The organism is Microbacterium sp. NPDC008134 (genome assembly GCF_042957055.1).
GTDB lineage: Bacteria > Actinomycetota > Actinomycetes > Actinomycetales > Microbacteriaceae > Microbacterium.
Window position 1 is genome coordinate 1,642,315 of the sequence record NZ_JBIBHO010000001.1, and the last position, 54,717, is coordinate 1,697,031.

The window sequence follows — 54,717 nt, forward strand, 5'->3', positions numbered from 1 at the left end:
GCACCGGCGAGCATTCGCTGAGCCCGTAGCCCTCGACGAGGAAACCGTGCGTCGCCGCTTCGAAGGGAACGACGAGTTCGTGCGGCAGCGCCATGGCCCCGGAGATCGCGACCTCGATGCCGTCGAGCGAGACGCCCTTCTGGTTCGCGGCCGCGAGCAGGCGATCGGCGATCGGCGGCACGAGCGGCAGGAACGTGGCCGGATGCTTCTTCATCGCGTCGAGCACGAGATCGGGGTCGAACTTGGGGAAGAGCACGAGGCGGGCCCCCATCGACATCGCGAACGTGAGGCACAGCGTGAGGCCGTAGGCATGGAACATCGGGAGGACGGCGTATACGACGCAGCCCTTGCCGCGCTGGATCGACGGCACCCATGCCTTCGCCTGGGCGGCGTTTGCCAGGAGGTTCCGATGGGTGAGCGACGCGCCCTTGGGTGTGCCGGTCGTGCCCGAGGTGTACTGGATGATGGCGAGGTCGTCCGTCGACGGGCGCGGGTGCGACGCCGGGATCGGGGCGTGCACGAGCAGCGACTCCCAGGTCACGGTGCCTCGCACGCGGGTGGTGAGGGCCGCGCGGGATTCGCGAGCCTTCGCGACGGGCAGACGGAGCGCCACGCGGGTCAGGAACGGCATGGCGGTCGTCACATCGACCGAGACGAGCGTCGACACCGCGAGGTCTGCCGGGAACTCCTGAACGGTCGACACGACCTTGTTCCAGATGATCGCATGCTTCGCCCCGTGGTCCTCGAACTGCTTGCGCAGCTCGCGCGGTGTGTAGAGCGGGTTGTGCTCGACGACCACGGCGCCGAGGCGCAGCACGGCGTAGAACGCGACGATGTGCTGCGGGCAGTTCGGCAGCACGATCGCCACGGGGTCACCGGCCCGCACACCGAGGTCGCGGAGTCCGCCGGCGACGCGGTCGATCGCGTCCTGCAACTCGGCGTAGGTGGTCTCGCGGCCGAAGAACTGCAGCGCCGGTGCGTCGGGGTAGTCGCGCACCGATTCGGCGACGATGTCGATCAGGGATCCCGTCACGGGGGCGAGGTCTTCCGGGACGCCGTCTGCGTAGCTGGCGACCCACGGGCGAGGAGGCAGGAACGTACTCACGCGCCCCAGCATAGGCGGAGGGATCGAACGCGCGTGGGCGGCTGTGGAGGAAGGCGCTGACTAGACTTGGAGGCGTGTCTGAAATCACCCCTGAACTCGTGCGCCATCTCGGTGTGCTCGCACGCATCCAGCTGAACGACGACGAGGTGTCGCGGCTCACGGGCCAGCTCGACGCGATCGTCGACAACATCGCGAAGGTCTCGGAGGTCGCGACGGCCGATGTCGTCGCGACGAGCCATCCGATTCCGCTGAGCAACGTCTTCCGTCCCGATGTCGTCGGGCAGACGTTGACGCACGAGCAGGTGCTGCAGAACGCCCCGGATGCCGCGGACGGCCGTTTCCGCGTCACCGCGATCCTGGGAGAAGAGCAGTGAGCGACATCATCCGCCTGGACGCGTCCGACCTCGCGGCGAAGCTCGCCGCAGGAGAGGTGTCGAGCGTCGAAGCCACGCAGGCCCACCTCGACCGCATCGCGGCCGTCGACGGCGATGTCCATGCGTTCCTCCACGTGAACGCCGGGGCGCTCGACGCAGCAGCAGCGATCGATGCGCGCCGTGCCGCGGGCGAGGACCTGGGGCCGCTCGCGGGAGTGCCGCTGGCGATCAAGGACGTGCTGGTCACCACCGACCAGCCCACGACCAGCGGCTCGCGGATCCTCGAGGGGTACCGTTCGCCGTACGACGCGACGGTCGTCGCCCGGTCGCGTGCGGCGGGTCTGGTGCCGCTCGGCAAGACCAACATGGACGAGTTCGCGATGGGCTCGTCGACCGAGCACTCGGCATACGGTTCCACGCGCAACCCGTGGGATCTCGAGCGCATCCCCGGCGGATCCGGCGGCGGCTCGGCCGCGGCCGTCGCCGCCTTCGAGGCCCCGGTCGCTCTCGGCTCCGACACCGGCGGATCGATCCGCCAGCCCGCCCACGTGACGGGAACCGTCGGCGTGAAGCCGACCTACGGCGGCGTCAGCCGATACGGCGCGATCGCCCTGGCGTCCAGCCTCGACCAGGTCGGCCCCGTGTCGCGCACCGTGCTCGACTCCGGGCTTCTGCACGACGTCATCGCCGGTCACGACCCGAAGGACTCGACGTCCCTGGCGGACGCATGGCCGTCGTTCGCCGAGGCCGCCCGCGAGGGTGCGCGCGGCGACGTGCTCAAGGGTCTCAAGGTCGGCGTGATCCGCGAGCTTCCCGACAGCGGTTTCCAGCCCGGCGTCGCGGCGTCCTTCCGCGCCTCGCTCGCGCTCATGGAGGCCCAGGGAGCCGAGATCGTCGAGATCGGTGCCCCTCACTTCGAGTACGGAGTCGCGGCGTACTACCTGATCCTTCCTGCGGAGGCGTCCAGCAACCTCGCGAAGTTCGACTCCGTGCGCTTCGGTCTGCGGGTCACGCCCGACGGGAACCCGACGGTCGAGGACGTCATGTCCGCGACGCGCGACGCCGGTTTCGGCGACGAGGTCAAGCGCCGCATCATCCTCGGCACCTATGCGCTGTCGGCGGGTTACTACGACGCGTACTACGGCAGCGCGCAGAAGGTGCGCACGCTCATCCAGCAGGACTTCGCGGCGGCCTTTTCGGAGGTCGACGTGATCGCGACGCCGTCGGCGCCCACCACCGCGTTCAAGCTCGGCGAGAAGATCGACGACCCGCTGCAGATGTACCTGAACGACTTCACGACGATCCCGGCGAACCTCGCGGGCGTGCCGGGGATCTCGATTCCGAGCGGCCTGTCCGACGACGACGGTCTTCCCGTCGGCATCCAGTTCATCGCTCCGGCGCGTGAGGACGCTCGTCTCTATCGGGTGGGCGCCGCGCTCGAGACGCTCCTCGTCGATTCGTGGGGAGCCCCGCTGCTCTCCCGCGCACCCCAGCTCGCAGGAGGGAACCGCTGATGGCCGCTGCCAAGCTCATGGACTTCGACAAGGCTCTGGAACTCTTCGAGCCCGTGCTCGGGTTCGAGGTCCACGTCGAGCTCAACACGAACACGAAGATGTTCTCGGACGCGCCGAACCCGGCGAACGAGGCGTACCACGCCGCCGAGCCGAACACCCTCATCGCGCCGGTCGACCTCGGTCTCCCCGGTTCGCTTCCGGTCGTGAACGAGACGGCTATCCGCTCGTCGATCAGCCTCGGACTCGCGCTCGGTTGCTCGATCGCCGAGTCGAGCCGTTTCGCCCGCAAGAACTACTTCTACCCGGACCTCGGCAAGAACTACCAGATCTCGCAGTACGACGAGCCGATCGCCTACGAGGGATCGGTCGAGGTCGAACTGGAGGACGGCACGCTCATCACCATCCCGATCGAACGCGCGCACATGGAGGAGGACGCCGGCAAGCTGACCCACATGGGAGGCGCGACCGGTCGCATCCAGGGCGCGGAGTACTCGCTCGTCGACTACAACCGAGCGGGTGTGCCTCTGGTCGAGATCGTGACCAAGGTGATCATGGGCACGGAGCACCGTGCACCGGAGGTGGCGAAGGCATACGTGGCAGCGATCCGCGACATCGTGCGCGGTCTGGGCATCTCGGAGGCCCGCCTCGAGCGCGGCAACCTGCGCTGCGACGCGAACGTGTCGCTGCGCCGCCGCGGTGAGGAGAAGCTCGGAACCCGCACCGAGACGAAGAACGTCAACTCGATGCGCTCCGTCGAGCGCGCGGTTCGGTACGAGATCCAGCGCCAGGCGCAGATCCTCGCCGACGGCGGCTCGATCACGCAGGAGACGCGTCACTGGCACGAGGACACCGGCACGACGTCGCCGGGTCGTCCGAAGTCGGATGCCGACGACTACCGCTACTTCCCGGAGCCGGACCTCCTTCCGGTCGAGCCGGCGGCCGAGCTGATCGAGGAGCTCCGGGCGGCATTGCCCGAGCAGCCGGTCGCACGCCGCCGTCGCCTCATGACCGAGTGGGGCTTCACCGATCTCGAGTTCCAGGACGTGCGCAACGGCGGCATCCTCGACGAGGTCGAGGCGACGATCGCCGCCGGAGCCGCGCCCGCGGCCGCCCGTAAATGGTGGACCGGCGAGATCGCCCGTCTCGCCAATGCGCAGGAGAAGGAAGCCGCTGCACTGGTCAGCCCGCAGAACGTCGCGGCTCTCCAGAAGCTGGTCGATGCGGGAACGCTCACCGACAAGCTCGCCCGTCAGGTGCTCGAAGGCGTCATCGCCGGCGAGGGAACGCCGCAGGAGGTCGTCGATGCCCGCGGACTCGCGGTCGTGTCGGACGACGGCGCGCTGATCGCGGCGATCGACGACGCGTTCGCCGCGCAGCCGGACGTCCTCGCGAAGATCAAGGACGGCAAGGTGCAGGCCGCCGGCGCCGTGATCGGCGCGGTCATGAAGGCCATGAAGGGCCAGGCGGACGCCGCGCGCGTGCGCGAGCTGATCCTCGAGCGCGCCGCGCAGTAGAACCTCGTTCTCCCTCGGGCCGGTGTCGGTGGTCCGAGGGAGAATGTTCACATGGGGCACGGAGACGGCAGAGGGCGCATGGTGTCGCCGGCGGGAGCCGACGACACCGGAACGCGCATTCTGCATGTCGACATGGACGCGTTCTACGCGGCGGTGGAGATTCTCGACGACCCGAGCCTTCGCGGACTCCCGATCATCATCGGAGCCCCCGACGGTCGTTCGGTGGTCTCCAGCGCGTCGTACGAGGCCCGTCGGTACGGCGTGCGCTCGGCGATGCCGGTGTCGCAGGCGATCAGGCTGTGCCCGTCGGCGCGGATCGTGATGCCGCACTTCCGCCGGTACCAAGAGGTGTCGCGGCAGGTCATGGCGATCTTCGAGTCGTTCACGCCTCTGGTCGAACCGCTGTCCGTCGACGAGGCCTTCCTCGACGTGCAGGGTGTGCGGCGCCTGTGGGGCAGCCCGGGAGAGATCGCTCGACTCGTGCGCGAGCGCGTGGCGGACGAGGTCGGCATCACGTGCAGCGTCGGCGTCGCCGCGACGAAGCACGTCGCGAAGATGGCGTCGACCATCGCGAAGCCCGACGGGATGCTGGTCGTCCCCGCCGCGCGTACGCTCGAGTTCCTCTCACCGAGACCCGTCCGCGCCATGTGGGGCGTCGGACCGAAGGCGGCGGAAGCGCTCGAGGCGCGCGGCATCCGCACGATCGGAGACATCCGGGAATCCTCTCCCGAGATGCTCGACCGCGCCGTCGGCTCGGCGTTGAGCGCGCGTCTCGCGCAGCTCGCGCGGGGAGAGGATGCCCGAGCCGTCGACACCGAACGCGTGGAGAAGAGCATCGGGCACGAGGAGACGTTCGAGCACGACATCCTCGACCGTCCGTTCCTGCGTGCGGAACTGCTGCGGCTCGCCGACCGGGTCGCCGCCCGCCTCCGCCGCGCGCAGTGGGAGGCGGCCACGGTTTCGATCAAGATCCGCTTCGATGACTTCCGCACGGTGAACCGTTCTCAGACGCTTCCCGAGCCCACCGCGGTCGGGCAGCGCATCGGCGAGGCTGCGCAGGTCCTGTTCGAGCAGATCGACCGTCGAGATCCGGTTCGACTCGTCGGAGTGCGGGCCGAGAAGCTCCAGCCGGCGGGCGGCGGCGCGATGGGACTCTGGGACGACGACGAGGACTGGCGGCGCGTCGAAGGAGCGGTCGACGATGCCGTTGCGCGGTTCGGGAACGCGACCATCACCCGCGCGCGCCACATCGGGCGCGGCGAGGGGCGAGGCGCTGCCCAGCACCCACGGGCTCACGGCGTGGATTGACGCTCCACGACCCGGCGCTGTCGACTAGCGTGGTCACATGCCGAACATTGCACTGGAACTCGGAAAGCAGGCCGCGTCCTTCGGGGTCAAGAGCGCATACGGAGAGCCGCAGGACGTCGACGGCGTCAGCATCACTCCGGTCGCCTTCACCTACTCGGGCTTCGGCGGCGGGAGTGGCGATGGCGCGGAAGGCGGTGGCGGCGGGGGAGTCTCCGTTCCGGTCGGCGTCTACGTGCGTCGTGAAGAGGGGCTCCGGTTCGAGCCGAACATCGTGACCCTGCTGGTCGTGGCGGTGCCGTTCGTCTGGGTCGCCGGGCGAGCCCTGTCGCGCATCATCCGTGCACTCAAGAAGTGACGATCCCGTCGCTGCGGCACTCGCTCGCGCGGCGGATCTGATCCGCGACGATGTCCGCGCGCTGGCCGCGTCGAACCCGGTCGTCCTCATCGACGGCTGCAGCGGGGCGGGGAAATCCTCCCTGGCGGCCCGCGTCGCGAGGCACTGGCCGCTCGCCGGTCGCGTGCAGGTCATCGCCCTCGATTCGCTCTACCCCGGGTGGGACGGCCTCGATGGGGGCGTGGAGCGAGCGTTGGACGGCGTGCTCCGTCCGCACGGTCGCGGAAAGCACGGCGCGTGGCGGCGCTGGGACTGGGGAGACGGTACCGAAGCGGAGACGCACGCTGTCGACCCCGCTCTCGGTGTGGTCATCGAGGGGAGCGGCCTGCTGACCCCCGCCACGGCGGCGCTCGGCGATGTGCGCGTGTGGCTCGAGGCCCCGGAGCCTGTGCGTAAGAACCGGGCGCTGACGCGCGATGGAGAGACCTATCGTCCGCATTGGGAGCGCTGGGCGGCGCAGGAGCGCCGGCACATCGCTCGGGACGACCCGCGCTCATTGGCGACTCGGATCGTCGATATCCCGTGAGCCGGGGAGCGGGTCAGGCGTCCAGTTCCGCATCGATGAGGAGCTCGAGGCGGTACCCGATCCAGTCGTAGATCCCGAACCGCGGATCCTCCGGGTCGTGGTCGTCGTCCTCGAGGATCCCGAGGCGGGTGGCGAGGACCAGTCGGACGGCGTTCAAGGTCCGCAACCACGCGTCGACCTCGCTGCGCGGGATCTTGAGGGTGTGCGCGTGGAGCGCGTCATCGTCGGTCATCGTTGCGCGGAAGGCGTCGAACGACGCGAGCGCGCGGCGCACCGTATCGGCATCGGCGAGGCGGCGGTCGAGGAGGTCGTCCCGCATGGCCGCGACGAACTCCTGCGATGCCTGTTCATCATCGGGGTACGGATTCGGCGCGAGACGTTCGAGCGCCGCATCGTCGTCGGCCCTCGACGAGAGCAGGGTGCTGAATTCGTCGATCACCTCTCCCAGCCGCACGCCCTCGAGCGTGACGAGGGTGATCTCGACGGACTCGGCGGTCATTGCGGAGCCCGCCGCACAGTCGCCCAGAGCCCGAACTCGTGCATCGCCTGTGCGTGGACCTCCATGGTCTCCCGCGGTCCGCTGGCGACGATCGCGTGCCCGTCGTGGTGCACGGCGAGCATCAGGGAGGTCGCGTGATCGACCGAGTAGCCGAAGTACGTCCGGAACACCCGAACGACGTAGCTCATGAGATTCACCGGGTCGTTCCACACGACGACCTGCCAGGGTTCGAGCGGCGCGGCACGGAGGTCGATGTCCTCTGCGATGTCCGGGGTCGCGGTCGGCGTGCTCATGCCCACCCCAGTTCGTGGAGCCGGTCGTCATCGAGCCCGTAGAAGTGGGCGATCTCGTGCACGAGTGTGGTGTGGATCTCGTCGCGGAGCTCGCCCTCGTCGTCGCACACGGCGAGGTGAGGTTCGCGATAGACGACGATCCGATCGGGCAGTTCGCCCATTCCGTACTGGGTGCGTTCGGTGAGGGCCAGACCGTCGTACAGGCCGAGGAGGTCGAGACTGCCGTCCTCCGGGCGATCCTCGACGACGAAGACGACGTTGTCGAGTCCGTCGACCATGTCATCGGGCAGCAGATCGAGCTCGTCGACGACGAGGGTTTCGAAGGTCGCGGCATCCATTTCCATCGTCCACAGCCTAGGGGCCGCGCAAGATCAGTGCAGGAAGACGAGGAGTCCGGCGACCGCGATGAAGAGGATGCCGAAGACGGAGTTGAGGGCGCGCTGGCCCTTCGCGGTGCGTGTGAAGCGTCGGAACGGGCGCGCGGCTGCGGCGAAGAACCCCCACATCACGAGGACGTCGACGACGATGACGGTGGCCAGGAGGATCAGGTACTGCGGTAACGGGGGTTCGTCGAGGCGGATGAACTGCGGGATGAAGGCGAGGAAGAAGACGATCGCCTTGGGGTTGAGCAGGTTGACCCAGAACCCGCGACGGATCATGGACCAGTGGCCCTCGCGTACGTCGACGAGCTCGAGGCTGTCGTCGACCGCGGGAGCCTGGGGCTTCGCCAGAATGAGCCGCAGGCCGAGGTACACGAGGTAGGCGGCACCCGCATATCGGATGCCGTTGAACAGGATCTCGGATCGGGAGACGAGAAGCCCCACACCGGCGGCGACGATCACGACGTGGACGACGAGCGCGAGCTGCTGCCCGATGATTCCCCAGATCGATCGCCGCCACCCCTGGGAGAGGGCATTCGACATCGTGTTGATGGCGCCGGCGCCCGGCGTGAAGCTGATCACCACGGATGCCGTCAGAAGCGAGAACCAGACCGCAAGTGACACCTCGTCAGTCTAGGGCGCGACGCGGGGAGTGAAACGGCAAAGCGAAAGGCCCGAGTCCGGGGACTCGGGCCTTTCGTGTGGGGTGAGTAACGGGACTCGAACCCGCGACATCCGGCACCACAAGCCAGCGCTCTACCAGCTGAGCTATACCCACCATGTGCCTGCCGAAGCAGGCAACCAGACGAGTCTATTACATGTTTGGGGTGAACTCTGACACGGTGCGCTGGGCGATGGTCTTCGCGTCGTCGCTGGAGGGTCCGGGCTCGTCGACGAACACCGCTTCCCGGTAGTAGCGGAGCTCACGGATGGACTCGAGGATGTCGGCGAGCGCGCGGTGGCCGCCGTCCTTCGTCGGGGCCTGGAAGAACACCCGCGGGTACCACCTCCGGGAGAGTTCCTTGATGCTGGAAACGTCGACGTTGCGGTAGTGCAGCCACTGATCGATCTGCGGCATGTACTTCGCGAGGAACATGCGGTCGGTGCCGATCGTGTTCCCGGCGAGGGGAGCCTTGCGCTCGACCGGCACGAAGCGGCGGATGTACGCGAGAGTCTGCGCTTCGGCCTCTTCGAGCGTCACACCGAGGGGGATCTCTTCGATCAGGCCCGACTTCTCGTGCATCTTCGTGACGAAGTCGTTCATGTTCTCGAGCGAGGCCTGGCTCGGGCGAATCACGATCTGGAACCCCGGATCGACGGGTTGGAGCTCGAAATCCGTGATCACGACCGCGATCTCGACGAGTTCGTCGATCGAGAGATCGAGTCCCGTCATCTCACAGTCGATCCATACGAGACGATCGTTCTCCGACGCAGATACCATGTCGTCATCCTATCGACGGCTCCGACATCGGGGCTCGGGCACGGTACGGTAGTGCTATTCGCCTCCGTAGCTCAGCGGAAGAGCAGCGGCCTTCTAATCCGCCGGTCGCAGGTTCGAATCCTGCCGGGGGCACGACTGCGTCATCGATTCGCTCCTGGCGATGGCGTCATGAGTATCGCAACGCCGAGATCGCGTCGTCGACCCGCCAGAACTCTCCGACTAGGCGGAAGACCCCGGACTCGAGGTGCAGACGTTCGGCGCGATAGCGCAGACCGAGCGGGTCGGTGGCGACGCGGAGATGGCCGAGGACTCGACCGGAACCGTTGTCTTGCACGCGCCACAACTGATCGGCGGCGCGAATCAGGTGTTCGCGCGTCGAGGCGATGCGGGGCGTGATCCACGGCTGTGCCGTGGCGGGGGCGATCAGTGTGTCGTTCATGAGTTCTCCTTCCGCTTCGAACATATGACCGACCACCGACATTCGGATCGGCGTTGGCGACGGACTCTTCCTGCACGCTGACCGGGGATTCCCGTCTGTCCACGATCGCTGTGATCGTCCCCTCTCCGCGTCCTCCGCGTGGCGCAGTCTGGAGCGCGTCGGGCGAAAGGCTCGGATAACGATGAGGCAGTGAAGGAGAACGAGATGTCGGACACGGTGACGATCATCGGCAAGGTGGCGACCGACCCCAATCGAGCGCAGACCGGGGGAGGGGTGGCGGTGACGAACTTCCGCCTCGCGAGTACCCATCGTCGCTTCGATCAATCGACGCAGGCGTGGGTGGACGCGGGCACCAATTGGTACTCCGTAGCGGCCTATCGGCAACTCGGCGAGCACGCCAAGGCGTCGCTGCGCTCCGGCGACAGCGTGATCGTCACCGGTCGCCTGCGCATCCGCACCTGGGAGAGCAACGGGAAGAACGGCACGAGTGTCGACATCGATGCGGATGCGATCGGGCACGATCTTCGATGGGGCACGTCGGCGTATCTGCGCGCGAGCCGCGCGTCAGCGGCCGGCGACGCGCCGGTTGCGCGAAGCGGTGCGGATGCCGACGCCTCCCGTGGGGAAGGCGCCTCCCATGGTGAAGATGAGGACGAGCCCCTGGCTCTCGACACGTCGTGGGCCGTGGTCGATGATGACGAACTCGAGGACGAGAAGGCGGCCGTGCTCTCGTGAGAGACGCAGGACCGAGACAGAGGCCGTGTCGCGTGACGGGGGTCGTCGTCGGCGCCCCGTAGACTCGGGGCGTGCTTCGACGATCGGTTATCCCCGTCACGCGCGCGGTCGTCGGTGCATCCGCCGTCGCCGCCGCTCTCGTGCTCGCCGGCTGCGTCGGCGATCCAGAGCCGTCGCCCACCTCCGGCTCGCCTTCGCCGACCGTGACGGACGCACCGGCCGAAGTTGTCTTCCTGCCGGATGGTTCCGCGGACGACAACCTGCCGATCTTCGCGCAGACCGCCAAGGGCGTATGGGAGTCGGAGCAGCGCGGCGAGGGCCGCGCGTACGTCGATGCCCTGGTCGCCGTCGGGTTCGACAAAGCGGCGATGCAGGTCACGAACGATCAGTCGACGGTGGGGAACGCGGCCGAGAGCCTGATGTTCTCGGTCCGCTGGGGCGACAGCGAATGCCTCATCGGACAGGTGGGGCCGTCGACCGGCCAGCTAGTGACCCAGGTGATGCCGCAACTCGCCGAGGGGCGATGCCTCATCGGCGCCACGCGCGCGATCGACTGGTGACCCGCACTCCAGCCGGTAGGCTGGAGTGTCGATCAGACGCCGACAGAAGGAGCGATTTCCGGTGGCAGAGTACATCTACTCGATGGTCCGTGCGCGCAAGGCGGTGGGCGAGAAGCTCATCCTCGATGACGTCACGATGGCCTTCCTTCCCGGAGCGAAGATCGGCATGGTCGGCCCGAACGGTGCCGGTAAGTCGACGATCCTCAAGATCATGGCCGGTCTCGACACGCCGTCGAACGGCGAGGCGAAGCTGTCTCCGGGGTTCAGCGTCGGCATTCTCATGCAGGAGCCGGAGCTCGACGAGTCGAAGACCGTGATCGAGAACATCCAGGACGGCATCGCGATCAAGGCGAAGCTCGACCGCTTCAACGAGATCTCCGCGCTGATGGCCGACCCCGACGCCGACTTCGACGCGCTTCTGGCCGAGATGGGAACGCTGCAGGAGGAGATCGACGCGGCCGACGGCTGGGATCTCGACTCGCAGCTCGAGCAGGCGATGGACGCGCTCCGCACGCCGCCCGCCGACGCGGCGATCGCTCCTCTCTCGGGCGGTGAGAAGCGCCGTGTGGCACTCGCCAAGCTACTGCTGCAGAAGCCCGACCTTCTGCTGCTCGACGAGCCCACCAACCACCTCGACGCCGAGAGCGTCCTGTGGCTAGAGCAGCACCTCCAGGCCTACAAGGGTGCGGTGATCGCGATCACCCACGACCGCTACTTCCTGGACCACGTCGCCGAGTGGATTGCCGAGGTCGACCGCGGCCGCCTGATCGGCTACGAGGGCAACTACTCGACGTACCTCGAGAAGAAGGGCGAGCGACTCGAGATCCAGGGCAAGAAGGACGCGAAGCTCGCCAAGCGCCTCAAAGAGGAACTCGAGTGGGTCCGCTCCAGCGCGAAGGGGCGTCAGACGAAGTCGAAGGCCCGCCTCGCCCGCTACGAGGAGATGGCAGCCGAGGCCGAGCGCACCCGGAAGTTGGACTTCGAAGAGATCCAGATCCCCGCGGGTCCGCGTCTCGGAAGCATCGTCATCGACGCGAAGAACCTCCAGAAGGGGTTCGACGGACGCTCCCTCATCGACGGTCTCAGCTTCAGCCTCCCGCCGAACGGAATCGTCGGTGTGATCGGACCGAACGGTGTCGGAAAGACCACGCTTTTCAAGACCATCGTGGGGCTGGAGCCGCTCGACGGCGGCAGCCTGAAGATCGGTGAGACGGTCAAGATCAGCTACGTCGACCAGTCCCGCGCGAGCATCGACCCCGACAAGACGCTGTGGGAGGTCGTCTCCGACGGCCTCGACTTCATCACCGTTGGCAAGACGGAGATCCCGTCGCGCGCCTACGTGTCGAAGTTCGGATTCAAGGGGCCCGACCAGCAGAAGAAGGCCGGTGTGCTCTCCGGTGGTGAGCGCAACCGCCTGAACCTCGCCCTCACCCTCAAGGAGGGCGGAAACCTCCTCCTCCTCGACGAGCCCACGAACGACCTCGACGTCGAGACCCTGAGCTCGCTCGAGAATGCCCTGCTCGAGTTCCCCGGTTGCGCCGTGGTCATCACGCACGACCGGTGGTTCCTCGACCGCATCGCCACGCACATCCTGGCCTACGAGGGAACCGACGAGAAGCCCGACCAGTGGTACTGGTTCGAGGGCAACTTCGAGGCGTACGAGGAGAACAAGATCGAGCGCCTCGGGCCGGACGCGGCGAAGCCGCACCGCTCGACGCACCGCAAGCTCACGCGCGACTGAGTGCCGATGTCCGAATCGAGCACCGCGGCAGGACCGCGTCTGCATATCCCCATCCACTTGCGCTGGGGCGACCTGGACGCGTTCAACCACGTCAACAACACCTCCATGCTCAAGCTCCTCGAAGAGGCGCGTGTGCGGGCGTTCTGGCGTGCGGGACCGGGGGAGGAGGCTCCCTCGACCGCCGTGCTCGATTCGGGGATCGACGAGGGGGTGCTCACCCTCATCGCGCGTCAGGAGATCGAGTACCTCGCGCCCGTGCCGTACCAGCGCCGGCCGCTCGAGGTGCAGATGTGGTTCGGCAAGCTCGGCGGATCGAGCGTCGAGGTCTGCTACGAGGTCCACAACGACCCCGCCTCCGAACCCCGGGTCATCTACGCCCGCTCGACCGCGATCATCGTGCTGGTCGACGCCCGGACCGGGCGACCGACCCGCCTCACCGGCGAGATGCGCGAGGCGTGGGAGCCGTACATCGGCGAGTCGATCCAGTACGCCCACCGCTGAGCGGATCGCCGGCCCGCCCCTCGATCAGGCGCTCGGCCGCTGGACCCGCGATCAGGCGCTCTCCGGCACACGGATCATGATCTCCTGCGCGACGCTGGCGATCAGTGCGCCCTCGCGGGTGTAGATGCGTCCCGTCGCCAATCCACGGCCGCCACGAGCGTTCGGAGACTCCTGCACGTAGAGCAACCACTCGTCCACGCGCGCGGGCCGGTGCCACCACATCGCATGGTCGAGACTCGCCACCTTCAATCCGGGCAGTGCCCAGAAGACACCGTGCGCGCGCAGGATCGACTCCTGGATCGTCATGTCGCTGAGATACGCCAGTGCCGCCCGGTGCAGACGCGGATCGTCGGGCAGTGGAGCGCGCATGCGCATCCATACGGCCTGCCGGGGGACCCGTTCACCATCGCCGGGCAGGTAGAGCGGGCGCCCGACATGGCGGATGTCGGCTGCGCGATCGGTCAGCATCCTCATCGCCCCGCCGGGAAGGCCGTCGAGGGTGTCCTCGTCAGGCTGGAGCGTCTCGGGGTCGGGAACCCCTTCCGGGAGCGGCTCGGCGTGCTCGACGCCGGGGTCTTCGTCCTGGAAGGACGCGATCATCGAGAAGATCGGCACGCCGTTCTGATAGGCCTGCGACCGGCGGGTCGAGAAGGATCGGCCGTCGTGGATGCGATCGACCGCGATCGTGATGCCCTGCGCCGAGTCGCCCGGGCGCAGGAAGTATCCGTGCATCGAGTGCACCGGTCGGTCCTCGGGCAGCGTGCGCTCGGCGGCGATGAGGCTCTGCGCGAGCACCTGGCCGCCGTAGATCCGTCCGGTCGGCATCGGGTGCGATGCACCCGTGAAGATGTCCTCGGTGGTGCGCGCCTGCGTCGAATCGAGATCGAGCACATCGAGCAGTTGCTCGACGGTGCGGACTGCGTGGCTCTCGGCGCTCATGTCTCCCTCTCCGCGGCCGGACCACCGCTCGGTTGATAGTTTAGAACCCGTGCCTCACGACCTCCTCCTCGCCGATCGCGAGACCGCGAAAGACGTCCTCACCTTCCTCGGACGGGCGGTACGGATCACCGACGAAGGTGTGCGTCTGCAGGCGGCGAACGGGGTTCTCGCCCTCACGACCGCGGCGCTGGCACCCCAGGGGCTGTTCGATCAGACCCCCACGGTGCTCGCGATGCGGATCGTCCACGCCGATCCGGAGTTGCAGTGCGACATCGTGGTTGACCGGCTGACGGCGGGCGATGACGATGCGCGGCTCGCCCTCCCGGACACGGGACTCTCACCGGCATGGGCGGGCGTCGCCCCGCCCCGCAGCGGGTGGGAGAAGATCGCCGCCCTTCCGGCATCCGCCATCGCGAACCGCGCCCAGTGGGGGATCTCCGCCGTCGCGCGTGGCGCGACCCCGGGGTCCGGTGAGGAGGCCGTCCGCGCGCTGCGCGCCGCCATCTGGGGCGAACCGGACGAGGAACTCGCGGGACTGCCCCGCGGTGTCGCCTTCGCCGCGGATGCGCTCGGGTTCATATCCGGCGAGGAACAGGTTCCGGTCACGCGTTCAGGACGGTGGTCGCGCCTCGCATTCCGCCGCGGGCATGTGCTCGCCCGCGGTCCCGTCGCGAGCGGCCTCACGGCTGTTCGCGGCACGGGCGTCCTCGGTTCCCACTGACGATCAGAAGCCGCTCCGGCTCAACGCGCGGCGGCGCGTCCAGCCTGTCGACCTGAGAACAGGCATCCGCCCAGGAACGTCCCCTCGAGCGCGCGGTAGCCGTGTACGCCGCCGCCGCCGAAACCGCTCGCCTCGCCGGCGGCGAAGAGGCCGGGAACGGGCGAGCCGTCGCTGTCGAGCGCACGCCCGTCGAGGTCCGTCTGGATACCGCCGAGCGACTTGCGGGTGAGCACGTGGAGCTTCACCGCGACCATCGGGCCGGCGGAGGGATCCTGCAGCCGATGCGGTGACGCCGTGCGGATGAGCTTGTCGCCGCGGTAGCTGCGCATCGAACGGAGCATGCCGATCTGCGCATCCTTCGTGAAGTCGTTCTCGATCTCGCGGTCGCGCGCCTGCACCTCGCGCCTCACGTTGTCGATGTCGAGAAGTTCGCCGCCCGGGTGCGCCCGCATCTGTTCGAGCAGGGCCTCGAGATCGTTCTCGACGATGAAGTCGGCTCCCTCGTCGAGGAAGGATTGGACGGGACCCGTCGGTCCTTTGGCGAGTCGCGACTTCAGCAGCAGCCCGACGTCCTTGCCGGTGAGATCCGGATTCTGCTCGCTCCCGGAGAGAGCGAACTCTTTCTCGATGATCTGGCGGGAGGTGACGAACCACGAATGATCGTGCCCCGTCGTACGCAGGTGCGCGAGCGTACCGAGCGTGTCGAACCCCGGGTACAGCGGCACGGGCAGCCGTGATCCGGTCGCATCGAGCCAGAGCGACGACGGTCCGGGAAGGATTCGGATGCCGTGCATCGGCCACACCGGAGCCCAGTTCGTGATGCCCTCGACGTAGTGCCACATCCGGTCGCCGTTGATCAACCGCGCACCGGCCCCGGCGGACACGGCCTGCATCGAGCCGTCGACGTAGGCCGGCACGCCGGTGAGCATGTGCGTCGGCGGAGTGCCGAGCCGCTCGGGCCAGGCCGCACGCACCAGGTCGTGATTGCCGCCGATCCCGCCCGAGGCGACGATCGTCGAACCGGCCGTGATCTCGAAGTCGCCCACCACTTCGCGCGATGACGCGACGCCGCGTTCCTCACCGGTCGCGGCGAAGACATCGCCACGTGCACCGGCGACCGCTCCCTCGGTCGTGAGGAGGGCCGTGACGCGATGACGGGGCAGGACGGTGAGCCGTCCCTCGCGCTCGCCCTGTTCGACGCGTGCGGCGAACGGTGCGACCACACCCGGTCCGGTGCCCCAGGTGATGTGGAACCGCGGGACGGAGTTCCCCGGGCCGATCGCCCCGTACCCTCCGCGCTCTGCCCACCCCACGACGGGGAAGAATCCGACCCTGCGTTCGCGCAGCCAGGCCCGCTTCTCGCCGGCGGCGAACTGCAGATACGCCTCCGCCCATCGACGTGGCCACTCGTCCTCCGGACGATCGAAACCGGCGGAACCGAACCAGTCCTGCGTCGCGAGCTCGAGGGAGTCACGGATGCCGAGGCGTCGCTGCTCCGGCGAGTCGATGAAGAACAGCCCGCCGAACGACCACCACGCCTGTCCACCGAGGTTCGTGCGCGGCTCCTGATCGATGAGCACGACGCGGCGACCCGCGTCGAGTGCTTCCGCAGCCGCGACGAGTCCCGCCAACCCCCATCCGATCACCAGGACATCCGTGGACAGGGGCGGTTTCGTCATGGTGTCTCCGTTGAATCCTGACGTGAGCGGGTCTCGAGCGTGGGGCGGCCGTCTGCGCCGGTGCCGATTCCCGACGGCTCGAATGTGTTCACCATGGCATACGCGGCGCGTTCGAGGTAGTCCCACAGCGTGGATTCGTGCAGAGGCGACAACTCGGCCTCGTCGACGGCGGTGCGCATGCAGCGGAGCCAACGATCACGGGCATCCGGGTCGACGTGGAACGGCATGTGGCGCATGCGCAACCGCGGGTGCCCGCGGGTCTCACCGTAGGTGGTGGGGCCGCCCCAGTACTGCTCGAGGAACAGCAGCAGGCGTTCCTCGGCCGGGCCGAGGTCCTCTTCGGGGTACATCGGCTTCAGCACCGGATCGATCGCGACCTCGCGGTAGAAGACCGAGACGATCTTCGCGAACGTCTCGCGGCCACCGACCTCGTCGTAGAACGTCACTTCTCGGTGCTCCCGTCGCCGGTCGTGGGCTTCTTGCGTCGCCAGATCCCCCGGTCCGGGACCACGGGGACCCCGGTCACGGCGTTCGGGCGGGTCTTGGGGGGATTCGCGCCACGGACGCGGCGTGCGCCATCGAGTCCGGTGGGGACCACGGCCTGCATCCGGGGGATCGTGATCTCCTTCTCGGCCAGCGCCGAGCGGAGACGCTTGCGCAGTTCCTGCGCCACATCGTCCTTCGCGTTCGCGCGGGCCTTGATCACGATGCGGACGACGAGGGCATCGCCCTCGATCGACTCCAAGCCCCAGAGCTCTGGCTTCTCGACGATCCGGGTGCGCCACTTCGGGTCCTTCGCGAGGGCGAGGGCCGTGTCGAGCATCGTCTGCTCGACGACGTCGAGATCGGAGTCGACGGGAACGCCGATGTCGATGATCGCCCGCGCCCAGCCCTGCGACATGTTGCCGATGCGCAGGACCTCGCCGTTGCGCACGTACCAAAGCGTGCCGTTGACGTCGCGCACCTGGGTGATGCGAACGCTCACGTACTCGACCACGCCGGTGGCGAGGCCGAGGTCGACGACGTCGCCGATGCCGATCTGGTCCTCGGCGACGAGGAAGATGCCGTTCAGCACGTCCTTCACGATGTTCTGGGCGCCGAAACCGAGGCCGGCGCCGACTGCGGCGGTGAGCAGCGTCAGGGAGCCGAGCAGACTGTTGTCGATCGCGTTGACGATCAGGACGAGCGCGATGATCACCAGCATCACGTTGACGATGTTCTGGAGGATCGATCCCAGGGTGCGCGTGCGCTGCACGAGTCGCATGTCGGCGAGCGGCGAACGCTCCAGCGCCTGTGTGTCGTCGACCGACGCCTTGTTCTTCGCACTGTCGACGATGCGGTGCACGACGCGCCGGATCACCAGCCGCAGCACGAGCGCGATGAGCACGCAGCTGACGATGATGATCGCGACGGCGAGGGCCTTGAGACCGACGGTGCCGAGAACGCTCATGACGTCCTGCCAGATGGCCGGGACGTCGGTCGGCTCGACGGGATCGGTGTTCTCGGACGGAATGATCATCGCCACCGATTCTAGCGAGCGGGGTTCTGTGCGGCCTGGGTACGCGAAGGGGCCGTGGTCGACGTCCTCCGACGCGCCCCGACCCCTAGGTGCGGGTGATCAGTCGTCGCTGTCGCGGGACTGCGCGGTGAGTGCGCGCTCGACGTCGGCGAGGTTCTCGAGCACGAGACGGCGCAGCGCCGGCGCGGCATCCTGGTGCTCGGACAGCCATGCGCGGGTCGCGTCGCGGAGCGCGACGTCTGCCAGCGCCGTCGGGAACAGCCCCGTGATGAGGTACTGCGCGATCTGGTAGGTGCGCGACTCCCAGACGGGGAGGAGCATCTCGAAGTACGGAGCGACGAACTCGCGGAGCGACTCGGCGCCGGCGGGGTGCACGAAACCGAGTGCCGCCGACCGGACGATCGTGTTGGGGGCATCGTCACGCTCGATCAGAGACGCCCAGGCCGCCTTCTTCGACGCCAGGTCCGGGAGCGCCGCGCGGGCCTGTGCCGCGAACTCGCCGCCCTTGGACGTGTTGTCCGCGGTGAGGGCCGCATCGATCGTCGCCGCATCCGTCGCGCCGATCGTCGCGAGACCCACCAGGAGCTGCCAGTTCAGGTCGGCGTCGATCTCGAGACCGGGGAGCGTCTCCTCGCCCGAACGCAGACGCCCGACGATTCCGGCGTGCTCCGGCGTCACGAGAGACGTGGCGAAGGCGGTGACGAACTGCAGCTGACTGTCGCTGCCGGACTCGGCCGACTCCGCGAGCGCCCACAGGCCGTCCGCGACCTTGAGACGCGCCGCGGCGCGCTCCGCGGGAGCGACGTAGAGATTCGCCGCGGTGCGCAGCTGCGCGAGCGTCGTGCGCACCGTCGTGGACTCGCTCTCGCGGCCGATGTTGCCGAGCACGAGATCGATGTAGTCGGATGCCGCGCTCTCGGCGTCGCGTGTCTGATCCCACGCCGCGCCCCAGACGAGCGAGCGTGCGAGCGGGTCGTGGATGTCGGCGAGATGCGCGATCGCCGTCGCGAGCGAACGCTCGTCGAGGCGGATCTTCGCGTAGGCGAGGTCGTTGTCGTTGAGCAGTACGAGGTCGGGCTGAGCGATGCCCTGCAGCTCGGGGACCTCGGTGCGGTCTCCGTCGACGTCGACCTCGACGTAGTGCGTGCGGGTCAGCGCGCCGTCGGCGAGGGTGTAGAAACCGATGCCGAGGCGGTGCGGGCGGATCGTCGGGTAGTCCGCGGGAGCGGTCTGCGTCACGGCGAAGCGCGAGATCGTGCCGTTGCCGTCCTCGGTGATCACCGGCTCGAGGGTGTTGACCCCGGCGGTCTCGAGCCACTTCTTCGACCAGGTGCTCAGGTCGCGGCCGCTGGTCGCCTCGAGCTCGACGAGCAGATCGCCCAGCTCGGTGTTGCCGAAGGAGTGCTTCTGGAAGTACTGCGACACGCCGGCGAAGAACTCCTCGATCCCCACCCACGCGGCGAGCTGCTTGAGGACGGATCCGCCCTTGGCGTAGGTGATGCCGTCGAAGTTGACCTGCACATCTTCGAGATCGTTGATCTCGGCGACGATGGGGTGCGTCGAAGGGAGCTGGTCCTGGCGGTAGGCCCAGGTCTTCTCCATCGCGTTGAAGGTGGTCCAGGCCTCGGTCCACTCGGTGGCCTCGGCTGTGGCGATGGTGGACGCCCACTCGGCGAACGACTCGTTCAACCAGAGGTCGTTCCACCACTTCATCGTGACCAGGTCGCCGAACCACATGTGCGCGAGCTCGTGCAGGATCGTGACGACGCGACGCTCCTTCACAGCATCCGTCACCTTGCTGCGGAAGACGTAGGTCTCGGTGAAGGTCACGGCGCCGGCGTTCTCCATGGCCCCGGCGTTGAACTCGGGGACGAAGAGCTGGTCGTACTTGGCGAACGGGTAGGGAACACCGAACTTGGACTCGTAGTAGGCGAAGCCCTCCCGGGTCTTGTCGAAGATGTAGTCGGCGTCGAGGTGCTGCCACAGGCTCTTACGACCGTAGACACCGAGCGGGATGACGCGTCCCGACGCGCTCGTGAGCTCGGAGAAGGTCGACTCGTACGGGCCGGCGATCAGCGCCGTGATGTACGAGGAGATGCGCGGGGTCGGCTCGAAGCCCCAGGTCGCGGTGACATGGTCGTCGTGCACGATGGGCTCGGGCGTGGGGGAGTTCGAGATCACCTTCCACGCGGCGGGCGCCGTGATCGTGAACTGGAAGGTCGCCTTGAGGTCGGGCTGCTCGAAGACCGCGAAGACACGGCGCGAGTCGGGCACCTCGAACTGCGAGTAGAGGTAGACCTCGCCGTCGACGGGGTCGACGAAGCGGTGCAGGCCCTCGCCCGTGTTCGTGTAGAGGCAGTCGGCGTCGACGACCAGCACGTTCTCGGCCTGCAGGCCCGTGAGGGTGATGCGCGAGTCCGCGAATACCTCGTTCGGGTCGAGCTGCTCGCCGTTGAGCGAGATCTCGCGCACGTCGCGGGCGATCAGGTCGATGAAGGTGAAGCTGTCGGGCGCCGCCGTGAAGCGGACGACGCTACGGGAACCGAAGATCTCGGCGCCCTTCGTCAGGTCCAGTGCGATGTCGTACGACTCGGTGCCGATGACGTCGCGACGCTCCTGCGCTTCGATACGGGTGAGGTTCTCTCCAGGCACAGCTTTACTCCCAGGGGTGAGGGGTCGTCGCCGGGGAATGGCGCAGTTGGCGCCGACGGCAACCATGACAGACTACGCCAGCGCGCGACCCCCGCCACTCCGTCGAGGTGAAAGGATGGGAGGGTGAGTGCGATCGAACCCGTAGTCGTCCCCTTCGCTTCTGCTGCCGCGGCGGGAGGTGCAGCCATCGTCACGACCCCCGTCGCGTACGACGGCATCCTCCTCGCCGGCTTCGGAGGACCGGAGGGGCAGGAAGACGTGATCCCGTTCCTGCGCAACGTGACGCGCGGCCGCGGAATCCCCGACGAGCGTCTCGAAGAGGTCGCGCATCACTATCGGCATTTCGGTGGCGTGAGCCCGATCAACGGCCAGAACCGCGCGCTGAAGGCGGCGCTCGAGGCCGAGCTGGCCGCACGCGGCGTCGACCTCCCCGTCTACTGGGGCAACCGCAACTGGACACCGTATCTCGCAGACGCCGTGACGGCGGCGTCAGACAACGGCCATTCGACGTTGCTCGCCTTCGCGACGAGCGCCTACAGCTCGTTCTCGAGCTGCCGGCAGTACCGCGAGGACTTCGCGGGTGTTCTGCAGGAGACCGGCCTCGGCGACACCGTCACGATCGACAAGATCCGTCCGTTCTACGACCACCCCGGATTCGTCGACGCCTTCGAGACCGGTGTGCGGGAGGCGATCGAAGGCTTCCTCGCCGACGGGATCGCGGCATCCGACATCCAGATCCTGTTCTCGACGCACAGCATCCCCACCGAGGACGCGCTGCGCTCCGGCGCGCGCGACATCGACTGGGGAGAGGGCGGTGCGTACGCGGCGCAGCACGAGGCCGTCGCCGCCTGGGTGATGGATCGTGTGCTGAAGACGCTCCCGTCCGGTGCGGGCGTGTCGTGGGAGCTGGTCTACCAGTCGCGCTCGGGTCCCCCCTCGCAGCCGTGGCTCGACCCAGACGTGTGCGACGTCATCGCCGAGCTGCCGGAACGCGGACGCCGCGCCGTCGCCGTCGTGCCGCTGGGCTTCATGAGCGACCACATGGAGGTGCTCTGGGATCTCGACACCGAGGCGAAGGAAGCGGCCGAGGAAGCGGGGCTCGCGTTCACCCGGACTCCCACCCCGGGCGTGTCGCCGACGTTCGTCGCCGGGATCGTCGACCTGATCCAGGAGCGCCTCGAGGGGCGCCCGCGGAGCGAACGCAAGCACCTCACGGATCTTCCGGGCGGGTTCGACGTCTGCCGACCCGGATGCTGCGAGAACGTGCGCGCCGGGTTCAAGCCGGCCGCCGCCGGCATCGCGCCGTAGCCCGACGCGTGTCGGTGGCGTCAATAGAATGAAGGCCATGCGCATCCACATCGCCACCGATCACGCCGGTCTCGAGTTCTCCACCCAGTTGCAGGAGTACCTGCGTGCAGCCGGTCACGATGTCACCGATCACGGGCCGATCACCTACGACGCGCTCGACGACTACCCGGCCTTCTGCATCCGCGCGGCCCAGGCCGTCGTCGCCGACCAGGCCGCGGGAATCGAGGCAGCCGGAATCGTCTTCGGCGGGTCGGGCAACGGCGAGCAGATCGCCGCGAACAAAGTGCAGGGCATTCGGGCCGCGCTCGTCTGGAACCTGTCCACGGCCGAACTCGCCCGCCAGCACAACGACGCGAACGTGATCTCGATCGGTGCGCGTCAGCACACCTACGACGAAGTCACCTCGTTCATCGATCTCTTCCTGGCCACGCCGTTCTCGGAGGAGGAACGGCACGTGCGCCGGATCGGACAGATCGCCGACTTCGAGCGCGACGGCTCGCTGCTCCCGGACCCGCGGGCCTGAGATGCCCGAGGGCCACTCCGTCCACCGGATCGCGCGACAGTTCGACCGCAACTTCATCGGCAAACAACTCCTCGCCTCCAGCCCACAGGGCCGGTTCGCCGAGGGAGCTGCGGTCCTCGACGGTCGATCCGCCGTGAGCGTTCAGGCCGTCGGCAAGCAGATGTTCCTCGAGACCGAGGGAGACGTGTGGTTGCGGGTGCACCTCGGTCTCTACGGCGCGTGGGACTTCGCCGGTGAGATCCTCGTCGACCCGACGATCGCCTCTGCGAACGGCCGCATGGGGCAGACCAACCAGCGCGGCACGATCGTCGACGAGGAGATCCTCGACGATGCGGGCGAGAACTCTCTCGCATCGATCGGCGCCCCGCGGCGCACCCGCGTGCACGTGCGCATGTCGGAGCAGACCAAAGGACTCGCCGATGAGGGGGCGGAATGGCCGCCGCCCGTGGTCGGACAGGTGCGCCTGCGGCTGATGACCGATATCACCGCCGCCGACCTCCGCGGCCCCACGGCCTGCGTCCTGCAGACGCCCGACGAGATGCTCGCGACCATCGCGAAACTCGGACCGGACCCCCTCGTCGGCGACCCGGTCGAGAACGAGGAGCGCTTCGTGCGCGCGGTGCGCAAGAAGCAGACGGTGATCGCGCTTCTGCTGATGGATCAGTCGGTCGTGAGCGGGATCGGCAACGTCTACCGCGCCGAGATGCTCTACCGTCAGCGGCTCAATCCGCACACTCCGGGGCGCGATGTGCCCGAAGACGTGGTGCGTGCCCTCTGGCACGACTGGGTGCGGCTGCTGGCGATCGGCGTCGAGACCGGTCAGATGATGACGATGGACGACCTGTCGCCCGAGCGATACCGCGCCGCCATGGCGAGTCGCGACGATCGGCACTGGGTCTACCACCGCGCGGGCCTCCCGTGCCGGGTGTGCGGTACCGAGATCGCCCTCGAGGAGATCGGCGCGCGCAAGCTGTACTGGTGCCCGCGCTGCCAGGCGTGAGCCAGCGCGAGCGACGCGCGTTCTAGGCTGGGAGGATGCGTCAGAACCCCAGTTTCGCCCTCGCCGATCAGGCCGAGATCCGTCGCGTGATCGCGGCGAATCCGTGGGCGACGATCACGAGTGACTCCCCGGAGGGGCTCGTCGCCTCGCACTACGCCGTGCTGCTCGACGATGCGCGTGAGGATCTCACGATCGTCGGTCACGTCGGTCGGCCCGACGACCTCATCCACGGGCTGGGGGAACGCGAGATCCTTGTCGCGTTCCAGGGGCCGCACGGGTACATCTCGCCCGGGTGGTACGGCGATGTCGCGGCGGTGCCCACCTGGAACTACACGGTGGTGCACCTCGCCGGGATCCCCGAGATTCTGAGCCCGGAGGAGAACCTCGCAGTTCTGGACCGCCTCGTCGATCACTTCGAAGGGCAGCTGCCGGATCCGCGGCGGATGTGGGAGCGCCCCAACGATGCGCCGTTCATCGAGCGTCTCGCCGCCGGCACCGTCGGATTCCGGCTCACTCCGACGCGCGTGGTCGCGAAGCGCAAGCTCAGCCAGAACAAGCCGGTCGAGACGATCGAACAGGTGATCCGCGAGTTGAACGGCGACGGCCCCTTCGCGCAGCCGGCCCTCGCGGCGGAGATGCGACGCGCGCAGGACGCACGAAAGGGGCCAAAGCTGTGAGCGGCACCGAAGACGAAGTGGGGATGGTCCGCAGCGTCCGCATCGCCGGACCCGGGCGCGAGTACCTGATCGACGAGGAGCCGGTCGACATCGTGCTCAGCGGCGGGCGGATCGCCGATATCGCGCCGACCGGGGCGCTGCGTCCGCAGGGTCGGGTCATCGACGCCGATGGTGCGTGGGCCGTGCCGGGGCTGTGGGACAACCATGTGCACACGGTGCAGTGGGCATTGGCGGCCGAGCGCGCGTCACTGGACGATACGCGCTCGGCATCGGAGGCGGCTCTGCGCATGGGGACGGTCGAGCCGCTGTCGGACGGACGGCGCATCGGCACGGGGTACCGGGACGCGCTGTGGGATGACCGACCGGCGCTCGCGTTGCTGGATGCAGCGACCGGTGATGTGCCGACGTACCTGATCAACGCCGATGTGCACAGCGTGTGGCTCAACTCCGCGGCACTACGGCGTGAGGGATTCTCGACCACCGACGGTGTGCTGCGTGAGGAGGGTGCGTTCGAGATCTCGCGTCGCCTGAACGCCGTCGACCCCGACCATGCCGACCGTGCGGTGCGGGCGGCGGGGGAGCGGGCCGCCACGCGCGGGGTCACCGGCATCGTCGACTTCGACATGGCCTGGAATGCGGATGCCTGGCCGCGTCGCGTCGCCGCCGGCTTCGCCGCTCAGCGTGTCGAGTTCGCTGTGTACCCGTTCGACCTGGCCCGAGCGATGAAGGAAGGGCAGCGCACGGGGGAGCTTCTCGATGAGGCCGATCTTCCTCGTGCGGGCCGCGGACTCGTGCGCGTCGGACCGCTGAAGATCATCAGCGACGGCTCGCTGGGAACGCGGACGGCGGCGTGCACGCACGCCTACCCGGGGGATCCCTACAACTTCGGCGTGATGACGGTGCCCCGGGAAGAGCTGATCGACCTGCTCACGACGGCGACGGGGGCAGGGCTCGCCGTCGCTGTGCACGCGATCGGAGACCGCGCGGCCTCGACGGCTCTGGATGCCTTCGCGATGACGGGCGCGGTCGGGTCGATCGAGCACGCCCAACTCGTGCGGCACGCCGATCTCGCGCGTTTCGCGCGTCTCGGTGTCACCGCGAGTGTGCAGCCGCAGCACGCGGTCGACGACCGCGATCTCGCCGATCGGCTCTGGGAGACGCAGGACTCGCTCGGATACCCGCTCGCCTCGCTGTTCGCCACAGGGGCGGAGGTGCGCTTCGGCTCGGATGCTCCGGTCGCCCCGCTCGATCCCTGGCAGGCGATGGCCGCGGCCGTGACGCGCACCGCCGACGATCGCGCGGCCTGGCACGCCGAGGAAGCGGTGACGTTCGATCAGGCGCTGCAGGCGAGCGTGCGCTCGGCGACCGTGCCCGGTGCCGTTGCGGATCTGGTGCTCTGCGCGGCCGATCCACGTCGGGCGGGCGTGGGCCTGCGTGAGATGCCCGTCGTCGCGACGCTCCTCGCCGGTCGTGTGACGCACCGCGCCTGAGCATGACGAAGGGCCCCGGGAAGCATCCCGGGGCCCTTCGGTCGTTCGTGGTCGCGCAGACTACGCGGCGATGTGCGACACGAGGAACCAGCGGTCCTTCTCGAGGCCGCGCATGATCTCGATCGCGACGTCCTGGCTCGTGAGGTCGACCTCGTCGAGACCGTCGATCGCGGCCTTGGTGTCGACGAGGATCGCGTCGATGTCGGCGATCACGGCGCGGACGAGCTCGTCCGACTGCGTGAACCCGGCAGGGACGCCGGTCTCTCCGGCCTTCGCGGCGACCGCGCTCACACGGGCGTCGATCGGGAGGCCGAGAGCGACGATGCGCTCTGCGGCGGTGTCGGCGAAGTCACCGGCGTGGGCGACGATCGTGTCGAGGAGTTCGTGGACGCCGACGAAGTTGGCGCCGCGGACGTGCCAGTGCGCCTGCTTGCCGTTGATCGTGAGTGCCTGCAGGCCCAGGACGACGGGCGAGAGGAACTGTGCGGCGGCAGCAGCCACGGTGGGGTCGCTGGCGGTGGTGGAAACGGTCTGTACCTTGCTCATTGTGTGCTCCTCCGAGGTGCCTTTTTCGTACCTGATGAAGACAACGCTACTCAGCCTGGAACATTCCGCAAGCAAGCTGAGGCTCCGCTAACCGCCCCGGATTTCCGCGGAATCACGCGGAAGTGAGGGTAGTCTCGCCTCATGAGCATCGCATCCGGAGCATCCGTTCTCGCCCTTCCGGGCCGGGAGCCGTCGATCGACCCCACAGCGTTCGTCGCCGAGGGTGCCCGCATCGTCGGTGACGTCACTCTCGAGGCCTCGGCGAGTGTCTGGTACAACGCCGTGCTCCGTGCCGATTCGGCCCCGATCGTGGTCGGGGAGGGGAGCAACGTGCAGGACAACGTCTCGGTCCACGTGGACGCCGGGCATCCGGTGACCATCGGGCGCCGGGTGTCGATCGGGCACAACGCCGTCGTGCACGGATGCTCGATCGGCGACGGCTCGCTGATCGGGATGGGGGCCGTCGTCCTCAGCGGAGCGGTCATCGGGAGCGGATGCCTGGTCGCGGGCGGCGCCGTCGTACTGGGAGGAACCGAGGTGCCGGACGGGTCACTCGTCGCCGGTGTTCCGGCGAAGGTTCGCCGCGCATTGAGCGACGACGAGCGTGCAGGGCTGCTCGCGAACGCCGACATCTATCTCGCCCATCAGCAGGTCCACGCAGGCGCCACGAAGGCGTGAGTCCCGGGCACCGCTAGGCTGGGTGCACACGGGGCGGTGGCCAAGCTGGTCAAGGCAGCGGGCTCATAACCCGACGATCGTGGGTTCAAGTCCCACCCGCCCTACCGTGCCGTGACAGTGGATTAGGCTTGCCTTAGTAAAGATGAGAATCACGGCTTCCGAGAACAGCAGAACACCGGGCGAATCCTTCGCCGCTCCGCAGAGGGGCGCGCACGACAGCGACCCGGTGATCGGCGTCGGCACCGCGTCCGGGAAAGCGATCCTCTTCGGGGAGCACGCCGTCGTCTACGGGCATCCGGCGATCGCCCTCCCGCTACGCGATCTTCGAGTCAGGGCCGAGGCGGAGCCCCTGCCGGAGCGTCGACTCCTGCACAGCGCGCTCTACACCGGCTCGATCGATCGGATTCCCGACCGGCTGGCCTCCACCGCTCGTGCGGTCGAAGCGACGATGAACGCGGTCGGAGCCGACGGGTCCGGGGTGAGGGTGCGCGTCGAGAGCGACCTGCCCGCGGAACGCGGCGTCGGGTCGAGCGCCGCGGTGTCAGCGGCGATCGTCCAGGCCGTCGCCGCGGCTTTCGGTCGCGAGCTCGATCCGGCCGAGCGCCATCATCTGATCCAGATCGCCGAACGCGCCGCGCACACGTCACCCAGTGGGCTCGACGCGCGCACGGTCGTCGCGGATCGACCCGTGTGGTTCCAGGACGGCAGCGCGCACGACCTCGATGTCGCAGGGCCGCTCTCGTTCGTGATCGCCGACTCCGGCGTGCGGGGGCGCACGCGCGAGGCCGTGGCCGCTGTCCGCTCGTTGCGCGACTCGGATCCGGTCGCCGTGGAGAGAAGACTCGATCGATTGGGAGCTCTTTCCCGGGAGGGGCGAGCCGCATTGTCGTCCACGACTCCCGAATCGATCGGAGACGGCATGGACGAGGCGCATGCGCTGCTCGGTGAGCTGGGGGTCGGGGACCGGTCGCTCGACGGGCTCGCCCATGCCGCTCGTGCGCACGGTGCGCTCGGCGCCAAGCTCACCGGAGGCGGGCGGGGAGGATGCGTGCTCGTGCTCGCCCGTGATCCCGACCATGCGGAGGAGCTCGCACGCGAGCTTCGCGGCCGAGGAGCCGCCGCCACCTGGACCACAGAACTGAGAGGTACGCGATGACCGCCGTCACGGCCCGCGCCCACCCGAACATCGCCCTCGTCAAGTACTGGGGCAAGGCGGACACCGCGCTCAACCTGCCTGCCACGGGCAGCCTGTCGATGACGCTGGACGTGTTCCCGACCACGACGACAGTGACTCTCGCGCCGGATGCCGAACAGGATGCGGTCGTGCTCAACGGGACGGCTCGTGAGGGGGTGGTCCGCGATCGCGTGGTCCGCTTCCTCGACATCGTGCGCGAGATGGCCGGGTCGCGGACCGCGGCCGTCGTCGACACGGTGAACACGGTTCCGTCTGCCGCCGGGCTCGCCTCGTCCGCATCGGGTTTCGCCGCTCTCGCCGCCGCAGCCTCGCGCGCGTACGGCCTCGAGCTCGACCGCCGCGCGCTCAGCCGCCTCGCCCGCCGCGGGTCGGGTTCGGCAGCGCGTTCGGTGATCTCCGGGTTCGCGGTCTGGTACGCGGGGAACGACGAGGAGTCCTTCGCCGAGCCGCTCGACGCGCCCGATCTCGCGATGGTCATCGCGATCGTGAACGCCGAGGAGAAGGCCGTCTCCAGCCGCGACGCCATGAAGCGGACGGCGCTGACCTCGCCGTTCTACCCCGCGTGGGTCACCTCGACGGCGGAGACGCTGACGGCGGCGGTGCAGGCGAGCGGTGACGGCGACGTCGAGCGCCTCGGGCGGATCACCGAGACGAATGCCCTCCGCATGCACGCCGTCATCCAGGCGTGCGATCCGCCGGTGCGGTACCTGTCGCCGGTGAGCGTCGCCCTCTTCGACCTCGCGGAGTCGCTCCGTGCCGAGGGTCTCCCGGTCTACGCCACCGCCGACGCGGGACCCAACGTCGTCTTCCTGTGCCGTCCGGAGGACGCGGATGCCGTGGCCGCCGCCGCCGGCGCGCTCGCGGACACCGTGATCGCTCGCCCGGGGCCCGGCGTGAAGGTGCTCGCATGAGCGCCGGCATCACGGTCCGCGCGCCCGGAAAACTGTTCATCGCGGGGGAGTACGCGGTCGTCTCGCCGGGGGAGCCATCCGTTCTCGTCGCCGTCGACCGCTACGTGAGCGTTTCAGTGTCGGAGAGCATCGGCGCCGGCAGCATCCACTCTCCCGAGTACGGACGCTCGCCGCTGCTCTGGACCCGCAGCGCGGACGGTCTGCGCATCGACCCCGAACACCACCCCTACGACTACGTGCTGGCGGCCATCACCGTCGTCGAGCGGCTCCGGGCCGACCTGCGCATCGCCCCGCGGTTCTTCGATCTGCGGATCGAGAGCGGTCTCGACGACGTGAGCGGACGGAAGTTCGGTCTGGGGTCGTCGGCTGCGGTCACGGTGGCGACCGTCCGTGCACTCGACGAGTTCTACGGGCTCGGTCTCGATCGCCTCGCCGCTTTCAAGCTGTCGATGCTCGCGACCATCCGGGTCAATCCCAGCGCCTCGGGAGGCGACCTCGCGGCGAGTGCGTTCGGCGGGTGGATCGGCTACCGCGCCCCCGATCGCGTGGCTCTCGGAGAGCGGTCCGAGAGCGGGCCCATCGCACCGCTGCTCGCAGATGAGGAGCTCTGGACGGGACTGCAGATCGTGCGCCTCCATCCGCCGGAGCAGCTGCGGTTCGTCGTGGGGTGGACCGGTGAGCCGGCCTCGACCGCGCGGCTGGTCGACGAGCTCGGACGACGCACGGTCGAGGGAGTGGTCGACCACTCCGCCTTCCTGCTCGACTCGCGCGCATGTGTGTCCGCCCTCTGGGAGTCCCTGTCGCACGGAGACGATGCGGCGACGCTCGACGCGATCCGCGAGGCGCGACGACTGCTGCAGCGGCTGGGGACCCAGGCCGGGCTGCCGATCGAAACGGCCCAGCTCGCGGTGCTGTGCGACATCGCCGAGGCCGCGGGAGCGGCCGCGAAGCCCTCGGGAGCGGGTGGCGGCGACTGCGGGATCGTGCTCGCCCCCGCGCACACCGACCTCTCCGACATCTTCCGCGAGTGGGAGCATCACGACGTGCGGCACCTGACGATCGGCGTGCACCCGCCCGAGGGTGTGCTCGATGTCCTCTGAGCGCAAGGACGACCACGTGCGGCTCGCCGCCGCTCAGCAGGAGGGGCCGCGCATCGGCTCGAACGGATTCGACGACGTCGCATTCGTGCATCACGCCCTCGCAGGGATCGACGCCGAGCGGGTGGACATCGCGGGTGATCTGCTGGGCGCTCGGTGGGGCGTACCGCTCTACGTGAACGCGATGACGGGCGGGAGCGCGAGTACCGGGCGCATCAACCGCGACCTCGCGATCGCCGCGCGGGAGGCCGGGGTGCCGCTGGCTTCCGGGTCGATGAGCGTCGCGCTCGAGCATCCCGATCTCGCGTCCACGTTCCGTGTGCTCCGGCAGGAGCATCCCGCCGGCTTCCTGTTCGCCAACCTGGGCGTCGAGCGCACCCCGGACGACGCCCGTCGCGCGGTCGATCTGATCGAGGCGAACGCATTGCAGGTGCACGTGAACAGCGTGCAGGAGACCGTGATGCCCGAGGGGCGCCGCGCGTTCTCGTCGTGGCAGCACTCGCTCGAGTCCCTGGTGACGGCGGTCGACGTGCCGGTCGTCGTGAAGGAGGTCGGATTCGGGCTGAGCTCGCGGACTCTCGCCTTCCTCGCCGACCTCGGCGTCGCGGCCGCGGACGTGTCGGGGCGGGGCGGAACCGACTTCGTCCGTGTCGAGAACGCCCGGCGCGGGGGTGAGGGCTACTCCTACCTGGCCGGATGGGGCCAGTCGGCCGTCGAATGCCTGATCGACGCACCGGCATCCGCCCCGACGCTCCTCGCTTCCGGTGGCGTACGCACTCCGCTCGACGCCGTGCGAGCCCTGGCGCTCGGGGCGCGGGCGGTGGGTGTCTCCGGACCGTTCCTGAAGACGGTGCTCGACGGTGGACCGGAGGCGCTAGCCTCGCGTCTCGAGGAGTGGACCACGCACCTCACTGCGCTGTCCGCGCTCCTCGGCGCCGCCACCCCGCCGGATCTGGTGCGCACCGACCTCGTCGTCACCGGCGAGACCGCAGACTTCTGCCGCGCGCGGGGTATCGACCTCGCTGCCCTCTCGCGGCGCTCCGACGCCCGATGACTGAAAGGCTCCCCATGTCCGACGCCCTGTTCACCCTCATCCCCACGCGCTGGGTCGGTCCGCTGCTGCTCAGCGGCGAGGTCGAGGGCGAGCAGTCCGTTCCGCTCGCGACGTACGAGTCGCCGCTGTGGCCGTCCGTGGGGCGGGGTGCCCGGGTGTCCCGACTCGTCGAGGGTGGCATCCGCACCACGGTGGTGGACGAGCGGATGACGCGATCCTCGCTGTTCGTCGCCCCGTCCGCCGCCGAGGCGGTCGCCGCGGCTCGGAGCATCGAGGCACGCCGCGACGAACTCGGAGAGGTGGTCTCGGAACGCAGCCGCCACGCACGCCTGATCGATCTCGACACCGAGATCGTCGGACACCTCCTCTTCGTGCGTTTCGCGCTGACGACCGGCGACGCCTCCGGTCACAACATGGTGACCCTGGCCGCCGAAGGACTCATGGAGCGGGTGCTCGCCTGGCACCCCGAGTTGGAGTACGGCTCGATCTCGGGCAACTACTGCTCCGACAAGAAGGCCACCGCGGTCAACGGGATCCTCGGTCGGGGGCGCAGCGTGATCGCCGAGATCCTCATCCCCGCCGACATCGTCGAGCAGCAGTTGCGGTCGACTGCTCGACGCATCGTCGAACTCAACGTGCGCAAGAACCTCGTGGGTTCGACGATCGCGGGGGCGCTGCGCTCCGCGAACGCTCACTACGCGAACATGCTGCTGGCGTTCTACCTCGCGACGGGGCAGGACGCGGCGAACATCGTCGAGGGCTCGCAGGGCATCACATACGCAGAGGAGCGCGGAGACGGCGACCTGCTCTTCTCGTGCACGCTGCCGAATCTCATCGTCGGCACCGTCGGGAACGGCAAGGACCTCCCGGCCGTCGAGGATGCGCTCACCCGTCTCGGCTGCCGTGAGGAGCGTGCGCCCGGCGGCAATGCCCGCCGTCTCGCCTCGCTCATCGCGGCCACCGTGCTCTGCGGCGAACTGTCTTTGCTCGCGGCGCAGACCAACCAGGGAGAACTCATGGCCTCGCATCTGTTGCTGGAGCGCCGTCAGGGAGGTGCGAAGTGACCGTCGTCGGCATCCACGACCTGTCCATCGCGACCGCGAGCCGCGTGCTCGATCTCGCCCTCCTCGCGGAGCGGGCCGGGATCGATCCCGACAAGTACCGCATCGGCCTCGGTCAGGAGCGGATGAGTGTCCCCGCCCCCGATGAGGACATCGTCACGATGGCGGCCGCGGCCGCGCTGCCCATCGTCGAGCGGCACGGTGCCACCGGCATCCGTACCGTGCTCTTCGCGACCGAGTCGGGAGTCGACCAGTCGAAGTCGGCAGCGGTGTTCGTGCACGAGCTGCTCGGGCTGGATCCGGCGACGCGCGTCGTCGAGCTCAAGCAGGCCTGCTACTCCGCCACGGCCGCGCTACAGTTCGCGCTGGGGATCGTGGCGCGTCAACCCGAGGAAGCGGTGCTCGTGATCGCCTCGGACGTCGCGCGGTACGCCGTCGACACCGCCGCCGAGCCCACGCAGGGTGCCGGTGCCGTCGCGATGCTGGTCACGCAGGACCCCGCGATCGCCGAGGTCGAACCGGCGACGGGCATCCACACGGCCGATGTCGACGACTTCTGGCGTCCCAACGACAGCGACACGGCCGTCGTGAACGGCAAGCTGTCCATCGACGCCTATCTCGACGCCTTCGTCGGCGCCTGGGACGACTACCGGGCGCGCGGGGGCGCGGACATCGAGTCGATCGACTACTTCTGTCACCACCAGCCGTTCACTCGCATGGCGGTCAAGGCTCATCAGCGTCTCGCCGTGCACACCGGTGCCTCGCTGACGCCGGCGCAGATGGAGCCGACCACCCGATACAACCGGCTGCTGGGCAATTCGTACACCGCCTCGCTCTACTTCGGACTCGCTGCGTTGCTCGACGCGGAGGACGACCTGACGGATCGTCGGGTGGGCATGTACAGTTACGGCTCGGGCAGTATCGGCGAGTTCTTCTCCCTGCGGGTTCGGCCCGGGTATCGTGACGCGCTCCGCACCGAGGCGACGAAGCGCGTCCTCGATTCGCGCGCACCACTCGACGTCGACGCGTACCGTGCGCTGCACGCCGCGCACTCGGCGTCGAGCGAGGTCGACCGGACGATCGAGGCGATCTCGCCGGTGCCGTTCCACTTCGCCGGTGTTCAGGGCCGAGCGCGCCGGTACGTCCGGGACGACGCATGAGGTAGCGTTCGGAGGATGGCCGCCGACACCGACCTCGTGAGGATCGCGACCGCGCTCTACGCGGCGCCGCTCGGCGAGTTCGTGAGCGCCCGCGCATCGCACGTGAAGAGTGTCTCCGACCGCGGTCTGGCCGCCGAGATCTCCGGGCTGCGCAAACCGTCGATCGCGGCCTGGGTCGTGAACGTCTTCGCGCAGGAGCGGTCCGAAGAACTGGGCGAGGCGCTTCGGCTGGCACGGGAGCTGCGAGAGGCCCAGGACGATCTTGATGCGCCGGCGCTCGCGCGTCTGGGACGTGAGCGCCGTGCGTTGACCCGTCGACTGTCGGAGCAGGCGCGCGACCTGGTGATTGCCCGCGGTGAGAAGGTCACCTCGGGCACCCTCGATGCCGTCCACCGGACCATCAGCGCCGCGTTCTTCGACGAGACCGCCTCGGTCGCGGTGGCATCTGGGCGACTCATCCATGAACTCGAGGCGTCCGAGGACGTGGTGCTCGATGAGGTCGTCGCCGGTGGTGCGGTGAGATCGGCGGCTTCCGACCCGCAGCAGGGCGTCGATGAGCTCGCCCAGCGGCGTCGGAAGCGTGAGGCCGAGCGTGCCGTGCGCGATGCGGAGAATGCCGTCGCGTCCGCCGAGCGGGAGAGGGCAGCGGGCGAGAGCGCGCAACGAGATGCCGACCGTCGTGTCGACTCCGCCGTCGCCCGAGTCGCTGAGCTCGAGCGCGAGTTGGCGCGCACTCGAGTGGAGGTCGACGATGCTCGACGGGATGCCGCCGAGGCGCGCGCGCGGATGGTCCGGGCATCGGTCGCCGTCCAGATCGCATCCGATGCCCTCGGGCGGGCCCGCGAAGACCTCGACTCGCTGTGAACGGATGACTGTATGCGAAGGAATTGAGTCCGATATCAGTATTCCGGTGGCGCTGAACCGTTCCATTCCCCTAGATCGAGGTCGCTGCCTCTCGGCAGACGCCGCCCGAACGGCTCCACCCAACGAAGGAATCCTCTGTGACTCGCTCGCGCCTCGCCGTGGCTTCGCTCAGCGCCGCCGCGCTCGGCCTCGCCGCCGTCCTCGTTCCCACCGTCTCCATCGCGGAGCCCATCACCGAAACCCCTGCGGCATCCGCAGAGGTCATCTGGGCAGACTCTGCGGATGAGTTCGCGTCGTTCGCGCCGATCACCGAACCCGGCGAGTTCGCTCTTCCAAATGAGTGGCAGTGGACCACGCTCGGCGGCGGTGAAGGTACCTCTCTCTCTCTCTCTGATTTCGGCACCTTCGGAGTGAACGGCTTCACCTCCAACGCTTCGGCCCCCCTCGGGCTCGTGCACGGCGTTCCTTCGCCGGTGACGGGTGAGGATTTCGCCTCGTTCATGGCGGACTCCTCCACCAACGTCGGCGGCGAGGTGCTTACGGGCGTGTTCATCTCGAGCACCGACAGCGACTTCCCGCTCGTGACGACGGTCCCCACGCTCACGGGCTTCCACGGCGACGCCACGTTCTGGGATGTGGACGGCTTCTCGAACGAGGAGTTCGCAGCGGAACTCTCCGCGGGCGAGTTCGCCGTGATCGGCTACTTCGTGATCTTCCCGGGCGATGCCCCGGTCGTGACCTCCCCGCCGGCTGAGCCGCAGCCCGAGCTTCTTCGCCGGTCGTCGCCCCTCGCTGACGCCCCCACGTTCGACGAGCTTCTCGCCGCTCAGGGCGCAGGCGTCGCACTGCGCGCCGCGGCCGTTCCAGACGAGGCAGGCATTGCGAGCTTCCGCGTCGGCGGCCTCACCACGTACTTCACCCCGCAGCCGGTCGCGGCTCTGGCACTGAGCAGCACCTCGGTCACAGTCACGCAGGCCACCACGACGGGCTTCACCGTGACCGGTAGCGGCTTCGCGCCGGGTGAGACGGTCTCCTCGGGAATCTCGTCCGGCCAGACGGGGGATAGCCTCCCGAACACGTTCGTCGCCGACGCCGATGGAAACGTCAGCGGAACGATCGTCCTCACCGCGGCGCAGGGTGCCGCTGGCGACTACTCGATCCTCCTGTTCGGGGAGTCCTCCGGCCAGGTGGCGTCGAGCGCTCTCGCGATCACCGGTGCGGCTCCGGTCGCCGTCCCGGTGCCGGGCGAGGCCACGTACACCGGCTGACACTCGGTGCCCGACAGCATCAACGTCCCGCGGCGGCGCACGATTCTCATCGTGGCCGCCGCGGTCGTCGTGTGCGCCGCGATCGTCGTCACCTGCGTGGTGATCTTCGGTCGTGGACCGGCGGTCGCCGAGCCCGCGCCGACCAGTTCCTCGACTCCGGTCGTCACGCCCGAGCCCACGCCGACGGCGACGCCGACCGAGGAGCCCGTCGCCGACGTCCACGCGCCGGCGGAGTCGACGGTCGCCGCCGTGATCGGCAGCGAGGTCGCGGTGAGCGCCGAACTGGGCGGTGCCGCGACGCAATCGTTGCCGAATCCGCAGTTGTCCGGAGCACCTCTCGTCCTCCTGGTCACCGCGCAGGACGGAGAGTGGTTGCAGGTGCAACTCGCCCAGCGCCCCAACGGGAGCCTGGGATGGGTGCGAGCGGATGCCGTCCAGCTCTCGACGACCTCGTACGCGCTGGTCGTGACCACCTCAACGAACACTCTCGACCTCTACGAGGGAGGGGAGCTGCGGCAGAGCTATCCGGCCGCGACCGGAACGGGTGGGACACCGACCCCGAAAGGGCAGTTCGCGATCACCGAGCTGCTCGCGCCGACGAACAGCGGCTACGGTCCGTACGCGTACGGCACGACGGCCTTCTCCGACGTGCTGAACTCGTACGGTGGTGGTCCCGGTCAGATCGGCCTCCACGGCACCGACGACGAGGGCAGTATCGGCTCCGACGCGTCGCACGGTTGCGTGCGCATGGCGAATGCCGACATCACGGCGCTCGCGCAGCTCCTGCCCCTCGGCACGCCGCTGCAGGTGCGCTGAACGCGAGTTCGCCGTGGCAGCGCCCGTGGGCGGGGCGCTTCGACAAGCTCAGCGACCCAGCGTCTCGGGCGCACGCACGCTTGGGTCGCTGAGCCCGTCGAAGGGGCCCCGCACCGGTGCTACGAGATCGCGACCTGCTCTTCGACGAGGGAGATGCCTCCGCTCGAACTCGCGGAATGCGCGAGCGCCTCGATCCACTCCCGGCTCAGCTCCGGAGCCTCGGGCGCGTCGAACACGAATCGCAGGGGGATGGACGGATGCAGCCAGATCGTCGATCTCCCCGACGGGTCGGGATCCGCGTGCTTCCACGAGAGCGTGAAGCTCTCGTTTCGGCGGAGCTTGGTCGAGATGACCACTTTCAGGTGCGCGAGGGCACGGTCTTCGACATGGATCGGATCGGTGCTTTCGCCGTAGTAGAGGCTGCCCACACTCGGACTCTACGGGCGCTCTGATCGCTCACGCCTCCGCTCGGAAGGACGCGCCGCGCAAGCGAACGAAACCTGCGTGAGACGTCATCTCCGGCGCTCAGCCGCGGTCGCGGAGGGCGCTTGGCCGAACTCGCGACGATAGGAGGCGGCGAACCGTGACGGATGGCTGAAGCCCCACCGTCGTGCGACGACGGCGATCGAATCTGTGGTCCCATCCACCAGTTCTCGATGAGCACCGGCGAGTCGTGCGCGGCGAAGGTACTCCGCAGGAGTCGCATCCAGCGCGCGGCGGAAGGCGTACTGCAGTCCGCGCGTCGAGATGAAGGCGGCGACGGCGACGTCGTCGATCGTGATCGCGCGATGCGCGTTCTCGTCGATGAAAGCGAGAGCGCGGCGTACGGCCGCGGGTGCGGCCCCGCGCTGGGCGGTGCGGGACATCGACTCGTGGACCGTCGTCGGAAAGGACGAGAGCGTGACGGCGAGAGCGTGGCGTTCGAGTTCGGCGCGCAGGATGCCGTCCGGGGGAAGATCCGCTACAGCGTCCTCGAGGTACTCCACGGTGCGCTCCCAGTGGCGCCCGGATGCTGCGTCGCGGGGCATGAGCCCGGTGGAACGCAGGACGAGGCTGTCATCGCCCGTGATCTGACGCACGCGGGCCTGTGCGGCCCCCCGGTCGATGACGAGAGCACGGACGCGGGCCGTCTGGAGCCAGCGGGCCTCCACGCGCGCGCCATCCGTCAACCACGGCTGTGACGCGTCCATCGCCTCGCGGCCCGAGCCGACCTCCGCCGACGACGCATCGACGCGGCAGACGAGCAACTCATGCTCCGGCTCGGCCAGGGAATGCACTTCGGCGGCGAGGTCGTAACGCACGAGCGTGAGGCTTCCGAGCCCGGTCGATGACCAATCGAAGTGGAAACGCTGCGGATCCACTCGTTGCAAGGATGCAGACGGCACATACTGCCGCCAGGTCTCCTCCACTCGTTCGATCTCGTTCGATCTGAACCGCACTGCGTTCCCCCTATCGCGCAGAGGAGCGCCCGCGTCGACTGCCTCGGGTCGGCGTCGAACGGTGATTCCCCCGGTTCTTCCAGAAATAGCGGCTGGCCGCGCGCAGCGTCAACCCCCTTGTCCGTTCTGACAGGCCATGACAGGTTCGCCGCTGACGTGAGTGAGGGTGATGACGAACAGACGATCCGGCTTACCGGGGCCGCAGAACATCGGTGCCCGGGCATGGGGATTCGTCGCACGTGCGACGGTGCGCAAGTTTGCCGACGACGGTGGAGGTGATATCGCCGCGGCTCTGACGTTCCACGCGATCCTCGCCCTCGTTCCCTCGCTCCTCGTCGGGGTCTCCGTGATCAGTCTGCTGGGCACCGACTCGACCGCGGTGGCGTTCGCTCTCGAGATCGTCCGTGCCGTGGCGCCGGAGGACACGGCTGCCACGATCGGCCGGGCAGTCGACTCCTTGGCCGAATCCGCGCTGGGTGGCCCGGTTCTCGTCCTCGCCGCCGGGCTGACGATCTGGGCGATCGCGCGCTACATCGCCGTGCTCGGTCGAGGGATGAACCGGGTGTACGAGGTGGAGGAAGGGCGATCCCCGTGGGCACTCAAGTCGATGCAGATCGGCGTCGCCATCGTCGTCATCCTCGCCTCTGCCGCATCCGTCGCCGTGGCGGCGGCCAGCGCCTCCGTGGCCGCGGCGATCGGCGCCGAACTCGGTGTCGGCGAGGCGGGACTCACGGCGTGGCGGATCATCCGCTGGCCCATCCTGGTGGCCATCGTGATCGCGACCGTCGCCTTCCTGTACGACCGGGCGCCGAACATCCGTCACCCACGATTCCGTTGGTTGAGCTGGGGTGCGTCATTGGCGATCGCCGTTCTCGCCCTCGCTTCGCTGGCGTTCGGACTCTGGGTGTCGGGCATCGCCGACTACGAGCGCGTCTACGGCCCACTCGCCGGGGTCATCGTGCTCCTGCTCTGGTTGTGGATCGCGAACCTCGCGCTCGTCCTCGGGGTCGAGTTCGATGCGACGCTCGAGCGCGCACGGGAGCTCCAGGAGGGGGAACCGGCGGAGGCTCGCCCGAGGCTCCCGGTGCGCGACCGCTCGCGCATCGTCCGAAAGCAGGCTCGGCGCAGCTCCGAGCTCGCCGAGGCCAGGCGTCTGCGCGATCATCCATGATCGTCGCCGCATCGACGGGTCAGACGAGGCGGGTGCTCTCGACCGGGGAATGGGGACGCACCGGCCAGGTGCCGTCGACGGCGTCGTCGGGCTCGAGACGCCCGACGCTGATGAAGTACTCGGTCAGGCTCTCCGCCTGAGCTCGCGCCCATCCGATCTGTCTGGTGTGCAGATCATGGACGGTGCCCGGCAGCGGGAACTGGCGGCCGATCGCCTGCGCGACACGGCCGGCGGCGATCGCGTCGGCGGAGGCCTCGTGAGCGTCGCTCAGCGCGACGGCATAGTGCTCGGCGACGATGCTCAGCGTGCGCTTGCCGCGCCGGTAACGGTCGAAAGCCTTGTCGATCACGAAGGGATCGATGATCGGTGCGGGATCGGACAGCGGGGCGAGGCCGTGCCGGACGGCCTCGTGCGCGAGCAGGGAGAGGTCGTAGGACGCGTTGTAGGCGACGACGGGAACTCCCTGGTCGAGGAGCGAGCGCAGGGCGATCAGCACCTGGGCGACCACCTCGCGCGCCGGGCGCCCTTCCTCCCGCGCCCGTTCGGTCGTGATGCCGTGCACCGCAGTCGCGCCCTCCGGGATCTCGATGCCTGGGTCGGCGAGCCATGTGCGGGCGACGATCTGCTGTCCGTCGGCGTCGAGGACGCCGACATGCGCGGTGACGATGCGATCGGCCGCGACATCGATCCCCGTCGTCTCGAGGTCGAAGACGCCGATACGGCTCAGCCAGGGTGGGAGCGGGTGGTCGTCGGCCATGGCCCCACCGTAGAGCCGGCGTCGGACATTCAGGGAGAGGCGCTCGGCAATCCGTAGACTCGACGCATGACCGTGCCCTCTCCCTACGCCGACCGCCTCTCTCGACTCCCCGTCGAGCGACGGGAGGCGGAGGTGCGTGGAGGTACGACGGCGTACTGGGTCTACGGAGCAGAGGATGCCGAGACCACGATCGTCGCCGTGCACGGTTTCCGCGGGGAGCATCACGGTCTGGAGTCCGTCCTCGCGTTCCTTCCGGAAGCGCGTGTCATCGCACCCGACCTGCCGGGTTTCGGTGAGACCGCACCTCTTCCCGGCCGCACGCACGATATCGACGAGTACGCGGCGTGGCTCGGCGATTTTGTGGAAGAGGTCGCCCCCGGAGCCATCGTCCTCGGCCATTCCTTCGGATCGATCGTCGCCTCCGCCGCCGTCGCGCGGGGTCTGGCGACGCCGCGCCTGATCCTCATCAACCCGATCGGAGCACCCGCTCTCGAAGGGCCGAAGGGCGTGATGACCCGGCTCGCCGTGCTTTACTACGCCCTCGGTGCGCGTCTGCCCGAACGGCTCGGCACCGCCCTGCTGCGCAACCGCCTCATCGTGCGCGTCATGAGCATCACGATGGCCAAGACCTCCGACCCCGCGCTGCGCCGGTTCATCCACGATCAGCACGACTCGTACTTCTCGCGCTTCTCGGATCGCGATGTCCTCCGCGACGCCTTCGTCGCGAGCGTCTCGAACGATGTGCGGGCGTTCGCTCCCGCCATCGATGTTCCGACGCTGCTGGTGGCCGCCCAGCGCGACGACATCACGCCGATCGAGGCCGAGCGTACACTCGCAACGCTCTTCGACGACGCGTCGCTCGTGGAGATCGCCGACGTCGGTCACCTGATCCACTACGAGACGCCGTCCGAGGCGGCGGGTGCGATCAGGCGCTTCCTCCGGATTCCCGTCGCGCGAGGCCGATGAGTCCGGCGACCCGGAACGGGATGACCTCGCCCATGGCGAGCGAGGTCTCGGTGCGCTCCACGCCTTCGATCGACAGGATCCGCGCGTCGGTGTCGAAGAGGTGACGTGCGTCACGGCAGGCGACGCGTGCGAGCAGATCGATCGATCCGCTGAGCCCGTGAGCCTGCACGACCTCCGGGATGCGCGCGAGCTCGTTGATGATGCGGGGGAGCTCCGTCTGCCGGACGCCGATGCTGACGAAGGCCTGCAGGGGGAACCCCAGCACGTCGGGGGAGAAGGCGCGCTCGTAGGAGAGGAAGATCCCGGTCTGCTCGAGCCGGGTCATACGGGCCTGGATGGTGTTGCGCGACAGGCGAAGCGTCTCGGCGAGGGCGACGATCGTGACGCGCGGATCGTCGGCGAGAGCGGCGAGGATCTCGAGATCGGTGCGGTCCAGTCCTGGCATAGTGCCAAACGATAGCAGGGCCGATTCCTCGGATGCTTGGCAACATGCTCAGGCCCCTCTCGAATGCTTGAGCGACGTGTTCACCCGACGTACGCTCGGGGCATGCCGGCATCGCCGCCGGCGCCAGCGCGAGAGCCTCACGAGGGCTGCTGAGAACGAGGAGGACGATGATGTCACCGCAGATCACTCCCATCGCCGACACCGAGCAGGATCTGGAGCTCGTCGAGCGCCTCCTCGCTCCCGACGGCACCCGTGTGCGGCATCCGCAACTCGACCCGTTCGTCGCCGACGTCGACCACGACGTGCTGCGTGGACTGCTGCGCGACATGGTCGTGCTGCGGCGGATCGACGCCGAGGGCGTCGCCCTGCAGCGACAGGGTCAGCTCGGTCTCTGGGCACCGTGCCAGGGGCAGGAGGCGACGCAGATCGGCACCGCGCGGGCGCTTGAGGATCGCGACTTCGTCTTCCCGAGCTACCGCGAGACCGGCGTGATCTACGCGCGCGGCGCGCAACCGGGGGACTACGTGCGCATGTGGCGAGGTGAGGAGGGATCGGCATACGATCCGGCCGCCTTGCGGGTCGCACCCCTGCAGATCATCATCGGCGCGCAGACGCTGCATGCCGTCGGCTACGCGCTCGGCATCCGTCATGAGGGAGCCGACGAGGTCGCGGTGACCTACTTCGGCGACGGCGCCACCAGCCAGGGAGACGTGAACGAGGCGATGATCTTCGCGGCGTCGTATCGTGCGCCGGTCGTCTTCGTCTGCCAGAACAACCACTGGGCCATCTCCGAACCGGTCGCGGTGCAGTCGCAATACCCGATCGCCGGGCGCGCCCCGGGGTTCGGCATCCCGAGTCTCCGGGTCGACGGCAATGATGTCCTCGCCTGCCTCGCCGCGATGCGCTGGGCCCTCGATCACGCCCGTTCGGGGAAGGGCCCCGCTTACATCGAGGCGGTCACCTATCGAATGGGCCCGCACACCACTGCGGACGACCCCACCCGCTACCGACCGGAGGGTGAGCTCGATGCGTGGCGTCGCCGCGACCCGATCAGTCGTCTCGAAGCGCACCTGCGTGCCGCGGGCGAACTCCCGGAGGAGTTCGTCGCGCAGACGCAGGAGACGGCGGATGTGACCGCCGCGGAGATGCGGGCGCAATGCCTCGGGATGGTGACCCGTCCACCGCTCGCGGTCTTCGACGGCGTCTATGCCGAACCGCACACGGGGCTCGACCGGCAGCGCGCGGAGTACGCCGAGTACCTCGCGGGCTTCGAGGAGATGACGGCATGACGGAGCTGACCCTGGGCAAGGCGCTCGGCGCGGGACTGCGCAGGGCGATGCAGGATGACGACCGGGTCGTGCTCCTCGGCGAAGACATCGGCAAGCTCGGCGGCGTCTTCCGCATCACCGACGGACTCCTCGACGAGTTCGGGGCCGGCCGGGTGATCGACACGCCGCTGGCGGAGTCCGGCATCGTCGGCACGGCGGTCGGGCTCGCGTTCCGCGGCTATCGTCCGGTGGTCGAGATCCAGTTCGACGGATTCGTGTACCCGGCCTTCGATCAGATCGTGGCCCAGGTAGCGAAGCTGCACTACCGCACGCAGGGGCGCGTGCGGATGCCGATCACGATCCGTATCCCGTGGGCCGGGGGCATCGGTGCCGCCGAGCACCACTCGGAGTCTCCCGAGGCGTACTTCGTGCACACGGCGGGTCTGCGAGTGATCGCGGTCTCGAACCCCGAGGACGCCTACCGCAGTCTGCGCCAGGCGATCGCCTCCGACGACCCGGTGATCTTCTTCGAGCCGAAGCGCCTCTACCACCACAAGGGCGACGTCGATCTGGAGGCTCCGCTGGCGGACGCCGCGCCGATGGGTCTCGCCCAGGTGGTCCGCGTGGGGTCGGACGTGACGCTCATCACCTACGGCGCGATGCTCTCCACCGCGCTCCAGGCGGCGGAGGCCGCCGAGGACGAAGGGATCTCCATCGAGGTCCTTGATCTCCGTTCCCTCTCGCCGGTTGATTACGACACGTTGACCGCCTCCGTGCGCAAGACCGGTCGTGTCGTCGTCGCCCACGAGGCGTCGCGCGAGGCCGGCGTCGCCGCGGAGGTGATCGCGAGCCTCACGGAGTTCTGCTTCGAGTACCTCGAGTCGGCACCCCTCCGGGTCACGGGCCACGACGTGCCGTATCCGCCGGCGAAGCTCGAGAAGTACCACCTGCCCGATCTCGATCGGCTGATGGCCGCGGTCGATCGCGTGCTGGACCGCGACGCCCGGGCGGGGGTGGACGCATGATCGCCGAGTTCCGCCTGCCCGATCTCGGCGAGGGACTCACCGAGGCGGAGGTCGTGCAGTGGCTCGTGGCACCGGGGGAGCAGGTCGCGCTCAACCAGACACTCGCCGAGGTCGAGACCGCCAAGGCGGTCGTCGAGCTCCCGTCGCCCTACGAGGGCACCGTGGCGGAGCTGCACGCGGATGCCGGACAGACTGTCGCGGTCGGCTCGCCCCTGATCGCCTTCGAGGTCGCCGGTGAAGAGTCGGACGCCGCGACCCCGACGGTCGGGGCGGAGGGTGCCCAGCCGAATCTCGTCGGGTATGGCGCGGCGCCGTCGGCCTCGGGGCGTCCGGTGCGGCGCGCACGACGCGCGAGCGCGAGCGCCTCGGTGTCGGATACCGCGGTGATCGAGGCCGCACCGCACGATGCGTCGCCCTCGGTCGTGCCCGACCAGCCGGGCGTGGAGCGCCCGCGATCAACGCCGCCCGTACGCGCGTACGCCAAACGAGCGGGGGTCGATCTCGCGCTGGTGGCGGCCGTCGTCGGTGACCGCGTGATCACCCGCTCCGACATCGACGCCTTCGCGGCGCGAGGCGCGGATGCTGCCGGGCAGGCCGAGGCGGAGAAGCGACGGGAGTCTCGTCCGGCGTTCGGCGCGCCGGACGAGGGGACGCGCGAGGTGCGCATCCCCATCCGGGGCGTGCGCAAGCACACGGCCGCCGCGATGGTCGAGAGCGCCTTCACCGCGCCGCACGTCACCGTGTTCCACACGGCGGATGTCACGGCCACGGTCGAGCTGCTCGACTCCTTCCGTGCCGATCGCGGGTTGAGCATGCACCGCATCGGTCCGCTCGCGGTCGTGGCGAAGGCCGTGTGCCTGGCGCTCGGCCGGACGCCCGGGCTGAACGCGCACTGGGACGAGGCGTCAGGGGAGATCGTCCAGTATCGCTACGTCGACCTCGGCATCGCCGCCGCCACGGACCGCGGGCTCATCGTGCCGAACATCCGCGATGCCGAGCGGCTCGGCCTGGGAGGGATGGCCGACGCGATCCGCGATCTCGCGGCGACGGCGCGGGCGGGGAAGACCTCACCGGCCGAGCTCCAGGGCGGGACGTTCTCGATCTCGAACATCGGTGTGTTCGGCATCGACGCGGGCACGCCGATCCTTCCGCCCGGGCAGTCGGGGATCCTCGCGGTCGGAGCGATCCGGCGCCAGCCTTCGGAGCATCGCGGCGAGATCGCGCTGCGCGACATGATGACGCTCAGCCTCTCGTTCGATCACCGGCTGGTGGACGGTGCGGAGGGGGCGCGGTTCCTGTGCGATGTCGCCGACGTGCTGCAGGAGCCGGGGCGGGCGATGCTCTTCGGCTAACCGCGCAGCGCCGCCGCGGCCATGCGCACCAGCACGTCGCCGGTGGCGGCATGGCGGCGCGCCGCGGCGCGGGTGCTGTGCGGGGTGGAGTTGATGAGGCCGAAGCAGGCCTGCACGCGCAGCCGCAGCTCATCGCGGTCGGCCGGGTGCAGGGGGGTGAGCGTGTCGATCCAGAGTTCGATGTAGTCGCGCTGCAGGCGACGGACATCGGCGCGGTCGTCATCCGCGAGATGCACGACATCCCGGTCCTGCACCTGGATGACCGCGGCGTTCCGCAGGGCGAAGTCGACGTGGAAGCGGATCAGCGCGTGCATCCGTTCCTCGCCATCCGCGTGCGCGGCCGCGACCTCGGAGCCGCCGGTGAGCAGATCGTCGCTGACCTTCACGAGCACGGATCCGAGCAGCGCCTGCTTTCCCGCGAAGTGTCGGTAGACGGCCGGGCCGGAGACCCCCACGGCGGCGCCGATGTCTTCGAGGCTGACGCCGGTGTACCCGCGAGCGGCGAAGAGGAGAGCGGCCTCGTGGCGGATCGCGTCGGAGCGCTCCGCTTTGGCGCGATCACGAGCGGTGACGGGGGTTGTCATCTCAGTTAATCCTCGCTAACCTGAATCATCGGGTTAGTGCACACTAACCGAAGGTTCGTCTGCAGCGCCAGCATCGTGGCTGCGCAGGAGCGTGTCGAGGAGGACACAGCGATGCCCGCAACCCAGGAGGCCCTCGCCGCGCGATTGCGCGAGCGGCTCGCCACGGCGGCGCTCGGCGGATCGGAGGCCTCACGTGCGCGCCATGTCTCCCGGGGCAAGCTTCTGCCGCGCGAACGCGTGGACCGGCTGCTTGACGAGGGGAGCCCGTTCCTCGAAGTGGCACCGCTCGCCGCGGACGGCCTCTACGACGGCGAGGCGCCGGGCGCCGGGGTGATCGCCGGTATCGGACTCGTGCACGGACGGCACGTCATGGTCGTGTGCAACGACGCGACCGTCAAGGGCGGTACCTATCTGCCGATGACGGTCAAGAAGCATCTGCGCGCCCAGGAGATCGCGCGCGAGAACCGCCTGCCGTGCCTGTATCTCGTCGATTCGGGCGGGGCATTCCTGCCCAGGCAGGACGAGGTCTTCCCCGACCGCGATCACTTCGGGCGGATCTTCTTCCACCAGGCGCGGATGTCGGCCGAGGGCATCCCGCAGCTCGCGGCGGTGCTCGGGTCGTGCACGGCGGGCGGTGCGTACGTTCCGGCGATGAGCGACGAGACGGTGATCGTCCGCGGGCAGGGCACGATCTTCCTCGGCGGGCCGCCGCTCGTGAAGGCGGCGATCGGCGAGGTCGTGACGGCGGAGGAGCTCGGCGGGGGAGAGATGCACGCGCGCCGCAGCGGCGTCGTGGATCACCTGGCCGAGGACGACGAGCACGCTCTCGAGATCCTGCGCGACATCGTCCGCACGCTCCCGGCGCCGCAACGGCCGGCGTGGGAGGTGCTCCCGTCCCGCGAACCCGCGGAGCAGTCGTCGCTGTACGACGTGGTGCCCGTCGACGTCAACGCCGCGTACGACGTGCACGAGGTGATCGACCGCCTCGTCGACGGCGGCAGTATCCGCGAGTTCAAGACCGAGTACGGCACCACGCTCGTGACCGCCTTCGCCCGCATCCACGGACATCCTGTCGGGATCGTCGCGAACAACGGGGTGCTGTTCAGCGAGTCGGCGTTGAAGGGAGCGCACTTCATCGAACTGTGCGATCAACGTGGCATCCCCCTGCTCTTCCTGCAGAACATCACCGGATTCATGGTCGGCTCCGATGCCGAGGCCGGCGGTATCGCGAAGGACGGGGCGAAGATGGTCACCGCCGTGGCGACCTGCCGGGTGCCGAAGCTGACCGTGATCATCGGCGGCTCCTTCGGCGCCGGCAACTACTCGATGTGCGGTCGCGCGTACTCTCCGCGCTTCCTGTGGACCTGGCCCGCGAGCCGGATCTCGGTGATGGGCGGCAACCAAGCGGCCTCCGTCCTGGCCACGGTCAAGGAGGATCAACTCACCGGTCGTGGTGAGGCCTGGACGCCGGAGGAGCGCGCCGACTTCGAGGAACCGATCCGCGCCCAGTACGAAGAGCAGGGAGAGCCGTACTACGCGACCGCACGTCTCTGGGACGACGGGATCATCGATCCGCAGCAGACGCGGCACGTCCTCGGGCTCGCGCTCGACGTCGTCTCGCGCGCGCCGCTGCCCGAAACGCGCTTCGGCGTCTTCCGGATGTGAGTGGGATGAGCGAGTACATCTTCGGCACCGTCCTCGTCGCGAACCGCGGTGAGATCGCACGGCGCGTGATCCGCACGCTGACCGGACTCGGCATCCGCAGCGTCGCGGTGTACAGCGATGCGGACGCGGATGCCCCGCACGTGCGGGAGGCCGATGCCGCGGTGCGGATCGGCCCCGCCCCGGCGAGCGCCTCGTACCTCGACATCGAAGCGATCATCGCCGCGGCTCTCGACTCGGGCGCTCAGGCGATCCACCCCGGTTACGGTTTCCTCTCCGAGAGCGTCGGCCTCGCCGAAGCCTGCGACGCGAACGGCATCGTGTTCATCGGGCCGGGTGTCGAGGCACTCCAGATCATGGGCGACAAGGCACGCGCCCGCGCGCACGTCGCACGCCACGGCGTACCGGTCGTGCCGGGCTTCGACGCGGCGGGCCTCGATGGTGACCGGATCGCGCGGGAAGCGGACGCCGTCGGCTATCCGTTGCTGGTCAAACCGAGTGCCGGCGGCGGGGGGAAGGGCATGGAGGTCGTCGCGACGGCATCCGATCTGCCGGGCGCGCTGGCATCTGCCCGCCGTGTCGCGGCGGCGGCCTTCGGGGACGACGCGTTGGTGCTCGAACGTCTGCTCCGGCGCCCGCGCCACATCGAGGTGCAGGTGTTCGGAGACACGCAGGGAACGGTCATCGCTCTCGGTGAGCGCGAGTGCACGCTCCAGCGCCGGCATCAGAAGGTCATCGAGGAGGCGCCGTCGGCAGGGATCCCCGCCGTCACCCGAGACGAACTCCTTCGCGCGGCGGTGCGCGCGGCCGAGAGCGTGTCGTACGTCGGTGCGGGCACTGTCGAGTTCCTCATCGATGCCGACGATCCGACCGCGGTGTTCTTCATCGAGATGAACACCCGTCTGCAGGTCGAGCATCCGGTGACCGAGGAAGTGACGGGCCTCGACCTCGTGGCGCTGCAGCTCCGGGTCGCAGCAGGTCTCGCCCTCGATGTCGCGCCCCGCGTGCACGGACATGCCGTCGAGGCACGTGTGTACGCCGAGGCACCGGAGCGGGGATTCGTGCCCTCGACGGGGACAGTCGTGCTCTTCGCGCCTCCTCCCGGGGTGCGCGTCGACTCCGCCGTCGAGACCGGTTCACAGGTGACCGGGTTCTACGACCCGATGATCGCGAAGATCATCGCCGTCGCTGACGATCGCGAGACCGCGCTCCGGCGTCTCGACGCCGCTCTGTCCCGCACCGTCGTGCTGGGCGTCGAGACGAACATCGCGTTCCTGCGCACGCTCTGCCGCGACGATCGCGTGCGGGCCGGCGACCTCGACACCGGACTCATCGACACCCTGCTGCCCATCGCGGCGGCGCCGCCGTCGCCCGCGATGCTGACAGCAGCGTCTTCGGTCATGGCCTCCGACCGTGCGGATGCCGATGCCCTCGCGCCGTGGAACGACCTCTCGGGGTGGCGCCTCGGCGGCGTTCCCGCGCGCCCGCCTCGGCGGGTCTTCCTCACCGACGAGGACTCCGTCGTGGAAGCCGCGCCTGCGGGCGGCGTACGGAGCCACGCGACCGCCCGTATGGATGCGGACGGCGCGATCTGGGTGTCCGACGCGGGACGCAGCTTACGTCTGCGGCCCCTCGATCGCCGAGCCGCGCTCGATCGTCGCCTCGCCGCCCACGCCGAGGTGACATCCGCCACCGAACCGGAGGGTCGCGCGCCGATGCCCGGGAGCGTGGTCGCGTTGCACGTGCAGGACGGCGAGCGCGTGGCGGCGGGGGCGGCGCTCGTGTCGATCGAGGCGATGAAGATGGAGCATCCGGTGCTCGCACCGCACGACGGCGTCGTCCGAGTGCTGGTGGCGGTGGGAGATCAGGTGCGGCGGGGCGATCCCGTCGTGCGCGTGACGACGGAGACGACGACGGAGGAGAGGGACACATGGACGACCTGACCCCGGAGCAGCACGAGCTCGCGGCGATGGTGCGCGAGTTCGCCGAGACCGTGGTGGCGCCGCGCTCGTACGAGGCGGATCGCACGCACACCCTGCCGATGGACGTGGTCGCTCAGATGGGAGAGCTGGGCCTCTTCGGCCTTCCCTTCCCGGAGGAGCACGACGGCCAGGGCGGCGACTACCTTGCGCTCGGCATCGCGATCGAGGCGCTCGCCCGCGTCGACCAGTCGATCGCGATCACGCTGGAAGCGGGGGTGAGCCTCGGTGCCATGCCGATCTTCCGTTTCGGGACGGACGAGCAGAAGCACGAGTTGCTCCCCGACCTGCTCGCCGGACGCGCGCTGGCCGGTTTCGGTCTCACGGAGCCCGAGGCGGGGAGCGATGCCGGTGCGACCCGCACGACCGCACGGCTGGAGGACGCGGAGTGGGTGATCGACGGCACGAAGCAGTTCATCACGAACTCCGGTACGCCGATCACCCGGTTCGTCACGGTGACGGCGGTGACCGGGTCGGTCGACGGTCGCAAGGAGATCTCCACGATCATCGTGCCGAACGGTACTCCGGGGTTCACGGTCGAGGCGCCCTACGACAAGGTCGGCTGGAACGCCTCGGACACGCATCCGCTGACCCTCGACGGGGTGCGCGTACCGGCGGCGAACCTGCTCGGGGAGCGGGGGACCGGGTTCCGCAACTTCCTCAGCATCCTCGACGAGGGGCGCATCGCGATCGCGGCGCTCGCGACGGGCGCCGCCGAGGGATGTCTCGAGGAAGCGGTCGCCTACGCGAAGAGTCGAACGGTGTTCGGCAGTGCCCTGAGCACGCGCCAGAACGCGCAGTTCACGCTCGCGCGCATGCGGGCGCGGGTGCACACGGCGCGTCTCGCGTGGCACCATGCCGCCCGCCTGCGCGACTCGGGCCGTCCGTTCGCGGAGCAGGCGGCGATAGCGAAGCTCGTCGCCGGGGAAGCAGCGATGGACAACGCGCGCGATGCGACGCAGATCTTCGGCGGGAACGGGTTCATGAACGAGTTCCCCGTGGCACGGCACTACCGCGACTCCAAGATCCTCGAGATCGGCGAGGGCACCACCGAGGTGCAACTGCTCGTGATCGCGCGGGGGCTCGGGCTCGCCGGGTAGCGTGGGGGCATGAGCGTGCAGGACGTCATCCAGAGGGGTCTTTACTTCGAGGAGTTCGAGCTCGAGACCCGCTATCTCCATCGCCCGGGGCGCACGGCGACCGAAGCCGACAACGTGCTGTTCACGACGCTCACGATGAACACGCAGGCCCTGCATCTGGATGCCGCGTTCGCCGACTCGCAGGAGCCGTTCCACGCCCGGGTCATGAACTCGATGTGGACGCTCTCGACGATGGTCGGGGCATCCGTCGCCCAGCTGACGCAGGGCACGCTCGTCGCGCAGCTCGGACTCGGTGACATCCGGTTCCCGCACCCGCTCTTCGCGGGCGACACCCTCTACACCGAGAGCGTCGTGACCGGGATGCGGCCGTCGTCGTCGCGCCCGACCCAAGGGATCGTGGAGATCACGCACACGGGCCGGAATCAGGACGGCACGATCGTCGCGACCGCCACCCGTTCGGTGCTCGTGCACCGCCGACCCGAGGAGACCCCGTGACCTTCGATCTGGGACCCGCGCTCCTGTTCTGCCCGGCGGATCGTCCGGAGCGTTTCGCGAAAGCGGCGGAGCGAGCGGATGCCGTCATCCTCGACCTCGAAGACGCCGTGCTCCCCGCGGCGAAAGCATCCGCGCGCGACAACGTGCGGGCGTCCGATCTCGATCCGGCGCGCGTCATCGTCCGCGTCAACGCGCCGGGCAGCGCGGAGTTCACCGCCGATCTCGCGGCCGTCGCGTCATCGCCGTTCCGGACGGTGATGGTCGCGAAGACCGAGGACCCGTCGACGCTCGACGTCTTCGACGCGGAGTACGCCGTGATCGCACTGTGCGAGACCGCTCGGGGTGTGCAGGCGGCCGAGCGCATCGCGGAGCACGATCGGGTGGTCGCCCTCATGTGGGGCGCGGAGGACCTGGTCGCCTCGCTCGGCGGCACGGCGAGCCGTCGGCCCGATGGGGCTTACCGCGACGTCGCCCGCTACGCCCGCACGCGCATCCTGCTGTCCGCCGGCGCCCACGGCAAGGGGGCCATCGACGCCGTGCACGTCGACATCGACGACGTCGACGGGCTGGAGGACGAGGCATCGGATGCCGTCGCCTCCGGCTTCCGGGCGACGGCGTGCATCCATCCGTCGCAGGTGTCGGTGATCCGCGCGGCCTATCGGCCCGATCCGGCGAGCATCGAGTGGGCGCGCGGCGTGCTCGTCGTCGCGGAGGAGGAGCGGGGGGTCTTCCGCTACGAGGGACGAATGGTCGACGAACCGGTGCTGCGCCACGCCCGCTCGATCATCGCGCGGGCGAGCTGAGTCGCCCGCGCTCGTGAGGAGATGCTCCTCTCAGGGCAGCTCGGCCGTCAGAGCAGCACGGTCTCCTCGAGCAGGCGCAGAGAGCCGGGCGATGCCTCGAACCGGGTCACCGAGCCGTTTCGGATGATGTCGCCGACGCGGGGGAGTGTGCCTCCCGACACGTGGTCGATCAGGGAGCGGATGACCCCGCCGTGCGCGACCACGATGACGGACTCGGCGAGGGGAGCCGAACGGCGTCGGGCTTCGAGGGCGATGCGATCGAGCGCCCGCAGCGACCGTGCGGCCACGCCGCCGAGCGTCTCCGCACCGGGGACCTCGGCGATCCAGTCGCCGTAGGTCTCGAGGTAGTCGGCGACGAGCATGCCCTCGCCCTCCCCGAATTCCCGCTCGCGCAGGTCGGCGTCGAGCGTGGGAGCGGCCAATCCGAGTTCGTCCGCGATGATCTCCGCCGTCTCGCGTGCGCGAGCGAGCGGGCTCGCGTAGATCGTGTGGTGCACGCCGCCGGCCAGCTGCCCGGCGGCCCAGCGGGCGTCGGCCCGTCCGGTCTCGTTCAGGGGGATGTCGGTCGATCCCTGGATGCGGCGGGCCAGGTTCCAGTCGGTCTGGCCGTGTCGGACGAGGGTGAGCAGTGTCACGAGAGAAGCTCCTGGAGGGCGGGGAGCACGTCGCTGGTGCTGGCGGCGATGGTGACATCGGCCCAGGCATCCGCGCGGGTCGGCTCGCGGTTGACGATGATCAGAGGGATGCTGCGGCGGCGAGCGCGCTCGACGAGTCGCACGCCCGAGTTGACGACGAGCGAGGATCCGGCGACGATCATCGCCGAGCTCGAGCGCAGCAGTGATTCCGCCGCCTTGAAGCGGTCCTGCGGCACGTACTCGCCGAAGAAGACGACGTCGGGCTTGAGCATGCCGTCGCACACCGTGCAGCGGGGGATGACGAAACCCTCGACGCTCTCGGGGAGCACATCGCCGTCCGGCGCGAGCGGCACGTTCTCCGGCACGGTGATCCACGGGTTGAGTTCTTCGATCTGCCCGGCGACGTCGCGGCGGTCGAAGACCTGTCCGCAGTGCAGGCAGAGCACGCGGCGCATCGTGCCGTGCACTTCGATCACGTGCGAGCTGCCGGCTCGCAGGTGCAGGCCGTCCACGTTCTGGGTGATCACGCCGCTGACGGCGCCGGCTGATTCCATCTCGGCGAGAGCGCGGTGCCCGGGATTCGGCTCGGCTCGGGCGAACGCACGCCACCCGAGATGGCCGCCGACCCAGTAGCGGCGACGAGCGGCCTCGTCGCCGAGGTAGGTCTGGATCGTCATCGGGTTGCTCCGCGGCGTCGCACCCTCGCCGCGGTAAGCGGGGATCCCCGAATCGGTCGACACGCCCGCGCCGGTGAGGAGGGCGATCCGTCGCCCCTGCAGGAGGTCGGCGGCCTTCTCGATGCGGAGCCGGAGCTCGCCGTCTGCGATCGTGGTCACTGATCCTCCCCGAGTGATTCTACGGGGCGAGCCGCTGCCCGGCTTCCTCGAGCGGCGTCGCGTGGGAAGGTGGGAGTCTATGGACATCGTGCACATCGACTCGTCGACGGACCCGCGCCTCGACGAGTACCGGTCACTCACCGACACGGCGCTGCGGAGTATTCGAGAGCCGGCCGGCGGACTCTACATCGCTGAGTCGTCGAAGGTGATCGAGCGCGCGATCGGTGCCGGGCATTCGCCGCGGTCGGTGCTGGTGCAGGAGCGACGGCTCGACGGCATCCGTGATCTCGTCGCCGCGTTCGACGTCCCCGTGTACGTGGTGCCGGATGACGTCGCCGAAGCGGTCACCGGATTCGCCGTGCATCGCGGCGCGATCGCGTCGATGCACCGTCCGCCCCTGCCGTCCGTCGCCGAGACGCTGGGAGGGCGGACGGGAACCCGCTCGCGCATCGCGATCCTCGAGGGTCTCGCCGACCACACCAACATCGGGGCTCTGTTCCGGTCGGCCGCGGCGCTCGGCGTCGACGCCATCCTCATCTCGCCCGACTGCTCGGATCCGCTCTACCGCCGGGCAGTGCGCGTGTCGATGGGCACCGTGTTCCAGGTGCCGTGGACGCGGATTCCGGAGTGGCCCGCGGGTATCCACGAGCTGCAGGACGCCGGCTACGTCGTCGCGGGCATGACGCTGGGGGAGGGCGCCATCGCCCTCGATGAGCTCGTCGCCGAGGACCACGACCGGCTCGCACTGGTGTTCGGTACCGAGGGGCACGGCATCACGCCCGCCACCGATGCGATCCTCGACCGGCGCGTGACGATCCCGATGATGGGCGGAGTGGACTCGCTCAACGTCGCGGCGGCATCGGCGGTCGCGTTCTACGCGACGCGCTAGACGTGACCCGAGGCGTCGCCGAGATTCCCGATCGCGGCCTCGAGTGCGCGGAGCCGCGCCTCCCGATCCCCGGTGATCTCGATGACCGTCGCGTGCTCGCCGGTGAGGTCGGCGTCGTCGCAGAGCTCGAGCAGCGCGATGTCCATCGCGGAGCGCAGGGCGAGATCCTCCTCGTCCTGCACCCAGATTCGATCGTGCGCGTTCAGCGGCAGGATCACGAGCAGGTCCACGTTCCGCAGTGCTTCTGCGGTCATCGCCTCGGCGCGCCCCCAGACCTCGGACGGCACTCTTCCGCGGCCGGGGTCCTCCCACGCCCGCAGATAGGCGAGGAAGTCGAGAGGGCCGCGTTCGGCGATCACGCGTTCCTCCGGGCGGAGCGTCGCCAGCCGTCGTGCGCTGATCGCCGACTGGGCGAGGAAGGATGCCGGCCCGGGAGCATCCCGCCCGTCCCCGAGCATCTCGAACGGGTCGGGGAGATGATCGAGCTCCGGATGCCGACCGCGTACATCAGCGATGAGGGTGCTCTTGCCGCTCGCGTGCGCGCCGGAGACGACGATGCGCACCGGCGTCAGTGCGTGTCGGGGAAGACGATCGGCGACGGCTCCGGACGCTTGGCCGCGATGTGGTCGCCCGACGACTGGTGCCGCAACCGTCGCAGGACCCAGGGGACGAGGTGCTCGCGTGCCCAACCGAGGTCTTCGCCCCGGGCTTCGCGCCACGTGCGGATCGGGAGCGGCTCCGGCTGCATGGACTCGAGATCGTTCGGGACGTTCAATGCGCGCAGCACCATCCGCGCCACCTCGTGGTGGCCGAGCGAGTTGTAGTGCAG

Annotated in this window: 59 protein-coding genes and 3 tRNA genes (2 of these 62 cut by a window edge); 39 read left to right on the plus strand and 23 right to left on the minus strand. The window is 69.1% G+C overall.

The features are described from left to right. Positions 1-1,105 carry the 5' portion of a long-chain-fatty-acid--CoA ligase gene (locus ACFY9N_RS07725; protein WP_391477851.1) on the minus strand. Its footprint begins 596 nt before the window's first position, so the window shows 1,105 of its 1,701 coding nt (coding positions 1-1,105); the start codon lies at positions 1,103-1,105; its stop codon lies off the left edge, out of view. A 74-nt stretch (positions 1,106-1,179) separates the two neighbouring features. Here ACFY9N_RS07725 and gatC point away from each other — a divergent pair, with 74 nt between their 5' ends. Genes gatC through ACFY9N_RS07755 form a run of 6 tightly spaced genes read left to right on the plus strand, consistent with a single transcriptional unit; the run spans position 1,180 to position 6,735 of the window. Then, a complete protein-coding gene (gatC, locus tag ACFY9N_RS07730) occupies positions 1,180-1,479 on the plus strand; it encodes an Asp-tRNA(Asn)/Glu-tRNA(Gln) amidotransferase subunit GatC (protein WP_029259178.1) in 300 nt (99 codons plus the stop codon). Then, positions 1,476-2,993: an Asp-tRNA(Asn)/Glu-tRNA(Gln) amidotransferase subunit GatA gene (gene gatA, locus ACFY9N_RS07735; RefSeq protein ID WP_391477852.1), complete on the plus strand. Its 1,518-nt coding sequence runs from the start codon at positions 1,476-1,478 to the stop codon at positions 2,991-2,993. The genes gatC and gatA overlap by 4 nt, the downstream gene beginning before the upstream one ends. Beyond that, a complete protein-coding gene (gatB, locus tag ACFY9N_RS07740) occupies positions 2,993-4,507 on the plus strand; it encodes an Asp-tRNA(Asn)/Glu-tRNA(Gln) amidotransferase subunit GatB (protein ID WP_391477853.1) in 1,515 nt (504 codons plus the stop codon). Before gatA ends, gatB begins: the two co-directional genes overlap by 1 nt. A 51-nt stretch (positions 4,508-4,558) precedes the next feature. After that, positions 4,559-5,815 carry a DNA polymerase IV gene (dinB, locus tag ACFY9N_RS07745; protein ID WP_391477855.1) on the plus strand — a complete coding sequence of 419 codons (1,257 nt, stop codon included), beginning with the start codon at positions 4,559-4,561 and terminating at the stop codon, positions 5,813-5,815. A 37-nt stretch (positions 5,816-5,852) separates the two neighbouring features. Continuing rightward, complete coding sequence (locus ACFY9N_RS07750; protein ID WP_391477856.1) at positions 5,853-6,170, plus strand: hypothetical protein; 318 nt, start codon at positions 5,853-5,855, stop codon at positions 6,168-6,170. Then, entirely contained in the window at positions 6,154-6,735 is a 582-nt protein-coding gene (locus tag ACFY9N_RS07755) for a hypothetical protein (protein WP_391477857.1), read from the plus strand. The genes ACFY9N_RS07750 and ACFY9N_RS07755 overlap by 17 nt, the downstream gene beginning before the upstream one ends. Before the next feature lie 13 nt (positions 6,736-6,748). On the opposite strand, the gene ACFY9N_RS07760 is transcribed toward ACFY9N_RS07755, so the two are convergent. From ACFY9N_RS07760 to orn, 6 genes are all read right to left on the minus strand, one after another. Next, complete coding sequence (locus ACFY9N_RS07760; RefSeq protein ID WP_391477858.1) at positions 6,749-7,234, minus strand: DUF2017 family protein; 486 nt, start codon at positions 7,232-7,234, stop codon at positions 6,749-6,751. Further along, positions 7,231-7,527, minus strand: a complete 297-nt coding sequence (gene clpS, locus ACFY9N_RS07765) for an ATP-dependent Clp protease adapter ClpS (RefSeq protein ID WP_391477860.1) — start codon at positions 7,525-7,527, stop codon at positions 7,231-7,233. Before clpS ends, ACFY9N_RS07760 begins: the two co-directional genes overlap by 4 nt. Continuing rightward, positions 7,524-7,871 carry a metallopeptidase family protein gene (locus ACFY9N_RS07770; protein WP_391477861.1) on the minus strand — a complete coding sequence of 116 codons (348 nt, stop codon included), beginning with the start codon at positions 7,869-7,871 and terminating at the stop codon, positions 7,524-7,526. Before ACFY9N_RS07770 ends, clpS begins: the two co-directional genes overlap by 4 nt. A 27-nt stretch (positions 7,872-7,898) precedes the next feature. Then, entirely contained in the window at positions 7,899-8,531 is a 633-nt protein-coding gene (locus tag ACFY9N_RS07775) for a LysE family transporter (RefSeq protein ID WP_391477862.1), read from the minus strand. A 78-nt stretch (positions 8,532-8,609) separates the two neighbouring features. After that, positions 8,610-8,685, minus strand: a tRNA-His gene (locus ACFY9N_RS07780). Positions 8,686-8,721: 36 nt separating this feature from the next. After that, positions 8,722-9,348 carry an oligoribonuclease gene (gene orn, locus ACFY9N_RS07785; RefSeq protein ID WP_391477863.1) on the minus strand — a complete coding sequence of 209 codons (627 nt, stop codon included), beginning with the start codon at positions 9,346-9,348 and terminating at the stop codon, positions 8,722-8,724. Between the two features lie 60 nt (positions 9,349-9,408). Between orn and ACFY9N_RS07790 the strand changes: the two genes are divergently transcribed. Then, positions 9,409-9,480 (plus strand) — tRNA-Arg (locus tag ACFY9N_RS07790). A 34-nt stretch (positions 9,481-9,514) separates the two neighbouring features. Here ACFY9N_RS07790 and ACFY9N_RS07795 read toward each other — a convergent pair. Further along, positions 9,515-9,787 carry a hypothetical protein gene (locus tag ACFY9N_RS07795; protein ID WP_391477864.1) on the minus strand — a complete coding sequence of 91 codons (273 nt, stop codon included), beginning with the start codon at positions 9,785-9,787 and terminating at the stop codon, positions 9,515-9,517. A 204-nt stretch (positions 9,788-9,991) separates the two neighbouring features. Between ACFY9N_RS07795 and ssb the strand changes: the two genes are divergently transcribed. The 4 genes from ssb to ACFY9N_RS07815 all read left to right on the plus strand — a co-directional run bounded on the left by ssb (position 9,992) and on the right by ACFY9N_RS07815 (position 13,324). Beyond that, positions 9,992-10,522, plus strand: a complete 531-nt coding sequence (gene ssb, locus ACFY9N_RS07800; RefSeq protein ID WP_391477866.1) for a single-stranded DNA-binding protein — start codon at positions 9,992-9,994, stop codon at positions 10,520-10,522. Between the two features lie 71 nt (positions 10,523-10,593). Next, positions 10,594-11,082, plus strand: a complete 489-nt coding sequence (locus tag ACFY9N_RS07805; RefSeq protein WP_391477867.1) for a DUF6993 domain-containing protein — start codon at positions 10,594-10,596, stop codon at positions 11,080-11,082. A gap of 61 nt (positions 11,083-11,143) precedes the next feature. After that, the gene (gene ettA / locus ACFY9N_RS07810; RefSeq protein ID WP_391477868.1) at positions 11,144-12,823 is read left to right on the plus strand and encodes an energy-dependent translational throttle protein EttA; all 1,680 of its coding nucleotides are present in this window, start codon (positions 11,144-11,146) and stop codon (positions 12,821-12,823) included. Positions 12,824-12,829: 6 nt separating this feature from the next. Continuing rightward, complete coding sequence (locus tag ACFY9N_RS07815; RefSeq protein WP_391477869.1) at positions 12,830-13,324, plus strand: acyl-CoA thioesterase; 495 nt, start codon at positions 12,830-12,832, stop codon at positions 13,322-13,324. Between the two features lie 51 nt (positions 13,325-13,375). Here the strand turns inward: ACFY9N_RS07815 and ACFY9N_RS07820 are convergent, their stop codons facing one another. After that, the gene (locus ACFY9N_RS07820; RefSeq protein ID WP_391477870.1) at positions 13,376-14,263 is read right to left on the minus strand and encodes an acyl-CoA thioesterase; all 888 of its coding nucleotides are present in this window, start codon (positions 14,261-14,263) and stop codon (positions 13,376-13,378) included. Between the two features lie 49 nt (positions 14,264-14,312). Between ACFY9N_RS07820 and ACFY9N_RS07825 the strand changes: the two genes are divergently transcribed. Next, entirely contained in the window at positions 14,313-14,984 is a 672-nt protein-coding gene (locus ACFY9N_RS07825) for a hypothetical protein (protein WP_391477871.1), read from the plus strand. 20 nt (positions 14,985-15,004) lie between these two features. On the opposite strand, the gene ACFY9N_RS07830 is transcribed toward ACFY9N_RS07825, so the two are convergent. The 4 genes from ACFY9N_RS07830 to pepN all read right to left on the minus strand — a co-directional run bounded on the left by ACFY9N_RS07830 (position 15,005) and on the right by pepN (position 20,834). Then, a complete protein-coding gene (locus ACFY9N_RS07830; protein ID WP_391477872.1) occupies positions 15,005-16,663 on the minus strand; it encodes an FAD-binding dehydrogenase in 1,659 nt (552 codons plus the stop codon). Beyond that, positions 16,660-17,109, minus strand: a complete 450-nt coding sequence (locus ACFY9N_RS07835; RefSeq protein ID WP_391477873.1) for a globin — start codon at positions 17,107-17,109, stop codon at positions 16,660-16,662. Before ACFY9N_RS07835 ends, ACFY9N_RS07830 begins: the two co-directional genes overlap by 4 nt. Next, positions 17,106-18,182 (minus strand): mechanosensitive ion channel family protein, encoded by a 1,077-nt coding sequence (locus tag ACFY9N_RS07840; protein WP_391477875.1) that lies wholly within the window; start codon positions 18,180-18,182, stop codon positions 17,106-17,108. The genes ACFY9N_RS07835 and ACFY9N_RS07840 overlap by 4 nt, the downstream gene beginning before the upstream one ends. Positions 18,183-18,281: 99 nt before the next feature. After that, positions 18,282-20,834, minus strand: coding sequence for an aminopeptidase N (pepN, locus tag ACFY9N_RS07845; RefSeq protein WP_391477876.1), 2,553 nt, complete (start codon positions 20,832-20,834; stop codon positions 18,282-18,284). Between the two features lie 123 nt (positions 20,835-20,957). Between pepN and ACFY9N_RS07850 the strand changes: the two genes are divergently transcribed. Genes ACFY9N_RS07850 through ACFY9N_RS07870 form a run of 5 tightly spaced genes read left to right on the plus strand, consistent with a single transcriptional unit; the run spans position 20,958 to position 25,832 of the window. Further along, the gene (locus tag ACFY9N_RS07850) at positions 20,958-22,142 is read left to right on the plus strand and encodes a ferrochelatase (RefSeq protein ID WP_391477877.1); all 1,185 of its coding nucleotides are present in this window, start codon (positions 20,958-20,960) and stop codon (positions 22,140-22,142) included. A 37-nt stretch (positions 22,143-22,179) separates the two neighbouring features. Next, positions 22,180-22,665, plus strand: a complete 486-nt coding sequence (locus tag ACFY9N_RS07855) for a ribose-5-phosphate isomerase (RefSeq protein WP_391477878.1) — start codon at positions 22,180-22,182, stop codon at positions 22,663-22,665. A 1-nt stretch (position 22,666) separates the two neighbouring features. Next, on the plus strand, positions 22,667-23,665 hold the full coding sequence (locus tag ACFY9N_RS07860) for an Fpg/Nei family DNA glycosylase (protein WP_391477880.1): 999 nt from the start codon (positions 22,667-22,669) through the stop codon (positions 23,663-23,665). A 35-nt stretch (positions 23,666-23,700) separates the two neighbouring features. Continuing rightward, positions 23,701-24,342, plus strand: a complete 642-nt coding sequence (locus tag ACFY9N_RS07865; protein ID WP_391477882.1) for an FMN-binding negative transcriptional regulator — start codon at positions 23,701-23,703, stop codon at positions 24,340-24,342. Between the two features lie 23 nt (positions 24,343-24,365). Then, positions 24,366-25,832: an amidohydrolase gene (locus ACFY9N_RS07870; protein WP_391477883.1), complete on the plus strand. Its 1,467-nt coding sequence runs from the start codon at positions 24,366-24,368 to the stop codon at positions 25,830-25,832. A 60-nt stretch (positions 25,833-25,892) separates the two neighbouring features. Here ACFY9N_RS07870 and ACFY9N_RS07875 read toward each other — a convergent pair whose 3' ends face one another. Further along, entirely contained in the window at positions 25,893-26,378 is a 486-nt protein-coding gene (locus ACFY9N_RS07875) for a Dps family protein (RefSeq protein ID WP_247622542.1), read from the minus strand. Between the two features lie 141 nt (positions 26,379-26,519). Between ACFY9N_RS07875 and ACFY9N_RS07880 the strand changes: the two genes are divergently transcribed. The 11 genes from ACFY9N_RS07880 to ACFY9N_RS07930 all read left to right on the plus strand — a co-directional run bounded on the left by ACFY9N_RS07880 (position 26,520) and on the right by ACFY9N_RS07930 (position 36,482). Beyond that, positions 26,520-27,056 (plus strand): gamma carbonic anhydrase family protein, encoded by a 537-nt coding sequence (locus ACFY9N_RS07880; RefSeq protein ID WP_391477884.1) that lies wholly within the window; start codon positions 26,520-26,522, stop codon positions 27,054-27,056. Positions 27,057-27,086: 30 nt separating this feature from the next. Further along, positions 27,087-27,160: transfer RNA gene (locus ACFY9N_RS07885), tRNA-Ile, on the plus strand. A 38-nt stretch (positions 27,161-27,198) separates the two neighbouring features. Further along, the gene (gene mvk, locus ACFY9N_RS07890) at positions 27,199-28,212 is read left to right on the plus strand and encodes a mevalonate kinase (RefSeq protein ID WP_391477885.1); all 1,014 of its coding nucleotides are present in this window, start codon (positions 27,199-27,201) and stop codon (positions 28,210-28,212) included. After that, on the plus strand, positions 28,209-29,162 hold the full coding sequence (gene mvaD / locus ACFY9N_RS07895) for a diphosphomevalonate decarboxylase (protein ID WP_391477886.1): 954 nt from the start codon (positions 28,209-28,211) through the stop codon (positions 29,160-29,162). The genes mvk and mvaD overlap by 4 nt, the downstream gene beginning before the upstream one ends. Then, positions 29,159-30,262, plus strand: a complete 1,104-nt coding sequence (locus ACFY9N_RS07900; RefSeq protein WP_391477887.1) for a phosphomevalonate kinase — start codon at positions 29,159-29,161, stop codon at positions 30,260-30,262. Before mvaD ends, ACFY9N_RS07900 begins: the two co-directional genes overlap by 4 nt. Further along, on the plus strand, positions 30,252-31,313 hold the full coding sequence (gene fni, locus ACFY9N_RS07905) for a type 2 isopentenyl-diphosphate Delta-isomerase (protein ID WP_391477888.1): 1,062 nt from the start codon (positions 30,252-30,254) through the stop codon (positions 31,311-31,313). The genes ACFY9N_RS07900 and fni overlap by 11 nt, the downstream gene beginning before the upstream one ends. Positions 31,314-31,327: 14 nt before the next feature. Beyond that, positions 31,328-32,377, plus strand: a complete 1,050-nt coding sequence (locus ACFY9N_RS07910; RefSeq protein ID WP_391477889.1) for a hydroxymethylglutaryl-CoA reductase — start codon at positions 31,328-31,330, stop codon at positions 32,375-32,377. Next, on the plus strand, positions 32,374-33,534 hold the full coding sequence (locus ACFY9N_RS07915; RefSeq protein WP_391477890.1) for a hydroxymethylglutaryl-CoA synthase: 1,161 nt from the start codon (positions 32,374-32,376) through the stop codon (positions 33,532-33,534). Before ACFY9N_RS07910 ends, ACFY9N_RS07915 begins: the two co-directional genes overlap by 4 nt. Before the next feature lie 15 nt (positions 33,535-33,549). Further along, positions 33,550-34,398 (plus strand): transposase, encoded by an 849-nt coding sequence (locus ACFY9N_RS07920; protein WP_391477891.1) that lies wholly within the window; start codon positions 33,550-33,552, stop codon positions 34,396-34,398. Between the two features lie 137 nt (positions 34,399-34,535). Next, positions 34,536-35,666, plus strand: a complete 1,131-nt coding sequence (locus tag ACFY9N_RS07925) for a hypothetical protein (protein ID WP_391477892.1) — start codon at positions 34,536-34,538, stop codon at positions 35,664-35,666. 6 nt (positions 35,667-35,672) lie between these two features. Then, complete coding sequence (locus ACFY9N_RS07930; protein WP_391477893.1) at positions 35,673-36,482, plus strand: L,D-transpeptidase; 810 nt, start codon at positions 35,673-35,675, stop codon at positions 36,480-36,482. A 119-nt stretch (positions 36,483-36,601) separates the two neighbouring features. Here the strand turns inward: ACFY9N_RS07930 and ACFY9N_RS07935 are convergent, their stop codons facing one another. Together ACFY9N_RS07935 and ACFY9N_RS07940 are read right to left on the minus strand one after the other, a co-directional pair. Then, the gene (locus ACFY9N_RS07935) at positions 36,602-36,910 is read right to left on the minus strand and encodes a hypothetical protein (protein ID WP_391477894.1); all 309 of its coding nucleotides are present in this window, start codon (positions 36,908-36,910) and stop codon (positions 36,602-36,604) included. An 84-nt stretch (positions 36,911-36,994) separates the two neighbouring features. Beyond that, positions 36,995-37,843 carry a helix-turn-helix transcriptional regulator gene (locus tag ACFY9N_RS07940; RefSeq protein ID WP_391477895.1) on the minus strand — a complete coding sequence of 283 codons (849 nt, stop codon included), beginning with the start codon at positions 37,841-37,843 and terminating at the stop codon, positions 36,995-36,997. A gap of 247 nt (positions 37,844-38,090) precedes the next feature. On the opposite strand from ACFY9N_RS07940, the gene ACFY9N_RS07945 reads away from it, so the two are divergent. Further along, positions 38,091-39,092, plus strand: coding sequence for a YihY/virulence factor BrkB family protein (locus ACFY9N_RS07945; protein ID WP_391477897.1), 1,002 nt, complete (start codon positions 38,091-38,093; stop codon positions 39,090-39,092). A 19-nt stretch (positions 39,093-39,111) separates the two neighbouring features. On the opposite strand, the gene ACFY9N_RS07950 is transcribed toward ACFY9N_RS07945, so the two are convergent. Beyond that, positions 39,112-39,849: a 3'-5' exonuclease gene (locus ACFY9N_RS07950; protein WP_391477898.1), complete on the minus strand. Its 738-nt coding sequence runs from the start codon at positions 39,847-39,849 to the stop codon at positions 39,112-39,114. 66 nt (positions 39,850-39,915) lie between these two features. Here ACFY9N_RS07950 and ACFY9N_RS07955 point away from each other — a divergent pair, with 66 nt between their 5' ends. Then, a complete protein-coding gene (locus ACFY9N_RS07955; protein WP_391477899.1) occupies positions 39,916-40,815 on the plus strand; it encodes an alpha/beta fold hydrolase in 900 nt (299 codons plus the stop codon). Here ACFY9N_RS07955 and ACFY9N_RS07960 read toward each other — a convergent pair. After that, on the minus strand, positions 40,775-41,260 hold the full coding sequence (locus ACFY9N_RS07960; protein ID WP_391477900.1) for an Lrp/AsnC family transcriptional regulator: 486 nt from the start codon (positions 41,258-41,260) through the stop codon (positions 40,775-40,777). The genes ACFY9N_RS07955 and ACFY9N_RS07960 overlap by 41 nt on opposite strands. 170 nt (positions 41,261-41,430) lie before the next feature. On the opposite strand from ACFY9N_RS07960, the gene pdhA reads away from it, so the two are divergent. The 3 genes from pdhA to ACFY9N_RS07975 are packed head-to-tail and all read left to right on the plus strand — an operon-like array spanning position 41,431 to position 44,905. Continuing rightward, positions 41,431-42,549 (plus strand): pyruvate dehydrogenase (acetyl-transferring) E1 component subunit alpha, encoded by a 1,119-nt coding sequence (gene pdhA / locus ACFY9N_RS07965; protein WP_391477902.1) that lies wholly within the window; start codon positions 41,431-41,433, stop codon positions 42,547-42,549. Further along, complete coding sequence (locus ACFY9N_RS07970; protein ID WP_391477903.1) at positions 42,546-43,553, plus strand: alpha-ketoacid dehydrogenase subunit beta; 1,008 nt, start codon at positions 42,546-42,548, stop codon at positions 43,551-43,553. The genes pdhA and ACFY9N_RS07970 overlap by 4 nt, the downstream gene beginning before the upstream one ends. Next, positions 43,550-44,905 carry a dihydrolipoamide acetyltransferase family protein gene (locus ACFY9N_RS07975; RefSeq protein ID WP_391477905.1) on the plus strand — a complete coding sequence of 452 codons (1,356 nt, stop codon included), beginning with the start codon at positions 43,550-43,552 and terminating at the stop codon, positions 44,903-44,905. Before ACFY9N_RS07970 ends, ACFY9N_RS07975 begins: the two co-directional genes overlap by 4 nt. Here the strand turns inward: ACFY9N_RS07975 and ACFY9N_RS07980 are convergent. Next, positions 44,902-45,489 carry a TetR/AcrR family transcriptional regulator gene (locus ACFY9N_RS07980; protein WP_391477906.1) on the minus strand — a complete coding sequence of 196 codons (588 nt, stop codon included), beginning with the start codon at positions 45,487-45,489 and terminating at the stop codon, positions 44,902-44,904. The genes ACFY9N_RS07975 and ACFY9N_RS07980 overlap by 4 nt on opposite strands. 111 nt (positions 45,490-45,600) lie before the next feature. Between ACFY9N_RS07980 and ACFY9N_RS07985 the strand changes: the two genes are divergently transcribed. The 5 genes from ACFY9N_RS07985 to ACFY9N_RS08005 are packed head-to-tail and all read left to right on the plus strand — an operon-like array spanning position 45,601 to position 51,528. Beyond that, on the plus strand, positions 45,601-47,154 hold the full coding sequence (locus ACFY9N_RS07985) for a carboxyl transferase domain-containing protein (RefSeq protein WP_391477908.1): 1,554 nt from the start codon (positions 45,601-45,603) through the stop codon (positions 47,152-47,154). A gap of 5 nt (positions 47,155-47,159) precedes the next feature. After that, positions 47,160-49,094, plus strand: coding sequence for an acetyl/propionyl/methylcrotonyl-CoA carboxylase subunit alpha (locus tag ACFY9N_RS07990; protein WP_391477909.1), 1,935 nt, complete (start codon positions 47,160-47,162; stop codon positions 49,092-49,094). Further along, positions 49,082-50,230: an acyl-CoA dehydrogenase family protein gene (locus tag ACFY9N_RS07995; RefSeq protein WP_391477911.1), complete on the plus strand. Its 1,149-nt coding sequence runs from the start codon at positions 49,082-49,084 to the stop codon at positions 50,228-50,230. Before ACFY9N_RS07990 ends, ACFY9N_RS07995 begins: the two co-directional genes overlap by 13 nt. Before the next feature lie 9 nt (positions 50,231-50,239). After that, positions 50,240-50,725, plus strand: coding sequence for a MaoC family dehydratase (locus tag ACFY9N_RS08000; protein ID WP_391477913.1), 486 nt, complete (start codon positions 50,240-50,242; stop codon positions 50,723-50,725). Beyond that, positions 50,722-51,528 carry an HpcH/HpaI aldolase/citrate lyase family protein gene (locus ACFY9N_RS08005; protein ID WP_391477915.1) on the plus strand — a complete coding sequence of 269 codons (807 nt, stop codon included), beginning with the start codon at positions 50,722-50,724 and terminating at the stop codon, positions 51,526-51,528. Before ACFY9N_RS08000 ends, ACFY9N_RS08005 begins: the two co-directional genes overlap by 4 nt. 47 nt (positions 51,529-51,575) lie before the next feature. Here the strand turns inward: ACFY9N_RS08005 and ACFY9N_RS08010 are convergent, their stop codons facing one another. Next, positions 51,576-52,163, minus strand: coding sequence for a histidine phosphatase family protein (locus tag ACFY9N_RS08010; RefSeq protein ID WP_391477916.1), 588 nt, complete (start codon positions 52,161-52,163; stop codon positions 51,576-51,578). Further along, complete coding sequence (locus tag ACFY9N_RS08015) at positions 52,160-52,999, minus strand: Sir2 family NAD-dependent protein deacetylase (protein ID WP_391477918.1); 840 nt, start codon at positions 52,997-52,999, stop codon at positions 52,160-52,162. The genes ACFY9N_RS08010 and ACFY9N_RS08015 overlap by 4 nt, the downstream gene beginning before the upstream one ends. A 79-nt stretch (positions 53,000-53,078) precedes the next feature. On the opposite strand from ACFY9N_RS08015, the gene ACFY9N_RS08020 reads away from it, so the two are divergent. Continuing rightward, on the plus strand, positions 53,079-53,888 hold the full coding sequence (locus ACFY9N_RS08020) for a TrmH family RNA methyltransferase (protein ID WP_391477919.1): 810 nt from the start codon (positions 53,079-53,081) through the stop codon (positions 53,886-53,888). On the opposite strand, the gene ACFY9N_RS08025 is transcribed toward ACFY9N_RS08020, so the two are convergent. Further along, positions 53,885-54,451 carry a hypothetical protein gene (locus tag ACFY9N_RS08025; protein WP_391477920.1) on the minus strand — a complete coding sequence of 189 codons (567 nt, stop codon included), beginning with the start codon at positions 54,449-54,451 and terminating at the stop codon, positions 53,885-53,887. The genes ACFY9N_RS08020 and ACFY9N_RS08025 overlap by 4 nt on opposite strands. 5 nt (positions 54,452-54,456) lie before the next feature. Then, positions 54,457-54,717, minus strand: partial view of an SGNH/GDSL hydrolase family protein gene (locus ACFY9N_RS08030; protein WP_391477922.1) — the final stretch only. 567 nt of this gene lie beyond the right edge of the window; 261 of the gene's 828 nt are visible here — the last part of the coding sequence; its start codon lies off the right edge, out of view; it ends in the stop codon at positions 54,457-54,459.

Excerpts from the sequence above, each read along its gene's own strand:
- ACFY9N_RS07880 (WP_391477884.1), top strand. The coding sequence starts at position 26,520 with ATGAGCATCGCATCCGGAGCATCCGTTCTCGCCCTTCCGGGCCGGGAG.
- ACFY9N_RS08000 (WP_391477913.1), top strand. The coding sequence starts at position 50,240 with ATGAGCGTGCAGGACGTCATCCAGAGGGGTCTTTACTTCGAGGAGTTC.
- ACFY9N_RS07830 (WP_391477872.1), bottom strand. The coding sequence starts at position 16,663 with ATGACGAAACCGCCCCTGTCCACGGATGTCCTGGTGATCGGATGGGGG.
- ACFY9N_RS07955 (WP_391477899.1), top strand. The coding sequence starts at position 39,916 with ATGACCGTGCCCTCTCCCTACGCCGACCGCCTCTCTCGACTCCCCGTC.
- ssb (WP_391477866.1), top strand. The coding sequence starts at position 9,992 with ATGTCGGACACGGTGACGATCATCGGCAAGGTGGCGACCGACCCCAAT.
- ACFY9N_RS07995 (WP_391477911.1), top strand. The coding sequence starts at position 49,082 with ATGGACGACCTGACCCCGGAGCAGCACGAGCTCGCGGCGATGGTGCGC.
- mvaD (WP_391477886.1), top strand. The coding sequence starts at position 28,209 with ATGACCGCCGTCACGGCCCGCGCCCACCCGAACATCGCCCTCGTCAAG.
- gatB (WP_391477853.1), top strand. The coding sequence starts at position 2,993 with ATGGCCGCTGCCAAGCTCATGGACTTCGACAAGGCTCTGGAACTCTTC.
- ACFY9N_RS07840 (WP_391477875.1), bottom strand. The coding sequence starts at position 18,182 with ATGATCATTCCGTCCGAGAACACCGATCCCGTCGAGCCGACCGACGTC.
- ACFY9N_RS07855 (WP_391477878.1), top strand. The coding sequence starts at position 22,180 with ATGCGCATCCACATCGCCACCGATCACGCCGGTCTCGAGTTCTCCACC.
- ACFY9N_RS07900 (WP_391477887.1), top strand. The coding sequence starts at position 29,159 with ATGAGCGCCGGCATCACGGTCCGCGCGCCCGGAAAACTGTTCATCGCG.
- ACFY9N_RS07910 (WP_391477889.1), top strand. The coding sequence starts at position 31,328 with ATGTCCGACGCCCTGTTCACCCTCATCCCCACGCGCTGGGTCGGTCCG.
- ACFY9N_RS08020 (WP_391477919.1), top strand. The coding sequence starts at position 53,079 with ATGGACATCGTGCACATCGACTCGTCGACGGACCCGCGCCTCGACGAG.
- ACFY9N_RS07865 (WP_391477882.1), top strand. The coding sequence starts at position 23,701 with ATGCGTCAGAACCCCAGTTTCGCCCTCGCCGATCAGGCCGAGATCCGT.
- ACFY9N_RS07860 (WP_391477880.1), top strand. The coding sequence starts at position 22,667 with ATGCCCGAGGGCCACTCCGTCCACCGGATCGCGCGACAGTTCGACCGC.
- ACFY9N_RS07975 (WP_391477905.1), top strand. The coding sequence starts at position 43,550 with ATGATCGCCGAGTTCCGCCTGCCCGATCTCGGCGAGGGACTCACCGAG.
- ACFY9N_RS07985 (WP_391477908.1), top strand. The coding sequence starts at position 45,601 with ATGCCCGCAACCCAGGAGGCCCTCGCCGCGCGATTGCGCGAGCGGCTC.
- pdhA (WP_391477902.1), top strand. The coding sequence starts at position 41,431 with ATGTCACCGCAGATCACTCCCATCGCCGACACCGAGCAGGATCTGGAG.
- mvk (WP_391477885.1), top strand. The coding sequence starts at position 27,199 with ATGAGAATCACGGCTTCCGAGAACAGCAGAACACCGGGCGAATCCTTC.
- ACFY9N_RS07870 (WP_391477883.1), top strand. The coding sequence starts at position 24,366 with ATGGTCCGCAGCGTCCGCATCGCCGGACCCGGGCGCGAGTACCTGATC.
- ACFY9N_RS07760 (WP_391477858.1), bottom strand. The coding sequence starts at position 7,234 with ATGACCGCCGAGTCCGTCGAGATCACCCTCGTCACGCTCGAGGGCGTG.
- ACFY9N_RS07990 (WP_391477909.1), top strand. The coding sequence starts at position 47,160 with ATGAGCGAGTACATCTTCGGCACCGTCCTCGTCGCGAACCGCGGTGAG.
- ACFY9N_RS07950 (WP_391477898.1), bottom strand. The coding sequence starts at position 39,849 with ATGGCCGACGACCACCCGCTCCCACCCTGGCTGAGCCGTATCGGCGTC.
- ACFY9N_RS07795 (WP_391477864.1), bottom strand. The coding sequence starts at position 9,787 with ATGAACGACACACTGATCGCCCCCGCCACGGCACAGCCGTGGATCACG.
- ACFY9N_RS07875 (WP_247622542.1), bottom strand. The coding sequence starts at position 26,378 with ATGAGCAAGGTACAGACCGTTTCCACCACCGCCAGCGACCCCACCGTG.
- ACFY9N_RS07980 (WP_391477906.1), bottom strand. The coding sequence starts at position 45,489 with ATGACAACCCCCGTCACCGCTCGTGATCGCGCCAAAGCGGAGCGCTCC.
- ACFY9N_RS07970 (WP_391477903.1), top strand. The coding sequence starts at position 42,546 with ATGACGGAGCTGACCCTGGGCAAGGCGCTCGGCGCGGGACTGCGCAGG.
- ACFY9N_RS07945 (WP_391477897.1), top strand. The coding sequence starts at position 38,091 with ATGACGAACAGACGATCCGGCTTACCGGGGCCGCAGAACATCGGTGCC.
- ACFY9N_RS07960 (WP_391477900.1), bottom strand. The coding sequence starts at position 41,260 with ATGCCAGGACTGGACCGCACCGATCTCGAGATCCTCGCCGCTCTCGCC.
- orn (WP_391477863.1), bottom strand. The coding sequence starts at position 9,348 with ATGGTATCTGCGTCGGAGAACGATCGTCTCGTATGGATCGACTGTGAG.
- ACFY9N_RS07750 (WP_391477856.1), top strand. The coding sequence starts at position 5,853 with ATGCCGAACATTGCACTGGAACTCGGAAAGCAGGCCGCGTCCTTCGGG.
- clpS (WP_391477860.1), bottom strand. The coding sequence starts at position 7,527 with ATGAGCACGCCGACCGCGACCCCGGACATCGCAGAGGACATCGACCTC.
- ACFY9N_RS07820 (WP_391477870.1), bottom strand. The coding sequence starts at position 14,263 with ATGAGCGCCGAGAGCCACGCAGTCCGCACCGTCGAGCAACTGCTCGAT.
- ACFY9N_RS07920 (WP_391477891.1), top strand. The coding sequence starts at position 33,550 with ATGGCCGCCGACACCGACCTCGTGAGGATCGCGACCGCGCTCTACGCG.
- ACFY9N_RS07815 (WP_391477869.1), top strand. The coding sequence starts at position 12,830 with ATGTCCGAATCGAGCACCGCGGCAGGACCGCGTCTGCATATCCCCATC.
- fni (WP_391477888.1), top strand. The coding sequence starts at position 30,252 with ATGTCCTCTGAGCGCAAGGACGACCACGTGCGGCTCGCCGCCGCTCAG.
- dinB (WP_391477855.1), top strand. The coding sequence starts at position 4,559 with ATGGGGCACGGAGACGGCAGAGGGCGCATGGTGTCGCCGGCGGGAGCC.
- ACFY9N_RS07770 (WP_391477861.1), bottom strand. The coding sequence starts at position 7,871 with ATGGAAATGGATGCCGCGACCTTCGAAACCCTCGTCGTCGACGAGCTC.